The 57,671-nt window shown below is 61.9% G+C and carries 51 protein-coding genes, 2 tRNA genes and 1 rRNA gene (2 of these 54 only partly in view); 18 read left to right on the forward strand and 36 right to left on the reverse strand.

The window, feature by feature from the left end:
* The 10 genes from QN085_RS22080 to mrcB all read right to left on the reverse strand — a co-directional run.
* A 16S ribosomal RNA gene (locus QN085_RS22080) occupies positions 1–778 on the reverse strand (it extends 759 nt beyond the left edge of the window).
* A 510-nt stretch (positions 779–1,288) separates the two neighbouring features.
* Positions 1,289–1,900: a protein-methionine-sulfoxide reductase heme-binding subunit MsrQ gene (gene msrQ / locus QN085_RS22085; protein ID WP_013974253.1), complete on the reverse strand. Its 612-nt coding sequence runs from the start codon at positions 1,898–1,900 to the stop codon at positions 1,289–1,291.
* Positions 1,900–2,913 carry a protein-methionine-sulfoxide reductase catalytic subunit MsrP gene (msrP, locus tag QN085_RS22090; RefSeq protein WP_041506416.1) on the reverse strand — a complete coding sequence of 338 codons (1,014 nt, stop codon included), beginning with the start codon at positions 2,911–2,913 and terminating at the stop codon, positions 1,900–1,902. The genes msrQ and msrP overlap by 1 nt, the downstream gene beginning before the upstream one ends.
* A gap of 79 nt (positions 2,914–2,992) precedes the next feature.
* On the reverse strand, positions 2,993–3,844 hold the full coding sequence (gene pssA / locus QN085_RS22095; protein ID WP_009685387.1) for a CDP-diacylglycerol--serine O-phosphatidyltransferase: 852 nt from the start codon (positions 3,842–3,844) through the stop codon (positions 2,993–2,995).
* Positions 3,845–3,994: 150 nt separating this feature from the next.
* Positions 3,995–5,011, reverse strand: a complete 1,017-nt coding sequence (gene ilvC / locus QN085_RS22100) for a ketol-acid reductoisomerase (RefSeq protein WP_013974255.1) — start codon at positions 5,009–5,011, stop codon at positions 3,995–3,997.
* A 55-nt stretch (positions 5,012–5,066) separates the two neighbouring features.
* A complete protein-coding gene (gene ilvN / locus QN085_RS22105; protein ID WP_003250040.1) occupies positions 5,067–5,558 on the reverse strand; it encodes an acetolactate synthase small subunit in 492 nt (163 codons plus the stop codon).
* 1 nt (position 5,559) lies between these two features.
* The gene (locus QN085_RS22110; RefSeq protein WP_015271834.1) at positions 5,560–7,284 is read right to left on the reverse strand and encodes an acetolactate synthase 3 large subunit; all 1,725 of its coding nucleotides are present in this window, start codon (positions 7,282–7,284) and stop codon (positions 5,560–5,562) included.
* A 408-nt stretch (positions 7,285–7,692) separates the two neighbouring features.
* Positions 7,693–8,025, reverse strand: a complete 333-nt coding sequence (locus QN085_RS22115) for a YqcC family protein (protein ID WP_031324603.1) — start codon at positions 8,023–8,025, stop codon at positions 7,693–7,695.
* A complete protein-coding gene (locus QN085_RS22120) occupies positions 8,025–8,843 on the reverse strand; it encodes a tetratricopeptide repeat protein (RefSeq protein ID WP_039615235.1) in 819 nt (272 codons plus the stop codon). Before QN085_RS22120 ends, QN085_RS22115 begins: the two co-directional genes overlap by 1 nt.
* 15 nt (positions 8,844–8,858) lie before the next feature.
* Positions 8,859–11,180, reverse strand: a complete 2,322-nt coding sequence (gene mrcB / locus QN085_RS22125; protein WP_023661650.1) for a penicillin-binding protein 1B — start codon at positions 11,178–11,180, stop codon at positions 8,859–8,861.
* A gap of 116 nt (positions 11,181–11,296) precedes the next feature.
* Here mrcB and QN085_RS22130 point away from each other — a divergent pair, with 116 nt between their 5' ends.
* Both QN085_RS22130 and QN085_RS22135 read left to right on the forward strand, forming a co-directional pair.
* On the forward strand, positions 11,297–12,859 hold the full coding sequence (locus QN085_RS22130; protein WP_023661649.1) for a bifunctional aminoglycoside phosphotransferase/ATP-binding protein: 1,563 nt from the start codon (positions 11,297–11,299) through the stop codon (positions 12,857–12,859).
* A 240-nt stretch (positions 12,860–13,099) separates the two neighbouring features.
* A complete protein-coding gene (locus QN085_RS22135; RefSeq protein WP_013974260.1) occupies positions 13,100–13,378 on the forward strand; it encodes a TfoX/Sxy family protein in 279 nt (92 codons plus the stop codon).
* A 178-nt stretch (positions 13,379–13,556) separates the two neighbouring features.
* On the opposite strand, the gene QN085_RS22140 is transcribed toward QN085_RS22135, so the two are convergent.
* The 4 genes from QN085_RS22140 to QN085_RS22155 are packed head-to-tail and all read right to left on the reverse strand — an operon-like array spanning position 13,557 to position 17,177.
* Positions 13,557–14,438: a ChaN family lipoprotein gene (locus QN085_RS22140; protein WP_024087753.1), complete on the reverse strand. Its 882-nt coding sequence runs from the start codon at positions 14,436–14,438 to the stop codon at positions 13,557–13,559.
* A gap of 53 nt (positions 14,439–14,491) precedes the next feature.
* A complete protein-coding gene (locus tag QN085_RS22145; RefSeq protein WP_013974262.1) occupies positions 14,492–15,259 on the reverse strand; it encodes a heme ABC transporter ATP-binding protein in 768 nt (255 codons plus the stop codon).
* Positions 15,259–16,242, reverse strand: a complete 984-nt coding sequence (locus QN085_RS22150; RefSeq protein ID WP_162097118.1) for a FecCD family ABC transporter permease — start codon at positions 16,240–16,242, stop codon at positions 15,259–15,261. The genes QN085_RS22145 and QN085_RS22150 overlap by 1 nt, the downstream gene beginning before the upstream one ends.
* 50 nt (positions 16,243–16,292) lie before the next feature.
* Positions 16,293–17,177: a heme/hemin ABC transporter substrate-binding protein gene (locus QN085_RS22155; RefSeq protein WP_038410153.1), complete on the reverse strand. Its 885-nt coding sequence runs from the start codon at positions 17,175–17,177 to the stop codon at positions 16,293–16,295.
* A 148-nt stretch (positions 17,178–17,325) separates the two neighbouring features.
* Between QN085_RS22155 and QN085_RS22160 the strand changes: the two genes are divergently transcribed.
* On the forward strand, positions 17,326–17,643 hold the full coding sequence (locus tag QN085_RS22160) for a Rieske (2Fe-2S) protein (protein ID WP_013974265.1): 318 nt from the start codon (positions 17,326–17,328) through the stop codon (positions 17,641–17,643).
* Here the strand turns inward: QN085_RS22160 and sfsA are convergent.
* Positions 17,633–18,346, reverse strand: coding sequence for a DNA/RNA nuclease SfsA (gene sfsA / locus QN085_RS22165; protein ID WP_013974266.1), 714 nt, complete (start codon positions 18,344–18,346; stop codon positions 17,633–17,635). The genes QN085_RS22160 and sfsA overlap by 11 nt on opposite strands.
* Entirely contained in the window at positions 18,346–19,518 is a 1,173-nt protein-coding gene (locus tag QN085_RS22170) for a pyridoxal phosphate-dependent aminotransferase (protein ID WP_013974267.1), read from the reverse strand. Before QN085_RS22170 ends, sfsA begins: the two co-directional genes overlap by 1 nt.
* Before the next feature lie 210 nt (positions 19,519–19,728).
* Between QN085_RS22170 and dksA the strand changes: the two genes are divergently transcribed.
* The 13 genes from dksA (at position 19,729) to QN085_RS22235 (ending at position 38,558) form a co-directional block, all read left to right on the forward strand.
* Entirely contained in the window at positions 19,729–20,172 is a 444-nt protein-coding gene (gene dksA, locus QN085_RS22175; protein WP_003259209.1) for an RNA polymerase-binding protein DksA, read from the forward strand.
* A 64-nt stretch (positions 20,173–20,236) separates the two neighbouring features.
* Positions 20,237–21,124, forward strand: a complete 888-nt coding sequence (gene gluQRS / locus QN085_RS22180) for a tRNA glutamyl-Q(34) synthetase GluQRS (protein WP_024087757.1) — start codon at positions 20,237–20,239, stop codon at positions 21,122–21,124.
* 245 nt (positions 21,125–21,369) lie between these two features.
* Positions 21,370–21,546, forward strand: a complete 177-nt coding sequence (locus tag QN085_RS22185) for a hypothetical protein (protein ID WP_003250005.1) — start codon at positions 21,370–21,372, stop codon at positions 21,544–21,546.
* Positions 21,530–24,505: a sensor histidine kinase gene (locus QN085_RS22190; protein ID WP_023661523.1), complete on the forward strand. Its 2,976-nt coding sequence runs from the start codon at positions 21,530–21,532 to the stop codon at positions 24,503–24,505. Before QN085_RS22185 ends, QN085_RS22190 begins: the two co-directional genes overlap by 17 nt.
* A 4-nt stretch (positions 24,506–24,509) precedes the next feature.
* The gene (locus tag QN085_RS22195; protein WP_013974271.1) at positions 24,510–25,952 is read left to right on the forward strand and encodes a sigma-54-dependent transcriptional regulator; all 1,443 of its coding nucleotides are present in this window, start codon (positions 24,510–24,512) and stop codon (positions 25,950–25,952) included.
* Between the two features lie 892 nt (positions 25,953–26,844).
* Complete coding sequence (locus QN085_RS22200; protein WP_015271847.1) at positions 26,845–28,233, forward strand: polynucleotide adenylyltransferase PcnB; 1,389 nt, start codon at positions 26,845–26,847, stop codon at positions 28,231–28,233.
* Entirely contained in the window at positions 28,230–28,709 is a 480-nt protein-coding gene (gene folK, locus QN085_RS22205; protein ID WP_013974273.1) for a 2-amino-4-hydroxy-6-hydroxymethyldihydropteridine diphosphokinase, read from the forward strand. Before QN085_RS22200 ends, folK begins: the two co-directional genes overlap by 4 nt.
* 262 nt (positions 28,710–28,971) lie before the next feature.
* On the forward strand, positions 28,972–29,772 hold the full coding sequence (gene panB, locus QN085_RS22210) for a 3-methyl-2-oxobutanoate hydroxymethyltransferase (protein WP_023661348.1): 801 nt from the start codon (positions 28,972–28,974) through the stop codon (positions 29,770–29,772).
* The gene (panC, locus tag QN085_RS22215) at positions 29,769–30,632 is read left to right on the forward strand and encodes a pantoate--beta-alanine ligase (RefSeq protein ID WP_013974275.1); all 864 of its coding nucleotides are present in this window, start codon (positions 29,769–29,771) and stop codon (positions 30,630–30,632) included. The genes panB and panC overlap by 4 nt, the downstream gene beginning before the upstream one ends.
* Before the next feature lie 263 nt (positions 30,633–30,895).
* Positions 30,896–32,560 (forward strand): glucose-6-phosphate isomerase, encoded by a 1,665-nt coding sequence (pgi, locus tag QN085_RS22220; protein ID WP_024087758.1) that lies wholly within the window; start codon positions 30,896–30,898, stop codon positions 32,558–32,560.
* Between the two features lie 136 nt (positions 32,561–32,696).
* Positions 32,697–34,631, forward strand: coding sequence for an acetate--CoA ligase (gene acs / locus QN085_RS22225; protein ID WP_013974278.1), 1,935 nt, complete (start codon positions 32,697–32,699; stop codon positions 34,629–34,631).
* 42 nt (positions 34,632–34,673) lie between these two features.
* Positions 34,674–35,543 (forward strand): oxygenase MpaB family protein, encoded by an 870-nt coding sequence (locus tag QN085_RS22230; protein ID WP_013974279.1) that lies wholly within the window; start codon positions 34,674–34,676, stop codon positions 35,541–35,543.
* A gap of 78 nt (positions 35,544–35,621) precedes the next feature.
* The gene (locus tag QN085_RS22235; protein ID WP_285688455.1) at positions 35,622–38,558 is read left to right on the forward strand and encodes a DUF748 domain-containing protein; all 2,937 of its coding nucleotides are present in this window, start codon (positions 35,622–35,624) and stop codon (positions 38,556–38,558) included.
* A 121-nt stretch (positions 38,559–38,679) separates the two neighbouring features.
* Here QN085_RS22235 and QN085_RS22240 read toward each other — a convergent pair whose 3' ends face one another.
* Positions 38,680–39,093: a VOC family protein gene (locus tag QN085_RS22240; RefSeq protein ID WP_010955354.1), complete on the reverse strand. Its 414-nt coding sequence runs from the start codon at positions 39,091–39,093 to the stop codon at positions 38,680–38,682.
* Between the two features lie 60 nt (positions 39,094–39,153).
* Here QN085_RS22240 and QN085_RS22245 point away from each other — a divergent pair, with 60 nt between their 5' ends.
* Positions 39,154–39,456, forward strand: coding sequence for a heme-binding protein (locus tag QN085_RS22245; RefSeq protein WP_023661347.1), 303 nt, complete (start codon positions 39,154–39,156; stop codon positions 39,454–39,456).
* 78 nt (positions 39,457–39,534) lie between these two features.
* Here the strand turns inward: QN085_RS22245 and QN085_RS22250 are convergent, their stop codons facing one another.
* The 16 genes from QN085_RS22250 to rlmE form a co-directional block, all read right to left on the reverse strand.
* Positions 39,535–39,885, reverse strand: a complete 351-nt coding sequence (locus tag QN085_RS22250) for a BON domain-containing protein (protein ID WP_013974282.1) — start codon at positions 39,883–39,885, stop codon at positions 39,535–39,537.
* A gap of 263 nt (positions 39,886–40,148) precedes the next feature.
* Entirely contained in the window at positions 40,149–42,254 is a 2,106-nt protein-coding gene (pnp, locus tag QN085_RS22255; protein ID WP_013974283.1) for a polyribonucleotide nucleotidyltransferase, read from the reverse strand.
* A 250-nt stretch (positions 42,255–42,504) separates the two neighbouring features.
* The gene (gene rpsO, locus QN085_RS22260; RefSeq protein ID WP_003249971.1) at positions 42,505–42,774 is read right to left on the reverse strand and encodes a 30S ribosomal protein S15; all 270 of its coding nucleotides are present in this window, start codon (positions 42,772–42,774) and stop codon (positions 42,505–42,507) included.
* Positions 42,775–42,921: 147 nt separating this feature from the next.
* Positions 42,922–43,839 (reverse strand): tRNA pseudouridine(55) synthase TruB, encoded by a 918-nt coding sequence (truB, locus tag QN085_RS22265; RefSeq protein ID WP_013974284.1) that lies wholly within the window; start codon positions 43,837–43,839, stop codon positions 42,922–42,924.
* Positions 43,840–43,842: 3 nt separating this feature from the next.
* The gene (rbfA, locus tag QN085_RS22270; protein ID WP_003258061.1) at positions 43,843–44,241 is read right to left on the reverse strand and encodes a 30S ribosome-binding factor RbfA; all 399 of its coding nucleotides are present in this window, start codon (positions 44,239–44,241) and stop codon (positions 43,843–43,845) included.
* Positions 44,242–44,357: 116 nt separating this feature from the next.
* Positions 44,358–46,898 carry a translation initiation factor IF-2 gene (gene infB, locus QN085_RS22275; RefSeq protein ID WP_024087764.1) on the reverse strand — a complete coding sequence of 847 codons (2,541 nt, stop codon included), beginning with the start codon at positions 46,896–46,898 and terminating at the stop codon, positions 44,358–44,360.
* A gap of 27 nt (positions 46,899–46,925) precedes the next feature.
* Entirely contained in the window at positions 46,926–48,407 is a 1,482-nt protein-coding gene (gene nusA / locus QN085_RS22280) for a transcription termination factor NusA (protein ID WP_003258062.1), read from the reverse strand.
* Between the two features lie 59 nt (positions 48,408–48,466).
* Positions 48,467–48,925, reverse strand: coding sequence for a ribosome maturation factor RimP (gene rimP / locus QN085_RS22285; protein WP_003249960.1), 459 nt, complete (start codon positions 48,923–48,925; stop codon positions 48,467–48,469).
* Between the two features lie 130 nt (positions 48,926–49,055).
* Positions 49,056–49,132 (reverse strand) — tRNA-Met (locus tag QN085_RS22290).
* 100 nt (positions 49,133–49,232) lie between these two features.
* Positions 49,233–49,318: transfer RNA gene (locus QN085_RS22295), tRNA-Leu, on the reverse strand.
* Between the two features lie 21 nt (positions 49,319–49,339).
* Positions 49,340–49,738, reverse strand: coding sequence for a preprotein translocase subunit SecG (gene secG, locus QN085_RS22300; RefSeq protein ID WP_015271857.1), 399 nt, complete (start codon positions 49,736–49,738; stop codon positions 49,340–49,342).
* Positions 49,739–49,742: 4 nt separating this feature from the next.
* The gene (gene tpiA, locus QN085_RS22305) at positions 49,743–50,498 is read right to left on the reverse strand and encodes a triose-phosphate isomerase (protein WP_023661275.1); all 756 of its coding nucleotides are present in this window, start codon (positions 50,496–50,498) and stop codon (positions 49,743–49,745) included.
* A gap of 65 nt (positions 50,499–50,563) precedes the next feature.
* The gene (glmM, locus tag QN085_RS22310; RefSeq protein WP_013974287.1) at positions 50,564–51,904 is read right to left on the reverse strand and encodes a phosphoglucosamine mutase; all 1,341 of its coding nucleotides are present in this window, start codon (positions 51,902–51,904) and stop codon (positions 50,564–50,566) included.
* Positions 51,905–51,920: 16 nt separating this feature from the next.
* Positions 51,921–52,772: a dihydropteroate synthase gene (folP, locus tag QN085_RS22315; protein ID WP_023661277.1), complete on the reverse strand. Its 852-nt coding sequence runs from the start codon at positions 52,770–52,772 to the stop codon at positions 51,921–51,923.
* A gap of 8 nt (positions 52,773–52,780) precedes the next feature.
* The gene (ftsH, locus tag QN085_RS22320) at positions 52,781–54,685 is read right to left on the reverse strand and encodes an ATP-dependent zinc metalloprotease FtsH (protein ID WP_015271861.1); all 1,905 of its coding nucleotides are present in this window, start codon (positions 54,683–54,685) and stop codon (positions 52,781–52,783) included.
* A 203-nt stretch (positions 54,686–54,888) separates the two neighbouring features.
* Positions 54,889–55,515, reverse strand: coding sequence for a 23S rRNA (uridine(2552)-2'-O)-methyltransferase RlmE (gene rlmE / locus QN085_RS22325; RefSeq protein WP_015271862.1), 627 nt, complete (start codon positions 55,513–55,515; stop codon positions 54,889–54,891).
* Between the two features lie 102 nt (positions 55,516–55,617).
* Between rlmE and yhbY the strand changes: the two genes are divergently transcribed.
* On the forward strand, positions 55,618–55,926 hold the full coding sequence (gene yhbY, locus QN085_RS22330) for a ribosome assembly RNA-binding protein YhbY (protein WP_003249945.1): 309 nt from the start codon (positions 55,618–55,620) through the stop codon (positions 55,924–55,926).
* A 141-nt stretch (positions 55,927–56,067) separates the two neighbouring features.
* Here yhbY and QN085_RS22335 read toward each other — a convergent pair whose 3' ends face one another.
* The 3 genes in view from QN085_RS22335 to carB are tightly spaced (each overlapping or abutting the next) and all read right to left on the reverse strand, a layout consistent with a single transcriptional unit that may run on beyond the window.
* Positions 56,068–56,508, reverse strand: coding sequence for a hypothetical protein (locus tag QN085_RS22335; protein ID WP_049798463.1), 441 nt, complete (start codon positions 56,506–56,508; stop codon positions 56,068–56,070).
* A complete protein-coding gene (gene greA / locus QN085_RS22340) occupies positions 56,486–56,968 on the reverse strand; it encodes a transcription elongation factor GreA (protein WP_013974292.1) in 483 nt (160 codons plus the stop codon). Before greA ends, QN085_RS22335 begins: the two co-directional genes overlap by 23 nt.
* On the reverse strand, positions 56,965–57,671 hold the 3' end of the coding sequence (gene carB, locus QN085_RS22345; RefSeq protein WP_013974293.1) for a carbamoyl-phosphate synthase large subunit. The gene runs 2,515 nt beyond the window's last position; the window shows 707 of its 3,222 coding nt (coding positions 2,516–3,222); the start codon falls outside the window, past its right edge — the gene reads right to left on this strand; it ends in the stop codon at positions 56,965–56,967. Before carB ends, greA begins: the two co-directional genes overlap by 4 nt.

The raw sequence follows: 57,671 nt of genomic DNA on the forward strand, positions 1-57,671 counted from the left end.
TGTTTGCTCCCCACGCTTTCGCACCTCAGTGTCAGTATCAGTCCAGGTGGTCGCCTTCGCCACTGGTGTTCCTTCCTATATCTACGCATTTCACCGCTACACAGGAAATTCCACCACCCTCTACCGTACTCTAGCTCGCCAGTTTTGGATGCAGTTCCCAGGTTGAGCCCGGGGCTTTCACATCCAACTTAACGAACCACCTACGCGCGCTTTACGCCCAGTAATTCCGATTAACGCTTGCACCCTCTGTATTACCGCGGCTGCTGGCACAGAGTTAGCCGGTGCTTATTCTGTCGGTAACGTCAAAACAGCAAGGTATTAACTTACTGCCCTTCCTCCCAACTTAAAGTGCTTTACAATCCGAAGACCTTCTTCACACACGCGGCATGGCTGGATCAGGCTTTCGCCCATTGTCCAATATTCCCCACTGCTGCCTCCCGTAGGAGTCTGGACCGTGTCTCAGTTCCAGTGTGACTGATCATCCTCTCAGACCAGTTACGGATCGTCGCCTTGGTGAGCCATTACCTCACCAACTAGCTAATCCGACCTAGGCTCATCTGATAGCGCAAGGCCCGAAGGTCCCCTGCTTTCTCCCGTAGGACGTATGCGGTATTAGCGTTCCTTTCGAAACGTTGTCCCCCACTACCAGGCAGATTCCTAGGCATTACTCACCCGTCCGCCGCTGAATCAAGGAGCAAGCTCCCGTCATCCGCTCGACTTGCATGTGTTAGGCCTGCCGCCAGCGTTCAATCTGAGCCATGATCAAACTCTTCAGTTCAATACTGCTTGGGTTTTTAAGAAACCCTAAACTTGGCTCAGCAATCTCAAATGACTATGTGATTTCTCGCATGGCCACTTGTGATGCTGATAATCTTTGTGACTATCAGTCCGTACTCACAAGCACCCACACGAATTGCTTGATTCGATTTGTTAAAGAGCGTTTGGTTAAGAGCGTTTCGTCTCAACCGAGGCGCGCATTCTACGCTTTCCTCATTTGCTGTCAAGTGTTTATTTTGAAGTTTTTTGCGAGAAACTCGTTTGGCTTCAAACACTTGACTCGCTGCGATCTCTCGTAGCGGGAGGCGAATCATACAGCGTTTAGAAGCACTGTCAACCATCATCTCAACCGCTGTCGATCCTTTGATCGTAGCCCTTTCAACTCTTTCTGAACAACCTAACTTGTTGAATTTCAAGAAGTTTGTCGTTCCGATGTCGCTGGAAGTGGGGCGCATTATAAGGGGATTCGAGAGGGCGTCAACCTTTAATTTCAAGAAATTGAAGTAAACGCTCAAACCACCCTCCCCTGCCTCCGACCAACCCTGGGCAGCACCCGCGAAACCGCGGGAACCCGCAACACCATCAACACAGCCCCAATAACCGCATAGATAGCCCACTCCCGCAGATCCGAGCGCACGATCCACAAGAAATGCAGCAACCCCAACCCAAGTATCACGTACACCAACCGGTGCAGCTTCTTCCAACGCACACCCAGGCGCCGCTGGCTATACCGATTCGAGGTAACCGCCAGGGCCAGCAATCCAAGAAACCCAAGCGCACCCACAATTATGTATGGCCGCTTGCGCAACTCCACCGCCAACTGCCCCCAGTCCAGCCCAAGGATAAAGAACAGGTAAGCCAGGATGTGCAGCACGATATAGGCAAACACCCATAACCCCAGTTGCCGGCGCACCACGATCCAGCCCGACCATCCCGTCAGCTTCTGCAGCGGCGTCATGCCCAAGGTAACCAGCAGGAAGGTCAGCGCCCCGAGCCCAAGCCGGTCCATCATGATCTTTCCGGGATCAGGCCCTAGCAGATTCATCGCCGCCTCATACAACCACCAGACTGGGAACAGGCATCCCACGATGAAGATGGCCAGACGAAACCAGGGGTAACGCATCAGTAGTTCTTCCGCAGATCAAGCCCGGTATACAGCGACGCCACTTCATCGGCATAGCCATTGAACATCTGGGTTTCCCGCACATTGGGACTGAACAGCCCGCTGGGCAGCCGCCGTTCACGCGCCTGGCTCCAACGCGGGTGGTCGACCGTCGGGTTCACATTGGCATAGAACCCATATTCATCCGGCGCCAGCCCTTCCCAGGTGGTGCCCGGCTGTTCCGCCACCAGGCTGATACGCACAATCGACTTGATGCTCTTGAAGCCATACTTCCACGGCACCACCAGCCGCAACGGTGCGCCATTCTGGTTGGGCAGCTCCCGGCCATACATCCCGACCGCCAGGATCGCTAAAGGATGCATTGCCTCATCCAGGCGCAAGCCTTCTCTATAAGGCCAGTCGATCAAGGCGAACCCCGAACGCTGCCCCGGCATGTGCTCCGGGTCTTTCAGGGTTTCGAAGCGCACATAACGTGCCTTGGATGTCGGCTCGACCTGCTTGAGCACCTGCGCCAACGGGAAGCCCAGCCACGGAATGACCATCGACCACGCCTCCACGCACCGCAGCCGGTAGATGCGCTCCTCGAGCTGGTACGGTTTGACGAAGTCCTCCAGCGCATAGCGGCCGGGCTTACCCACTTCGCCATCGACCACAACGCTCCACGGTTCGGTCTTCAGGCTGTCGCCATTGGCCGCCGGGTCACCCTTGTCGGGCCCGAACTCGTAGAAGTTGTTGTAGTGGGTGGCATCCTTGAACGGCGTGATTGCCTCACCCTTGACCGTTACTGCCTGCCATCGGGCAGCTGCGAGCTTTTCATTGAACCAGCCAGGCGCCCTGCCCGCCTCGACATCGGCGTAACGGCTGGCTTCAGCTGCGCGCGCCATGCTCGGCAAAGCGCCCAAGGCCAGGCCAGCCAACGAGCCACCCAGCAGGGTACGACGGGAGAGGTAGATGCCTTCGGGGGTGATCTCCGACGCTTTGCACTCGGAAGACCTAGGAAGCTTGATGAGCATGAGCGGCTCCACAGCACTGGATAACGGATGTACCAGTAAGACTATGGAGCCGGCGGGTTATTCCAGCATTAAATGATTGTCACGCTTTGCGACGGCGTGACTTCAGCAGGAACTGAATCGGGCCCGAAGCCGCATAGGCGAGGAAGATCAGCAGCAGGATACGCGGCGGGTCGCTGAACACCACGGCAAACACCAGCACCACGGCCAGGATAGCCACGAACGGCACACGCCCCTTCAGGTCCAGCTCCTTGAAGCTGTTGTACTTGATGTTGCTGACCATCAGCATGCCGGCAGCAGCCACCAGCAGCGCCACCAGGAACGACAGCTTGGAGCCCTGGATGCCGTAGTCGCTGAACGCCCACACGGTACCCGCGACCACACCCGCAGCAGCAGGACTGGCAAGGCCGATGAAGTAGCGCTTGTCGGCGGTGCCGACCTGGGTATTGAAGCGTGCCAGGCGCAGTGCTGCACCGGCCACATAGATGAAGGCAACCATCCAGCCAACCTTGCCCATGTCGCCCAGCGCCCAGCCAAAGGCCAGCAAGGCCGGAGCGACACCAAAGGCAACCATGTCCGACAGTGAGTCGTACTCGGCACCAAAGGCGCTCTGTGTGTTGGTCATGCGCGCGACACGGCCATCCAGGCCGTCGAGCACCATGGCCACGAAGATGGCGATCGCAGCGAAGGCAAAGTACTTGCTCGCCTCGCGCGGGTCACCGGCACTCAGGGCGCTCTGCGCGCTCATCGAGCTGATGATGGAATAGAAACCGGCAAACAGGTTGGCGGTGGTAAACAGGTTGGGCAGCAGGTAGATGCCACGATGGCGTACCTTGCGCCCTTCGGCGTCATGCCCTTCTTCAACGTGCTCATCGACAGGTAGCAGGCTTTCGGCGTCGGAGGGCTTGTTCGGCTCTTCGGGACGTTCGCTCATGGAGGGTACCTTGCAACAGGATGGAAAATGTTCGACACGGACCTGCAAAACAGGTTCTGACGGCAGGCCACTGGTCTGCTTTATACCAGAAGCTGACTGTCAGAACGAAAAAACGCGGCCGAAGCCGCGTTTTTCATCTTTCGATAAGACTTAGTTCTTGGTCTTGTCGACGATTTTGTTAGCCGAGATCCACGGCATCATCGAGCGCAGCTGCTCGCCGATGATTTCGATGCCGTGAGCGGCGTTGTTGCGGCGCTTGGCGGTCATCGATGGGTAGTTGGTAGCACCTTCGGAGATGAACATCTTCGCGTACTCGCCGTCCTGGATGCGCTTCAGGGCGTTGCGCATGGCCTTGCGGGATTCTTCGTTGATGACTTCCGGACCGGTTACGTACTCACCGTACTCGGCGTTGTTGGAGATCGAATAGTTCATGTTGGCGATGCCGCCTTCGTACATGAGGTCAACGATCAGCTTCAGCTCGTGCAGGCACTCGAAGTAGGCCATTTCCGGCGCGTAGCCAGCTTCGACCAGGGTTTCGAAACCGGCCTTTACCAGCTCTACGGTACCGCCGCACAGAACAGCCTGCTCACCGAACAGGTCGGTTTCGGTCTCGTCCTTGAAGGTGGTTTCGATGATGCCGGTACGGCCGCCGCCTACGCCCGAAGCGTACGACAGGGCAACATTCTTGGCGTTGCCGGAGGCGTCCTGGTAGATGGCGATCAGGTCAGGGATACCGCCGCCCTTGACGAACTCGGAGCGAACGGTGTGGCCCGGGGCCTTCGGCGCGATCATGATCACGTCGAGGTCGGCACGTGGAACAACCTGGTTGTAGTGGATCGAGAAGCCATGGGAGAAGGCCAGGGTAGCGCCCTTCTTGATGTTCGGCTCGATTTCCTGCTTGTACAGTTGGCCCTGGAATTCGTCCGGGGTCAGGATCATGACCAGGTCGGCAGCAGCGACGGCAGAGGCAACGTCGGTCACTTTCAGGCCATGGGCTTCTGCCTTGGCAACGGTGGCCGAACCTTTACGCAGACCGATGGTGACATCTACACCGGAGTCCTTCAGGTTGCACGCCTGAGCGTGGCCCTGGGAACCGTAACCGATGATGGCGACTTTCTTACCCTGAATGATGGAAAGGTCGCAGTCTTTATCGTAGAAAACTTTCATGAAAATACCCCTGGTTATATCTCGGCCCCTGCGGAGCCATCGCTAATTTTTGAATTTAGATGCTGAGCACTTTGTCGCCACGGGCAATGCCGGTAACGCCGCTGCGCACGGTTTCGAGAATCGATGCAGTGCCGATCGCCTGGATGAAGCTGTCCAGTTTGTCGCTGGTGCCGCTCAGCTGCACGGTGTACACGCTGGCAGTCACATCGACGATCTGGCCACGGAAGATATCCGTGGTGCGCTTGATCTCGGCGCGCTGGGCACCGGTGGCCTTGACCTTGACCAGCATCAGTTCACGCTCGATGTGAGCGCTTTCCGACAGGTCGACGAGCTTGACCACTTCGACCAGCTTGTTCAGGTTCTTGGTGATCTGTTCGATCACTTCGTCATGGCCAACGGTGGTCAGCGTCAGACGCGACAGGGTCGGGTCTTCGGTCGGCGCCACGGTCAGGCTTTCAATGTTGTAGTTACGCTGGGAGAACAGGCCGACCACGCGGGACAACGCACCTGGTTCGTTTTCCAGCAGCAGGGAGATGATGTGCCGCATATCAGGTACGCTCCGTCTTGCTCAGCCACATGTCACGCATCGAGCCATCCTTGATCTGCATCGGATAGACGTGCTCACTGCGGTCAACCGCGATGTCGATGAACACCAGGCGGTCCTTCATCGCAAACGCTTCTTCCAGCTTCGGCTTGAGGTCCTTCAGGCTGGTGATGCGGATACCCACATGGCCATAGGCCTCGGCCAGCTTGATGAAGTCAGGCAGCGACTCGACGTACGAGTGCGAGTGACGACCGTTGTAGGCCATGTCCTGCCACTGGCGGACCATGCCCAACACACCGTTGTTCAGGTTGACGATCTTCACCGGCAGGCCGTACTGCATGCAGGTGGACAGCTCCTGGATGTTCATCTGGATGCTGCCTTCGCCGGTCACGCAGGCCACGTCCTGGTCCGGGAAGTTGAGCTTGACGCCCATCGCCGCCGGGAAGCCGAAGCCCATGGTGCCCAGGCCACCGGAGTTGATCCAGCGGTTCGGCTTGTTGAAGCGGTAGTACTGCGCCGCGAACATCTGGTGCTGACCCACGTCGGAGGTGACGAAGGCATCGCCATTGGTCACTTCGCACAGGGTCTCGATGACTTTCTGCGGCTTGATGACATTGCCGTCGCCCTTGTCGTAAGGGAACAGCTCGCCATTGCCACGCCATTCGTCGATCTGCTTCCACCAGGCATCCAGCGCCGCCTTGTCAGGCTGCTCGCCGATTTCCTTGAGGATGCCGAGCATTTCGCTGAGCACGCTGTCGACCGGGCCGACGATCGGCACGTCGGCCTTGATCATCTTGGAGATCGACGCCGGGTCGATGTCGATATGGATGATCTTGGCGTTCGGGCAGAACTTGGCCGGGCCGTTGACCACGCGGTCGTCAAAACGGGCACCGACGGCGAAGATGACGTCGGCATGGTGCATGGCCATGTTGGCAGTAAAGCTGCCGTGCATGCCGAGCATGCCGAGGAACTGGCGGTCGGTACCCGGGAAGCCACCCAGACCCATCAGGGTATTGGTGACCGGCAGGTTGAGCGACTTGGCGATTTCGGTCAGGGCTTCGGAGCCACCACCGAGGATCACGCCGCCACCGGAGTAGACGATCGGGCGCTTGGCCGCCAGCAGCATCTCTGCAGCCTTGCGGATCTGGCCGGAGTGGCCGCGTACCGCTGGGCTATAGGAGCGCAGCTTGACCTTTTTCGGGTAGACGTATTCGAACTTCTCGGCCGGGTTGGTCATATCTTTTGGAATGTCGACCACGACCGGACCTGGGCGACCGGATTGCGCCAGGTAGAATGCTTTTTTCAGAACTTCGGGGATTTCGCTGGCATGTTTGATCATGAAGCTGTGCTTCACGATCGGCCGCGAAATACCGATCATGTCGGTTTCCTGGAAGGCATCGGTACCCACCATGGTGCTAGGCACCTGGCCGGACAGGATGACCATCGGAATCGAATCCATGTAGGCGGTGGCAATACCGGTAATGGCATTGGTCGCGCCCGGGCCGGAGGTTACCAGCACCACGCCGGCCTTGCCGGTGGCGCGGGCGTAGCCGTCCGCCATATGGGTAGCTGCCTGCTCATGACGAACCAGGATGTGCTCGACTTCCGGTTCCTTGAACAGCGCGTCGTAAACATGCAGGAGAGCACCACCAGGGTACCCGTAGATGTGCTTAACGCCTTCGTCACGCAAGAAGCGGACGACCATCTCAGCGCCAGATAAAAGCTCCACGTTGTTCACCTCTAAAACGCCAGAATACCGCCCTCACTGGACGGGTCTTAATAGGTTTACTGCCAAGCAGAGCATGAGCGAACGTCAGCACTGACTGAGCAAGTATTGGGAGCGCCCCAGAGTGTTGCGGGGTTTTCCCACCCAGCGCGAGGTAACGCGTTGCGGGGTGTAACAGGTCGGCGCGGGTGTGCGCCTCATGATCTGCTTAGCGGGTCTGCTTCTGGCAGTCCCTCTACAGCGGAGATTGGATTCTTCTGATTCGGCGCCAACAAGTCAAGAAAAATTATTGCCAATTTTTCCCCAAGATGAATTCTTGCCACCACTAAAAATCGCTTCAGCAGCAGAATAAATAAGATTTCCACAAAAAAGGGCCACAATCTGCGGCCCTTGAAGGAAAAACTGAAGAAATCAGGCGGAAGGAGCAATCAATTGGTCAAATGCTGCCAACAGGCGGCGTAGCTCACGACTTTGCTCTGGCCGGTCGGTAAATACCGTTTCAGCCATTACCAGGATGCCGGACGCATTGGGCAGCGGGTGGCCCAACTCGATGATGATCTTCATGCGCGGCAGGAAGATCCATTGGAGCCACTGCTCGAAACTGAGGGTATCGACTGCGAAAGGCACCGTACTGGCCAGTGCCTCATCGCTTGGCGGCTCGTCATCCCACCAGCCTTGCACCTGCAGCTCACGTTCGATCAGCAGCAGGTGGTCGGCAACATCCAGAATGCGCTGCTCGATCATCACGAATTGACCCGTGCCTTTTGCCGGGCCAGTGCGGCACCAGCGCTGTCACCCTGCTTCTCGCGGGCCTGGGCGATGGTGTTCCACAGCTCGGCCTGCAGGCTCGGGCGGCCATTGGCGTAAGTCAGGGCACGACGCGCCAACTGCTCGGCCTGCGGTGCATCACCTTGCGACAGGCGTACTTGGGCCAGACGGTACAGTACCTGCGGCTCGCGCGGGGCAATGCGCTGAGCACGCTCCAGGCTCGATGCGGCACCGTTGAAGTCACCGCTGCCCTGCTGGGTCTTCGCGGTGGTCAGCAGCGCCAGCACCGGGCCGTCCAGCTGCTCGTCGGCCGACAGGCCACCGGTAGCAGCACCGCTACGCGGAATACCGGTTGGCGCGCTGGTGCTTTGCGGGGCGCTGTTCATCGCCGCGATGTCGAAGGGTTCGTCGGCGATCGGGTTCGGATTGGTGGTCATTGGTGCCGAAGTGACCGGCCCAGTGGTAATTGGGCCTGGGGTGATCGGCCCCGGGGTAATCGGCGAGGTGCTGATTGGCGCCGCGCCATTGGCCGCCGGGAACGTCTGGATGCCCGAAGCGCCAGCGCCCTGCGGGATCATCACGGTCACGCCGGAGTCTTCAGGCAGCGTTTGAGCCTGCGCGGTACCCGCGTTATAGCCACCCGCAGAGCGATTGGCCGTCACGCGTTCGCTGTTGGACACCCGGGTGCTCGAGTCGACCACCGGAATATTGCCGCGCGGGACGCTGGCGCACCCCTGGAGCACAGCCAGCGCCGTCACGGCAGGAAACAGCCACTTGTTCACGTCACACCTCATCAATGCAGCCTGTGCTTAATTCATCCAGCCCTTGACCCAGTCCATGACCGATTCAACTGGATCCTGCTCGCCGCCGCAGGTCGCGCCGGCGGGCGGTTCACTCCCGCGAATATACGGCATCTGCACCGCTCCCGGACAGCTGCCATCAGACCCATGGCCACTGTACGGGTCAATCCAGGCCTGCACCACGTTGTCCGGTTGCGGCATGTCCAGCGGCAGCGGGTCGGCCTTCTTCATGAAGCTGGTCCACACCTGCAGGGCGCCGGTAGCACCAGTAAATGGCGTCTTGCCGTTGTCGTCACGCCCCATCCATACCACGGCCAGCAGGTCCTGGCTGAACCCGGAGAACCAGCTGTCGCGCGAATCGTTACTGGTGCCGGTCTTGCCCGCCAGGGTGAGATTGCGCGGCAAAGTGTTGTACACCGAGCGGCCGGTGCCTTCGCGCATCACCCGCTGCATGGCGTTCTGCACCAGGTAGATAGCCCCCGGGTCGAAGGTTTGCTGGATCTGGAACGGGTAGCGTTTTAGCGGCTCGCCCTCGGCGGTGAGCACGCTGCGGATACCGCGCATCGGGGTATTGAAGCCGCCGTTGGCGATGGTCTGGTACATCGTCGCGACCTGCATTGGCGACATGCCGCCGGCACCCAGCAGCATGGCCGGGAAGGCTGGCCAGTCAACGTTCACTCCCAGCCGGCCAATGGTCTTGATCACGTTGGGCACACCCACTTCCAGGCCGATCTTGGCAGTCGACAGGTTGTAGGAGTTGGCCAGCCCCTGGTACAGGTAGATGGTGCCATGCGGGCGACGATCGTAGTTCTGCGGGCGCCAGACCTGGCCGTCGGCACCTTTGACCGAGAACGGCTCGTCCTGCACCCAACTGGTCAAGGTGTACTTGGTCGGTTGTTCCAGCGCGGTCAGGTACACCGCCGGCTTGACCAGCGAACCGATCGGCCGCACGGCATCAATGGCGCGGTTGAAGCCGGCGAAGCCGGCCTGGCGGCTGCCGATAAGCGCCTGCACCTCACCGGTTTCCGGATTGGTCACGACCATCGCCGACTCAACCTCGTCCGCCCCCTTGCGCCCCGCGAGGCGCTTGAAGGTCTCGCTCATCGAGGTTTCGGCCTTCATCTGCAGGATCGGGTCGAAGCTGGTGAAGATGCGCAGGCCTTCTTCGGTCAAGTCTTCATCGCGGTAGTCCTGGCGCAGCTGACGCTTGACCAGGTCGAGGAAGGCCGGGAACGAGCTGTCTGCCAGGCTGCCGCGCTTGGTCACGCCCAGCGGCATCTTCTTCGCTGCATCGACTTCTGCCTGGCTGGCCACGCCCTGCTCGGCCACCAGGTCGAGCACCAGGTTGCGGCGGGCCAGGGCGCGGTCCGGATAGCGACGCGGGTTGTAGTAGGACGGCCCCTTGACCATGCCCACCAGCAAAGCGATCTGGTGCAACTTCAGCTCCGACAGCGGTTGGCTGAAGAAGAACTGGCTGGCGAGGCCGAAGCCGTGCACCGCACGCTGACCATCCTGGCCGACGAACACCTCGTTGAGGTAGGCCTCGAGGATCTCGCGCTTGTCGTAGTGCAGCTCCAGCAATACGGCCATCATCGCCTCGGTCAGCTTGCGGCTGAGGCTGCGCTCGCTGGTGAGGTAGAAGTTCTTCACCAACTGCTGGGTCAGGGTGCTGCCACCCTGGCGCATGGAACCTGCCGAGGTATTGACCCACATGGCTCGGGCGATGGACTTGGGCGACACCCCGAAGTGGCTGTAGAAATCGCGGTCTTCCGTCGCCACCAGGGTTTCGAGCAGGTACGGCGGTACCTGGTCGATCTTGATCAGGATGCGGTCTTCGAGGTTTTTCGGGTAGATGCCGCCGATCATCAGCGGCTCCAGGCGCACTACGTCGAGCGTCTTGCCGTTGGCGCCGGAAAGGCCTGCCACGTAATCGCCGGAGAAGCGCACACGCACGAATTGCGCCGGCTCCATGCCCTCGTAGAACTGGAAACCACGAGTATTGAGCTCGACGGTATTGCCGTTGACTGCCGCCGCTCCCGGGCCGTTGGCCGCGCTTTCACGCCGGTAGCCGAGCGCGTCCAGCTCGGTGAGGAAGTCGTTCTTGCTCAGTTTCTGGCCGGTGAACAGCTCCAGCGGCCGGGCATACACCTTGGCCGGGATGGTCCAGCGCTTGCCGGAAAACTTTTCCTGGACAACGGCATCGAGGTAAACCGCGAAGCCGGCGACTATCACCAGGCCGACCAGGCTGAGCTTCAAAGCCCAGCCCAGCCAGGCGCGGGAGCGGCCGGTCGGGCGTTTCTGAGGGGTACGGGGATTTCGAGTTCGGGTCATGGCGGCGGATTATACGCACTTTATAAAGGCTGGGCAGACGCCCCCGGCGGTAGGCAGGGACGGCACCATTGACCATAATGGCGCATTCGAATTCCCTGCCCCCGGAAGGATTTCCCGTGAGCCAAGCCCTTATCACTGCGTTGCAGAACCCAGCCCTGTACCCTCACCCCGTGGATGGGTTCCAGCTCATCGAGACGCATATCTCCTGGGTCCTGCTCACCGGCGAGTATGCCTACAAGATCAAGAAGCCGATGAACTTCGGCTTCCTCGACTTCACCGGCCTGGACCAGCGCCGGCATTTCTGTAACGAAGAATTGCGCCTGAACCAGCGCCTGACCGACGGCCTGTACCTTGAAGTGTTGCCGATCACCGGTAGCGTCGACGCGCCGCAGATCGGCGGTGAAGGCGAAGCCATCGAGTACGTGCTGAAGATGCGCCAGTTCCCGCAGGGGCAGATGCTCAACACCCTGCAGGCCAATGGCGAACTGAACGCCGCGCACATCGACCAGATGGCCCGGCAGATCGCCGAGTTCCACCTGCAGGCCCCACGCGTGCCGGTGGAGCACCCACTGGGCACGCCGGACAGCGTGATGGCACCTGTGGAGCAGAACTTCGAGCAGATTCGCCCGTTCCTCAGCGACAAGGCCGACCTGCAGCAACTCGACGCCCTGCAGGCCTGGGCACGCAGCAGCTTCGAGCGCCTGCATGGCCTGCTGGAAAAGCGCAAGGCCAATGGTTTCATCCGTGAATGCCACGGTGACATCCACCTGGGCAACGCCACCCTGATCGACGGCAAGGTGGTGATCTTCGACTGCATCGAGTTCAACGAACCGTTCCGCCTGACCGATGTGTACGCCGATACCGGCTTCCTGGCCATGGACCTGGAAGACCGCGGCCTGAAATGCCTGGCCCGCCGCTTCATCAGCCAGTACCTGGAACTGACCGGCGACTACGAAGGCCTGGAACTGCTCAACTTCTACAAAGCCTACCGCGCGCTGGTACGGGCCAAGGTTGCACTGTTCAGCATGCCAGCCGATGCCGATGGCGTGCAGCGCGCCACCACTCTTCGCACCTACCGCAACTATGCCAACCTGGCAGAAAGCTACAGCGCCATCCCGTCGCGCCTGCTGGCCATTACCCACGGTGTTTCGGCTGTGGGCAAAAGCCACGTGGCCATGCGCATGGTCGAAGCCCTTGGCGCCGTCCGCGTGCGTTCGGATGTGGAGCGCAAGCGCCTGTTCGGTGAACAGCAGCAGGCTGAGGCTGGCCAGCTGAGTACCGGCATCTATGATCAGGACGCCAGTGTCGCGACCTACCAGCGCCTGCACGAGGTGGCAGCGACCGTACTGCGGGCCGGCTTCCCGGTGGTGCTGGATGCCACCTACCTCAAACGTGATCAGCGCCAGGCCGCAGCGGACATCGCCAGCCAGACGGGCGTGCCGTTCCTGATCCTCGACTGCCATGCGCCGGATGCGGTCATCGCCAGCTGGCTGGAGCAGCGCCAGGCAGAAAATACCGACCCGTCGGATGCCACCCTGGAAGTGGTCAAAGCCCAGCAGGCCAGTCGTGAGCCACTGGATGCACAGGAACTGGTGCAGAGCACCCGCGTCGATACCCAGAGCGCCGGGAGCATGGACCAGGTGATCGAGCAGATTCGCCAGCGCTTGCCTGGGCTGTAAGGTCGGCGCTTTCCTGTGCCGGCCTATTCGCGGGTGAACCCGCTCCCACAGGTACTGCCTCAGTCGTGAGGCTTGCAGATAACCTTGTGGGAGCGGGTTTACCCGCGAATAGGCCGGCACAGGACATCTCGTCGCCCCCTATGGCAAAAGGCCGCGCATTTCCTATCCCCCGCTACACTCCTCTCTGACCTGCTCGCGATTTATCCCCCAATCCCCGTTCAGCCATCGCAAGGAGGCTCGATGAACGATGAATTGCAGCATCTGAAGAACCTTGGCAAGACCTCTGCGCAGTGGCTGCATGCAGCCGGCATCCACAGTGCATCGGATCTGCGCCGCCTGGGCGCGGTAGGTGCGTACCAGGCCGTGAAGACACGAGGGTTCCGCGCATCGAAGGTGCTGTTGTATGCCATTGAAGGCGCCCTGCTGGACATGCACTGGAACGATTTGCCGCTGGAGCGCAAAGAAGCGCTCAACCAACAACTGGATGCGAAAAGCCCTGCGCAAAAAAATCAGAAATAATCTCGGGAAAGGGATTGACGCCGAAATGAGAATAGTTATGATTATCACAACTGGTCGCGAGACTGGTTGGATAAGCTAAGAGCCCCTGGTTCGGACTCTCAGATTATCTCCTCATCAGGCTAATCACGGTTATTGACCCGGCAATTTGCCGGGTCTTTTTTTGCCTATTACAGCCCCGTCACCGCAGTTGCGCGCAATAGTCCTGCTCCGGCATCGCTGCCGTGTACCACACAAAATCAGCCTCGCCTGCCTCGACCTGCTCACCAACCTCAGCTAGCAGTAGCACCTTGCTCTCCCCCTGCGCTTGCAGGTCAGCCAAGTGCAACGGTACACCCAGGTCCTTGCGCACGTGATAGGCCCCGGCCAGCAGCAGTGCTGGCTGCGGCGCCGCCAGCAAGCGCTCGGCCATGCGCCGGTCGCGCTGCTGCTGCACGGCCAGCATCGCCGGCAACTGGCTTTCTGGCAGCATCCCGCAATGCCCGGCACGCACATGCTCCAGCAAGGCGGCCTTGACCGTCGGCGCATTGGAGCGTTCGCCCGGTAACGAAGCCGGCTGACGATAGGCCTGGCGCATCTCGCCGGGCGAGAGGTTGGCGGCCAGCACAGGCACCCGCTGCTGCAAAGCCTCGGTCACGATTGGCCCGTACAGCTGCCAATCCCAGCCGTCCTGCCAGGCCAAGGCCTTGGGCAGGTCTACCGGCAAAGGTTGCCCCGCGAGGTTGTCCAGCAGCGGTTGCTGCTCGGGCTGCAGCATTTCCAGCAGCAGGCTGCCCTGCACACGTTGGCCTTGTAGGGCGCGCAGCATCCACAGCTGCAGTGCGTGATGGTCGGGGTTGTCGTGTTTCTCGCCGACCAGTACCCGGGGAGCGGTAGACAGGCGCTGCACCAGTTGCTCAGGGCTGATCAGCTGACCATCAGCAAGATCGACGATATGCCCCAGCTCGGCATGGCTGCGCCCCTCACTGCTCTGCCAGGCGGGCAGGGGCGGCAGGCTGGCCTGGCAGCCACCCAGTTCCAGCACCAGGCACAGCGAGAAAGCGGACAGCAGCGGATGTCGCATGGACAGCACCTCCATTTATGGCCTGCACGAGCCCTTGTAGGACCGCGCCAGCGTTAGCGGGTGATGATCAGCGGATGCCCACGCTCCGGGTGCGCCTGTACCAGTACGTCGATCCCGTATACCGCCTTCAACGCCGCCGGCGTCAGCACTGCTTCGGGTGCGGCAAAGGCATGGCAGCGCCCCTGCTCCAGCAGCAGGATACGATCACAGTAGCGCGCCGCCAGGTTCAGGTCATGCAGGATCACCAGCACCGCGGCGCCACGGTCGGCAAAGCGGCGCACGGCTTCGAGGGTGGTGTGCTGGTGCAACGGGTCGAGCATCGAGGTTGGCTCGTCCAGCAGCAGCGTTGAACCCGCCTCGCCCGGCCACAGCTGCGCCAGCACCCGAGCCAGGTGCACTCTTTGCCGCTCGCCGCCAGACAACGCCAGGTAACTGCGCTCCACCAGGTGCCAGGCATCCGCTGCCCGCAAGGCCGCTTCGACGATTTCAGCATCGCGCCGCTGCCCGGTGCCATGGGGCATGCGCCCCATGCCCACCACTTCCTCGACCCGGAACGAGAACCCCAGGCTGGACACCTGCGGCAACACCGCCAGGCGCCTGGCTCGCTCCTGCCCTGCCCAGTCCGCCAGTGGCCTGCCCTGTAGCGTCACCCGCCCGTGATTGGGCGCCAGCTCACCACACAGTACTCCTAGCAGGCTGCTCTTGCCGGCACCGTTGGGGCCGAGCACACCCACCACCTGCCCCTGGCTCAGCTGCAGATGAATGTCATGCAGCACTTCGTTGCTGCCCCGCCGCAAGTACAGCCCCTCGGCTTGCAACATCAACTGCGCCCTCGTATCAGCAGGAACAGGAAGAACGGTGCGCCGATAAAGGCCGTGACGATGCCGATCGGCAGCTCGGCAGGCGCCAGCAGCAGCCGCGCCGCCAAATCGGCGAACAGCATCAGCGCACCGCCAGCCAACAAGGAAGCTGGCAGCACCACACGGTGATCAGGCCCGGCCAGCAGGCGCACCAGGTGCGGCACCACCAGGCCGATGAAACCGATCAGCCCTGCTGCCGCCACCGCCGCACCCACGCCCAGCGCCGTGCAGAACACCAGCTCGCGCTTGAGCCGCTCCACGTCAATGCCCAGGTGACGCGCCTCCGATTCACCAAGCAGCATGGCATTCAACGCCTTGGCCCGACGTGGCAGCCACACTGCCACGCCCGCAGCCACCAGCAGCAAAGGCCACAGCCGCTGGTAACTGGCACCATTGAGGCTGCCCAAGTTCCAGAAGGTCAGCGTGCGCAGCGTGGCGTCGTCGGCCAGGTAGGAGAACAACCCCACGGCAGCACCGCCCAGCGCGGTCATGGCCACACCGGCCAGCAGCATCGTGGCGACGTTGGTCTGGCCGTCGCGTCGCCCCAGACGATAAACCAGCGCAGTCACGCCCAGCCCGCCGATGAAAGCGCACAGCGACAACAGGTAGGGGGCAAGCACATCCGGCATGCCGCCCAGCCAACTGCCGCCAACGATGGCCACCGCCGCGCCCACCGCTGCTCCGGCGGCAACCCCTACCAGCCCGGGGTCGGCCAGAGGGTTACGGAACAGCCCCTGCATGGCCACACCAGACAGCGCCAGCACCGCGCCCACCGCCAATCCCAGCAAGGTGCGCGGCAGGCGGATCTGGCCGAGGATCATCTCGGCCTGCTGCAGGCCGTCAGCGGCAATGGGTAACCCCAGCAAGCGCAAGCCGGCACGCAGGGTATCGAACAACGGCAGGCTGACCGGCCCCAAGGCCAAAGACAACCACACCGCCAACAGGCACAACAGGCCCAGGCAAACGAACAGTGTGCGTGGCTGGACCCGTTGTTTCATTGGTAGAGGCTGATCTTGGCGGCCGGATAGAAGGTAGCCGCAAGCAACTGAAGTGTTGCCGGCAGGCGTGGCCCGAGCCCGCCGACCAATAGTGTCGGGTCAAGCGATACCAGGCGTTTCTCTCGCACGGCGCGCGAGGTCGCCAGCGCGGGGTTTTCTTTCAGCAACGCCTTCAAGGCTTGGTCATCGGCCAGCGCCCGGTCGGAAAACACGATCACATCCGGGTCCAGCGCAGCCAGTGCTTCGCTGGAGAAATTCTTGTAGCCCTGATGTTCTGCCAAGTTGCGCCCGCCTGCCTGGCTCAGCAGCCAGTCGCCAGCGGTACCCTGCCCGGCGATCAGCGGCTTGGCACCCGCATGCCCGACCAGCAGCAACACTCCTGGCGCCTTCTGCCCGGCCTGGGCCTGCCTGACCCTGGCCTGCAAGGCATCGAGCTGCTGGTGGTAACCCGACGCCAAGACCGCGGCCTGCTCTTCTGCGCCCAGCAATTGCCCCAGATGCTTGAGGTTTTCATCCACCGCCGCCACCTCGGCTTTGCTGGAGAACAGTTCGACCCGCACGCCAGCCTTGCGGATTTGCGCCAGTACCGGTGGCGGCCCCATTTCTTCGGTGCCCACCAGCACATCCGGGCGCAGGCTGAGAATGCCTTCCGCAGACAACTGCCGCTGGTAGCCGACGCTAGGCAGTGACTTCAGCGATTGCGGGTGCTGGCTGGTGGTGTCCACACCCACCAAGCGCGCTTCACCGCCAAGTGCGCTGATCCATTCGCTCAGTGCGCCACCAGCGCTGACCCAACGCTGCGGCAGCTCGGCCGCCAGGGCCTGGGTGGACAGCACAACGCTCGCGCACAGAGCGAGCAAGGCGACAGGACGGCGCATCATCGGGTTCCTTCTGCAGGCGAGCCGCGCGCCTTGTGGCGAGCGACGGAACTGCGCACCATAGGCAGCCGGGCGCAGCGAATATGGACAATTTGATAATTATTCGCATTGAAGCGTCAAGCCATCACTTGTTCCACGAGTCGTCTTTGCCATGCACTTCCTTTGTACCTCCCACGGCCTGGCCGAAGGCCAAAGCCGCGCCTTCAGCGTAGACGGCATCGAACTGTTCGGCGTACGCCGCCAGGGCCAGGTGTACCTCTACCGCAACCGTTGCCCGCACCGCGGCATCCCGCTGAACTGGGTAGAAGATGCGTTTCTCGATGACAGCGCCAGCCTGATTCACTGCGCCCATCATGGCGCGCTGTTTCTGATCGAAAGTGGAGAATGCGTGGCCGGGCCGTGCGAGGGCGAGCAACTGCAGGCCCTGAGCTGCCACGAGGACAGCCAGGGCATCTGGCTCAAGGGGTAAGCAGCACCGGCAGGCGGCGGTCGATGACAATGCCTTCGGAGTCCAGGCGTGCGCCGTAGGCCAGCACCTCCACTCCATCTGAAACTGCCGCGCGCAGGGCCTGAGCATAAGCCGCATCGATTTCCTCGGCCGGGCGCACCGCGTCGATACCGGTCAGGTTCACACAATACAGCTGCACAGCCCGCACGCCTTGCCTGGCCAACTTCGCCAGCTCTCGCAGGTGCTTGGCGCCGCGCTGGGTCACCGCATCAGGAAAGGCCGCGACCGTGCTGGCTGGGTAGCCCAGGGTCACGCTCTTGACTTCGACATAGGCCGGGGCACCGTCGAACTCCAGGCGAAAGTCGATGCGGCTGCCTTCCTCGCCGTAGGCTACCTCACGCCTTAGCGCACTGAAACCGGCCAGTTCGGCGATGATGCCGGCACGCAGGGCCTCTTCGACCAGCGCATTGGCCCGCCCGGTATTCACACAGGCCAGCCGCCCCTGCGGGGTTTCGCTGATTTCCCAAGTGCCCGGGAGCTTGCGCTTGGGGTCGTTGGAGCGGCTGAACCACACCTGCCCGCCTTCACGCATGCAGTTGAGCATGGAGCCGGTGTTGGGGCAGTGGATGGTGAGTTGTTCGCCGCCGGGCAGTTCGATATCCGCCAGAAAGCGTTTGTAGCGGCGCAGCAGGCGGCCCTGTTCGAGTGGGGGATGGAACTGCATCAGCCTTGCCAGCTCCGCAGGCCGCGAGCAATCCGCTGCACCGCCTCTTCCAGGCGCGGCAGGCTCTGGGTGTAGGCAAAGCGCACATGGTGGCCGGCCAGGTGACGGCCGAAGTCCAGGCCCGGGGTGAAGGCCAGGTGCTCGGTCTCCAGGAAGTGCCGGCAGAAGGCGAACGCATCACCGCCAAAGGCACTGATGTCGGCATACAAGTAGAACGCCCCCTGCGGCTCGACGGCAATGCGAAAGCCCAGTTCGCGCAGGGCGGGCAACAGGTAGTCGCGGCGGCGGGCGAACTCGGCGCGGCGCTCCTCGAAAATGGCCAGGGTTTCGGGCTGGAAACACGCCAGCGCGGCATGTTGGGCCATGCTTGGCGCACTAATGTACAGGTTCTGTGCCAGCTTCTCCAGGTCGGCCACCGCGCCAGGAGGCGCCACTAGCCAGCCGAGGCGCCAACCGGTCATGCCGAAATACTTGGAAAAACTATTCAGGACGAATGCCGAGTCGTCCACTTCCAGCACGCTGGGCGCGTCCATGCCATAGGTCAGCCCGTGATAGATCTCGTCCACCACCAGATGGCCGTGCCGTTCACGGGTGGCGCGGGACAGGTTGGCCAGGTCGTCACGCCCCAGCACGGTACCGGTCGGGTTGGCCGGCGAGGCGACCAGGGCTCCGACCGTGTCCTTGTCCCAGTAGCGGTCGACAAGGTCGGCAGTCAGCTGGTAATTCACATCCGGACCCACCGGCACAAGCTGCGCCCCGCCCTCGACCAGGCGCAGGAAGTGGCGGTTGCACGGGTAGCCTGGGTCGGCCAGCAGCCAATGTTTGCCTGGGTCGACCAGCAGACTGCTGGCCAGCAGCAGCGCACCGGAACCACCCGGGGTGATGAGGATGCGCTCAGGGTCGACGCTAAGGCCATAACGCTGGCCGTAGAAACCAGCAATGGCTTCGCGCAGTGCCGGCAGGCCGCGTGCGGCGGTGTAGCGGGTGTGCCCGGCGGCCAATGCTGCCTGGCCGGCGGCAACGATGGGCGCGGCCGTGGTGAAGTCCGGCTCGCCGATTTCCAGGTGGATCACGTCGTGTCCGGCCGCCTGCAGCTCGTTGGCCCGGGCCAGCAGCGCCATGACGTGGAAGGGTTCGATGGCGCGGCTGCGCGCACTGTAGGGGTGGGCCATGACCTTCTCTCAATTGGGTCTAAACTGGAGATTCTACCTCTGCACGCCACCGAACGTGCGGCTCAGGCCGCTGTCAATTACCAGGATCGGGCGGGGTAGCGCACCCCCGATCTATCTGGTAAGTTCGGCGGCTCGCAGTCGCAGGGCCGGCGGGTGCCGGAGATGGAGCAGCCTGCGCATTGGATCAGATGAGTGAGAGGCGGTCTATTCATGTCCACCGTAGAAAAGCAAAAAGCCCAGACCATGTACGGTGTCGAGCCCTACGTAGAATCCAAAGGTGAAGAGTACATGGGCGAGCCCATGAAGAAGCACTTCACCAAGCTTCTCGGCGCCTGGAAGCAAGAGCTGATGACCAGTGTGGACCGCACTGTGGACCACATGAAGGACGAGGCAGCCAACTTCCCAGACCCGGCCGACCGTGCCAGCCAGGAAGAAGAATTCGCCCTGGAGCTGCGCAACCGCGATCGCGAGCGCAAGCTGATCAAGAAAATCGACAAGACCCTCGACAAGATCAAGGCCGACGAGTACGGCTGGTGCGAATCGTGCGGCATCGAGATCGGCCTGCGTCGCCTGGAGGCCCGCCCTACCGCCGACCTGTGCTTCGACTGCAAGGAAATCGCCGAGAAAAAGGAAAAGACGGTCGGCAAAGGCTGATCTTTCTTTCCACCTGAACGGGGCGCATCATGCGCCCCGTTTCATTTATATGCCCAGCCTGACCATGACCCACTCAAGCTACATCGGACGTTTCGCCCCCACCCCCAGCGGCTTCCTGCACTTCGGCTCGCTGGTCGCCGCCCTCGCCTCCTGGCTCGATGCCCGCGCCGTGAACGGCCGCTGGCTGCTGCGCATGGAAGACACCGACCCGCCTCGGGAAATGCCCGGTGCTCGCGATGCGATCCTGCAGACCCTGGAGCGCTACGGCCTGGAGTGGGACGGCGAAGTGGTGTTCCAGAGCCAGCGGCACGATGCCTATGCCGCGGTGGTCGACCGCCTGTTCAACATGGGCCTGGCCTACGCCTGCACCTGCTCGCGCAAGCAGCTTGAGGGTTACAACGGTATCTACCCGGGCCTTTGCCGCAATGCCGGGCATGCTAGGGATGGCGCGGCGATCCGCCTGCGCGTGCCAGAGCTGATCTACCGCTTTACCGACCGCGTACAGGGCGAGTTCCAGCAGCACCTGGGGCGTGAAGTGGGCGATTTCGTCATCCAGCGCCGCGACGGGCTGTATGCCTACCAACTGGCGGTGGTACTGGACGATGCCTGGCAAGGTGTTACCGACATCGTGCGTGGCGCCGACCTGCTCGACAACACCCCGCGCCAGCTTTACCTGCAAGAGTTGCTGGGCTTCTCGCAGCCGCGTTACCTGCATATTCCGCTGATCGTGCAGCCGGACGGGCACAAGCTGGGCAAGTCGTACCGCTCGCCGCCGCTGCAGGCGGACCAGGCGACACCGCTGTTGCTGCGGGCGTTGCGGGCGCTGGGGCAGAAAGCCGACCCCGAGTTGCTGCTGGCAACGCCGGCGGAGGTATTGGCGGTAGCTCGCAAACAGTGGCGGCCCGAGGCGATTGCACAGCGGACCACGGTGCCAGAGGCTGATTTGCGCTGAGGCAGGCCCGGCCCTTTCGCGGGTAAACCCGCTCCCACAGGGCCCTCACCACACCTGAGGAAAGCGCATTACCTGTGGGAGCGGGTTCACCCGCGAAGAGGCCGGCACAAGCAACCCATCCCTCAAAAACAAAAGCCCAATAAATTCAACCTCTTGGCGAACACCATGGATTCCCGCTAGCATCCCCCCAGCCATTTGCGCCAATAATAAGTCCAAGCCCGCAGCGCCCAACCATCGAGGCCAGCATGTACATCTATCGTTTGGTCCTGCTTCTGGTCGTGGGGATCTACCTGTTCTCCCCGGCCATCATGGACTGGTGGATCGAACCGACCGGAGCCTGGTACCGCCCTTACCTGCTCTGGCTGATCCTGATCGTCGTCACCTTCATCCTGCAGAGCCAACGAGATGCCGATGAGCTTTAGCCTGACCCAGATGATCCTGATCAGCGCCGCGTACCTCATGGTGCTGTTCGGTGTGGCCTGGATCAGCGAGCGGGGGTTGATCCCGCGCTCGATCATTCGCCACCCGCTGACCTACACCCTGTCGCTGGGCGTATACGCCAGTGCCTGGGCCTTCTATGGCTCGGTGGGCCTGGCCTACCAGTACGGCTACGGCTTCCTTGCCTGTTACCTGGGGGTGTCCGGCGCGTTCCTGCTGGCGCCAGTGCTGCTCTATCCGATCCTGAAGATCACCCGTACCTACCAGCTGTCCTCGCTGGCCGACCTGCTGGCGTTCCGCTTCCGCAGCACCTGGGCCGGGGCGCTGACCACCATCATCATGCTCATCGGCGTTCTGCCCTTGCTGGCCCTGCAGATCCAGGCGGTAGCCGACTCGATCAGTATCCTTACCGGTGAGCCGGTCAAGGCACGTGTGGCCTTCGCCTTCTGTACGCTCATCATCCTGTTCACCATCTTCTTCGGCTCGCGGCACATCGCCACACGCGAAAAGCACGAAGGGCTGGTGTTCGCCATCGCCTTCGAGTCGGTGATCAAGCTGCTGGCCCTGGGCGGTATCGGCCTGTATGCCCTTTATGGCGTGTTCGGCGGCCCGCACGAACTGGAAGTGTGGCTGCTGCAGAACCAGACCGCCCTGGCCGCTCTGCATACGCCGCTGCAGGAAGGTCCATGGCGCACCTTGCTACTGGTGTTCTTCGCCTCGGCCATCGTCATGCCGCACATGTACCACATGGCCTTCACCGAAAACCTCAACCCGCGCTCGCTGGTCAGCGCCAGCTGGGGCCTGCCGCTGTTCCTGCTGCTGATGAGCCTGGCCGTGCCGCTGGTGCTGTGGGCCGGCCTGCGTCTGGGCGCCACCACCAACCCCGAATACTTCACCCTGGGCCTGGGGCTTGCCGCCAACAACCAGGCACTGGCGCTGCTGGCCTACATCGGCGGCTTGTCGGCCGCCAGCGGGCTTATCATCGTCACAACCCTGGCGCTGTCGGGCATGGCCCTCAACCACCTGGTGCTGCCGCTGTACCAGCCGCCGGCCGAAGGCAACATCTACCGCTGGCTGAAGTGGACCCGCCGCGCGCTGATCGTCGCCATCATCACCGCGGGCTTCATGTTCTACCTCACCCAGAACAACCACCAGAGCCTGGCCAACCTGGGCATCGTCGCCTTCGTGGCCACGTTGCAGTTCCTGCCGGGCGTGCTGTCGGTGCTGTACTGGCCAACTGCCAACCGCCGTGGCTTCATCGCCGGCCTGCTGGCCGGCACCCTGGTGTGGATGGTGACCATGCTGCTGCCATTGCTGGGCAACCTGCAGGGCTTCTACATCCCGCTGCTGGACATGATCTACGTGCTGGACGACACCAGCTGGCACATGGCGGCCATCGCCTCGCTGGCGGCCAACGTGCTGTTGTTCACCCTGATCTCGCTGTTCACCAACGCCAGCAACGAAGAGGTAAGCGCCGCCGAAGCCTGCGCAGTGGACAATGTGCGCCGCCCGCAACGCCGCGAGCTGCACGCCGCCTCGCCACAGGAGTTCGCCACCCAACTGGCCAAGCCGCTGGGCGCCAAGGCCGCACAGAAGGAAGTGGAACAGGCCCTGCGCGATCTCTACCTGCCGTTCGACGAGCGCCGCCCCTATGCCTTGCGCCGCCTGCGCGACCGCATCGAGGCCAACCTGTCCGGCCTGATGGGGCCGAGCGTGGCCCAGGACATGGTCGAGACCTTCCTGCCGTACAAGTCCGGTAACGAAAACTACGTGACCGAGGACATCCACTTCATCGAAAGCCGCCTGGAAGACTACCACTCGCGCCTGACCGGCCTGGCCGCCGAGCTCGACGCCCTGCGCCGCTACCACCGCCAGACCCTGCAGGAACTGCCCATGGGCGTCTGCTCGCTGGCCAAGGACCAGGAAATCCTGATGTGGAACAAGGCCATGGAAGAGCTCACCGGCATCGCCGCCAAGCACGTGGTCGGCTCGCGCCTGGTCACCATCAGCGAACCCTGGCGCGGCCTGCTGCAAGGCTTCATCAACGTGCCAGACGAGCACCTGCACAAGCAGCGCCTGGCGCTGGACGGCCAGCCGCGCTGGCTGAACCTGCACAAGGCGGCCATCGACGAGCCGCTGGCCCCGGGCAACAGCGGCCTGGTACTGCTGGTGGAGGATCTTACCGAAACCCAGGCGCTGGAAGACAAGCTGGTGCACTCCGAACGCCTGGCCAGCATCGGCCGTCTGGCCGCCGGCGTGGCCCACGAAATCGGCAACCCGATCACCGGCATCGCCTGCCTGGCGCAGAACCTGCGCGAAGAGCGTGAGGGCGATGGCGAAATCATCGAGCTGTCCAGCCAGATTCTCGAACAGACCAAGCGGGTATCGCGCATCGTCCAGTCGCTGATGAGTTTCGCCCATGCCGGCGGCAGCCACCAGAACAGCGAAGAACCGGTATGCCTGGCCGAAGTGGCGCAGGACGCCATCGGTCTGCTGGCGTTGAACCGGCGCAATTTCGAAGTACAGTTCTTCAACCTCTGCGACCCGGAGCACTGGGCCGAAGGGGACCCGCAGCGCCTGGCCCAGGTGCTGATCAACCTGCTCTCCAACGCCCGCGACGCATCAAAGCCCGGCAGCGCCGTGCGCGTGCGCAGCGAAGTCAGCGAGCACACCGTCGACCTGATCGTCGAGGATGAAGGCAGCGGGATCCCGAAGAACATCATGGACCGCCTGTTCGAACCCTTCTTCACCACCAAGGACCCGGGCGAAGGAACCGGACTGGGGCTTGCTCTGGTCTATTCCATCGTGGAAGAGCATTATGGGCAAATCACCATCGACAGCCCGGCCGATATCGAACGGCAACGTGGCACCCGGATCCGCGTGACCCTGCCCCGGCATGTCGTAGCGACGTCCCCTGAAATTCGAGACCGTCGAGAGAATTGAATCAATGCCGCACATTCTGATCGTCGAAGACGAAACCATCATCCGCTCGGCCTTGCGTCGCCTGCTCGAACGGAACCAGTACCAGGTCAGCGAAGCCGGCTCGGTGCAGGAAGCCCAGGAACGCTTCAGCATTGCCACCTTCGACCTGATCGTCAGCGACCTGCGCCTGCCAGGCGCACCCGGCACCGAACTGATCAAGCTCGGCCAAGGCACCCCGGTGCTGATCATGACCAGCTACGCCAGCCTGCGCTCGGCGGTAGACTCGATGAAAATGGGCGCGGTGGACTACATCGCCAAGCCCTTCGACCACGACGAGATGCTGCAAGCGGTTGCGCGTATCCTGCGCGACCGGCAGAACGCCCCGGCTGCCGCACCGGCGGCCGAGCCACGCGCCACCAATGGCAAGGCCGCCCCCGCCGACAAAGGCAGCGCGGCGGCCGCCAATGGCGAAATCGGCATCATCGGCTCGTGCCCGCCGATGCAGGACATGTACAGCAAGATCCGCAAGGTCGCGCCCACCGACTCCAATGTGTTGATCCAGGGCGAGTCGGGCACCGGCAAAGAGCTGGTCGCACGCGCCCTGCACAACCTGTCGCGTCGGGCCAAGGCACCAATGATTTCGGTGAACTGCGCGGCCATCCCCGAGACACTGATCGAGTCCGAGCTGTTCGGCCACGAGAAAGGCGCGTTCACCGGCGCCAGCGCCGGGCGCGCTGGCCTGGTGGAGGCTGCCGATGGCGGTACCCTGTTCCTCGACGAAATCGGCGAACTGCCGCTGGAAGCCCAGGCCCGCCTGCTGCGCGTGCTGCAGGAAGGCGAGATTCGCCGGGTGGGTTCGGTACAGTCGCAAAAGGTCGATGTACGCCTGATCGCCGCGACCCACCGCGACCTGAAGAACCTGGCCAAGGCCGGTCAGTTCCGTGAAGACCTGTATTACCGCCTGCACGTGATCGCCCTGAAACTGCCTGCCCTGCGCGAGCGCGGCAGCGACGTCAACGAGATCGCCAGCGCCTTCCTCGCCCGCCAGAGCGCGCGCATCGGCCGCGACGACCTGCACTTCTCGGCCGAAGCCGAGCAGGCCATTCGTCACTACAGCTGGCCGGGTAACGTGCGAGAGCTGGAAAACGCCGTTGAGCGCGCGGTGATCCTCAGCGAGAGTGCGGAAATTTCCGCCGACCTGCTGGGCATCGACATCGAGCTGGGTGACCTGGAAGAGGACGAAATCCTCGACAACGCCCTGGTCGTGGCCAGTTCGGCTAATGCCAGCCATGAGCCGACCGAGGACCTGTCGCTGGAAGACTACTTCCAGCACTTCGTGCTCGAGCATCAGGACCACATGACCGAGACCGAGCTGGCCCGCAAGCTCGGGGTCAGCCGCAAGTGCCTGTGGGAACGCCGCCAGCGCCTGGGCATCCCGCGGCGCAAGAGCAACGCTACCAGCGAATAACCACGCTGCCTGGGCGGGAGGTTCCTCCTGCCCTGATCCCTCTCTATCTGCCGTTCCGGCCTCTTCGCGGGTGAACCCGCTCCCACAGAAATCTCACTGCCCTAAAGGGTGGTGCAATCCTTGTAGAAGCCGGCTTACCGAGATTTAGCGAAACCTGCGCAGTCTCTGTGGGAGCGGGTTCACCCGCGAAAGGGCCAGCAAAGCCAGCGCACACACCCCAGGTAACACATCAGCCCCCGCAAAAATCTGTTACCCAAGCTTTCCGCCGTAACAGTTCCCGAGGCGTACGGTAACGAAATTTCGACATTTTCGACCGCTGAAAAACTGCTCGCCACCTCCAACCCCTTGATTTTACTGGGTTTGCAAAAGTTGGCACGGCACCTGCTATATGTCTGGTACAAGAACAATAACAAGCACTGCAACTCAGAATAAGAACAAGACGAAACGGCTCACGCACAATAAAAACAAGACGGCGGAGGCGCAGCTAACTGATTCTTTTGGAGAGGATGCGTGTTTGGGGCTTGCCCCACAACCAGGCAGAGAACAACAAAAACTGCACTAAAAAGCAGCGCCTGAACTGGTTGGATCGACAGATCAACGTGACATCAGCGACCAAAGCAATCCGTTTGCTCTTAACCCCTGGATTGGGGGTCGTCCACAAGCTTCGAGATTTGTGGACAGGGCACTCAACAAAAACAAGAAGCCCAGCAAAAAAACAATAAGAGCACGCAACGACTTCTTGGGGAGCTTAGGCTCCCCTTGTCGTTTCTACCCTTCTGGCAGGCATCCTGCTACCCGCCTACACCATTCCTTGAGTAAATGCTAGAATCCCCGCCCATCATGCGGCCATTCTCCTATTCTTGGCCGAACATTCCTTCAAACAGTGCATCCCATGCTGAAGAAGCTGTTCCAGTCGTTCCGCCCGCCCGTACCGGGCCCGCACCACAGGCGCACCACGCCTGAGGTGATCAACAAAAGCCAGCACTCGCTGCAACGCCACCAATTCAGCCGCCATGCGGTGAACATCGTGGAACGCCTGCAGAGCGCCGGTTACCAGGCTTACCTGGTCGGTGGCTGTGTCCGCGACCTGATGCTGGGCATCACGCCGAAAGACTTCGACGTCGCCACCAGTGCCACCCCTGAACAGGTCCGTGCCGAGTTCCGCAACGCACGCATCATTGGCCGCCGCTTCAAGCTGGTCCACGTGCATTTCGGACGTGAAATCATCGAAGTCGCAACTTTCCGCGCCCACCATTCGGAAGACGACCAGGGCGACAGCCACCGTTCGTCGCACAATGCCAGTGGCCGCATTCTGCGTGACAACGTGTACGGCACCCTGGAAGAGGACGCGCAACGTCGCGACTTCACCATCAACGCCCTGTACTACGACCCGGTCAGCGAGCGCATCCTCGACTACGCCAACGGCGTGCACGATATCCGCAACCGCTTGCTGCGCCTGATCGGCGACCCTACCCACCGCTATCAGGAAGACCCGGTGCGCATGCTGCGCGCGGTGCGCTTCGCCGCCAAGCTCGACTTCGGCATCGAAAAACACACGGTCCAGCCGATTCGAGAGCTGGCCCCACTGCTGCGCGAAATTCCGCCAGCGCGCCTGTTCGAAGAGAGCCTCAAGCTGTTCCTCTCCGGCCAGGGCGCCATCGTCTTCGAAATGCTGGTCGACCTTCAGTTGTTCGAGCCGCTTTTCCCGGCCAGTTCGCATGCCCTGGACGAGCGCCCGACCTACACCCACACGCTGATCAGCCAAGCGCTGAACAACACCGACCTGCGCGTGAAGCAAGGCAAACCGGTAACCCCGGCCTTCCTCTTCGCCGCGCTGCTGTGGCCAGCCCTGCCGGCCCGCGTGCTGCACCTGCAGAACCAGGGCGTGCCGCCTATCCCGGCCATGAACGGTGCGGCCCACGACCTGATCGCCGAACAATGCGCACGTATCGCCATCCCCAAGCGCTTCACCCTGCCGATCCGCGAGATCTGGGACATGCAGGAGCGCCTGCCACGCCGCAGCGGCAAGCGCGCCGACATGCTGCTGGACAACCCGCGCTTCCGCGCCGGCTACGACTTCCTGCTGCTGCGCGAAAGCGCCGGGGAAGAAACCGACGACCTCGGCCAGTGGTGGACCGACTACCAGGATGCCAACGACAGCGAGCGCCGCGAGATGATCCGCGAACTGGGCAGCCGTGACGAAGGCACCGGCGCCGGCCCGCGCAAACGCAAGCGCAGCGGTGGCAAGCGCAAGCGCAGTGGCGACGAGGCGTTCGAGTGAGTACCCGCGCCTATATCGGCCTGGGCAGCAACCTGGACGCACCTGCCGAGCAGCTGCGCAGCGCCTTGCAGGCCCTCGACCAGGTCGAAGCCACACGCCTGGTGGCGGCCTCGGCCCTGTATACCAGCGATTCGCTGCTGCCCGGCCAGCCGCGCTACACCAACGCCGTCGCCGCCCTGGACACCGCCCTGCCACCGCTGGCCCTGCTCGATGCACTGCAGGCCATCGAGAACGATCAGGGCCGCGTGCGCAAGGAACGCTGGGGCCCGCGCACACTGGACCTGGACATCCTGCTGTTCGGCGACCAGGTGCTCGATGAGCCGCGCCTGAAAGTGCCGCATTACCACATGCATGCCCGGCCTTTTGTGCTGTACCCGCTGGCGGAACTGGTACCGGGCGATTTTCGCCTGGCCGACGGCCGCGCCCTTGCGCAACTGCTTGACGACTGCCCGTTCGTCGGCCTGGAACGCCTGTAAACCGGGCGTTCCAGCCTTGCACACTGGCGCGGTAACGCCAGTAACACCCTGATCGTAACAATGCGGTAACAGGGTGATTGACTTCCCCCACCTCGCTCACGACTATAGGCGTCCCGTGTGGCACCAAAGTGCCGCATACCCGTATTTAGGCCCGGACGGACCTGTGCCCGAACATCACGCGCGATGATGTGCCGCTCCGGAAAATGACTACACGCGTTGAATGCAGTCGTTTCTTACAGCGCCTGAACGAGGAATTTCCTACATGCCTGAAGTAACCCTGACCACCCTCAATGGCCTCAAGGCCAAGGGTGAAAAAATCACCATGCTGACCTGCTACGACGCGACCTTCGCCAAGGCTGCCAGCCAGGCCGGTGTCGAAGTGTTGCTGGTGGGCGACTCGCTGGGCATGGTCCTGCAAGGCCACGACAGCACACTGCCGGTGACCACCGCAGACATGGCCTACCATACAGCCAGCGTTAAACGTGGCAACGACGGTGCGCTGATCCTTGCCGACCTGCCGTTCATGGCGCACGCTACACCAGAGCTGGCCTTTGCCAACAGCGCCACGCTGATGCAGGCCGGCGCCCACATGATCAAGATCGAAGGCGCTGCCTGGCTGGCCGAGACCATCCGCCTGCTGGCCGAGCGTGGCGTGCCAGTATGCGCGCACATGGGCCTGACACCGCAGACTGTCAACGTGATGGGCGGCTACAAGGTCCAGGGCCGCCAGGAAGCCCAGGCCCGGCAGATGCGCGCCGACGCGATCGCCCTGGAACAGGCCGGTGCAGCCATGCTGCTGCTCGAATGCGTGCCCAGCGAACTGGCGGCGGAAATCACCAGTGCCGTATCCATCCCGGTGATCGGCATTGGGGCTGGCAACGGCACCGATGGCCAGGTCCTGGTCCTGCACGACATGCTCGGCCTGTCGCTGAGCGGTCGCGTACCGAAGTTCGTGAAGAACTTCATGCAAGGCCAGCCGGATATCCACAGCGCCCTCGTCGCTTACGTCGAGGCGGTCAAGCAAGTCAGCTTCCCAGGCAGCGAACACGGGTTCAGTGCATGAATACAGTCAAGACCGTCCGTGAACTGCGCGCCGCAGTCGCCCGCGCCCGCGGTGAAGGCAAGCGCATCGGCTTCGTGCCTACCATGGGCAACCTGCACAGCGGCCATGCCGCCCTGGTGACCAAGGCTGCACAGCGCGCCGATTTCGTGGTCGCCAGCATCTTCGTCAACCCGCTGCAGTTCGGCGCCAACGAAGACCTCGACAAGTACCCGCGCACCCTGGCCGCCGACCAGGAGCGCCTGCTCCAGGCTGGCTGCAATCTGCTGTTCGCGCCCAGCGTCGAAGAGATGTACCCCGACGGCATGAGCGTGCAAACCCGCGTCAGCGTACCCCACCTTTCCGAAGGCCTGTGCGGCGCCAGCCGGCCCGGTCATTTCGAAGGCGTAGCCACCGTGGTCAGCAAGCTGTTCAACATGGTCCAGCCCGACCTTGCCGTGTTCGGTGAAAAGGACTTCCAGCAGCTGGCGGTGATCCGCGCCATGGTGCGCGACCTGAACATGCCGATCCAGATCATCGGCGAGCCCACCGTGCGGGCCGAGGACGGCCTGGCGCTGTCGTCGCGTAACGGCTACCTCACGCCGGAGCAGCGTGCTACGGCACCTGCGCTGTACCGCACGCTGCAGCATATCGCTGGAGCCATCCGCCATGGCCAGCGGGACTTTGCCGCACTGGTTGCCGAAGGCAAGGCGCAGTTGACCGCCGCGGGTTTCCGCCCGGATTACCTTGAGGTGCGTCATGCGGTAAGCCTGCGACCCGCGATGATCGATGATCGTGATCTGGTGGTGATTGCGGCGGCTTACCTGGGTAACACACGGTTGATCGACAACCTGTACCTTCATCTGGAAGAGAAGACCGCGTAACGGCCCGGGGCTGCCTTGCAGCCCATTCGCCGGCAAGCCAGCTCCCACCCCGACCGCATCGGCCTCGAGCCATGCGCTATCCCTGTGGGAGCTGGCTTGCCGGCGATGAGGCCAGTACAGGCAATACAAGACAGTTGCTTCCCCCAAATTCCCCCGCCTTACCCATTCCCTGCAAGTGGCCTTTGCCTATAATGGTGCCAGCCTGAACCCGGCAATGAGTGCCGTGTCCAAGGTCTCATCACGCACCAAGGGAACCCCGCGCAATGGCGTATTACCGTACACCCCACGATGTCACGGCCCTGCCCGCCTGGCAGGCGCTTCAGCAACACCGCGACGCCATGCAAGGTTTCAGCATGCGCGAAGCCTTCGCCGCCGATACCAAGCGCTTCGAGCAGTTTTCCTTGAGCTGCTGCGGCCTGTTCCTCGACTACTCGAAAAACCTGATCACCGAACAAAGCCGCGACCTGCTCGTGAACCTGGCCAACGAAGTGGGCCTGCAGGACGCCATCAAGTCGATGTTCAGTGGCGAAATCATCAACGCCTCCGAAGGTCGCCCGGTGCTGCACACCGCCCTGCGCCGGCCGGTAGGCGACAAGCTCAGCGTCAACGGCGTGAACGTCATGCCGGAAGTACACAAGGTACTCAACCAGATCACCGAACTGGTCGGCCGCATTCACGACGGGCTGTGGCGCGGCTACAGCGAAAAACCGATCACCGACGTGGTCAACATCGGCATCGGCGGCTCGTTCCTCGGCCCCGAACTGGTGTCCGAGGCGCTGCTGCCCTACGCCCAGCGCGGCGTGCGCTGCCACTACCTGGCGAACATCGACGGCAGTGAGTTCCACGAGCTGTCGGCCAACCTGCGCGCCGAAACCACCCTGTTCATCGTCTCGTCGAAGTCGTTCAACACCCTCGAGACCTTGAAGAACGCAATGGCCGCGCGTACCTGGTACCTGGCCCAGGGCGGCTCGGAAGCCGAGCTGTATCGCCACTTCATCGCCGTTTCCAGTAACAAGGCCGCCGCCGTGGCCTTCGGCATCCGCGAAGAAAACATCTTCCCGATGTGGGACTGGGTGGGCGGGCGCTACTCGCTGTGGTCGGCCATCGGCCTGCCGATCGCCCTGGCCATCGGTACCGCCAACTTCAAGGAACTGCTGTCCGGTGCCTACACCATGGACCAGCACTTCCAGACCGCGCCGTTCGACAAGAACATGCCGGTGCTGCTGGCCCTGCTGGGCGTGTGGTACGGCAACTTCTGGGGCGCCCAGAGTCACGCGATCCTGCCGTACGACCACTACCTGCGCAACATCACCAAGCACCTGCAACAGCTGGACATGGAGTCCAACGGCAAGAGCGTGCTGCAGGACGGCACCCCGGTGAAGACCGACACCGGTCCGGTTATCTGGGGCGGCGTCGGCTGCAACGGCCAGCATGCCTACCACCAGCTGCTGCACCAGGGCACTCAGCTGATTCCGGCCGACTTCATCGTGCCGGTGGTGAGCTTCAACCCGGTGGCCGACCATCATCAGTGGCTGTACGCCAACTGCCTGTCGCAGAGCCAGGCGCTGATGTTGGGCAAAACCCGCGAGGAAGCCGAGGCAGAGCTGCGTGGCAAAGGCCTGAACGAAGCGGACATCGAAAAGCTGGCCCCGCACAAGGTGATCCCGGGCAACCGCCCGAGCAACACCCTGGTGGTGGAACGCATCAGCCCGCGCCGCCTGGGCGCGCTGGTGGCGATGTACGAGCACAAGGTGTTCGTGCAGAGCGTGATCTGGGGCATCAACGCTTTCGACCAGTGGGGCGTGGAGCTGGGCAAAGAATTGGGCAAGGGCGTTTACCAACGCCTGGTCGGCAGCCTGGAAGACAGCGCCGAAGATGGTTCCACCCAAGGCCTGATCAACTACTTCCGCGGCCGTCACCGCGGTTGATCTGAAACCTTCGCCAACTTCTTCGCGGGCTCGCCCGCGAAGAGGCCGGCTCAGGTTGAACACCTCTCCCAGCTACACTGTCCTATCGAATAGCCGTTGCAGTCCATCGCCCCTTACAAGAGCAGGACCACCCGCCATGTTCGATATCCGCAACTACCCCCAGGCCCTGGCCGTCAGCCAGTCCGCCGCCCTCACCCCCGACGAGTACCGCCGCCTCTACCGCCAGTCGGTGGATGACCCCGACACCTTCTGGGCCGAACAGGCCAAGCGCCTGGAATGGATCAAACCCTGGTCGAGCGTGCAGCAATGCGACCTGAAGACCGGCAGCGCCCGCTGGTTCGACGGCGCCCAGCTCAACGTCAGCTACAACTGCATCGACCGCCACCTGGCCCGACGCGGCGAACAGACCGCCCTGCTGTGGGAAGGCGATGACCCCAAGGATTCCAAGGCCATCACCTACCGCGAACTGCACCGCCAGGTCTGCCGCCTGGCCAATGCACTGAAAGCACGCGGGGTGAAGAAAGGCGACAGGGTGTGCATCTACATGCCGATGATCCCCGAGGCCGCCTTCGCCATGCTTGCCTGCACCCGCATCGGTGCCATCCACTCGGTGGTGTTCGGCGGCTTCTCGCCCGATGCCTTGCGCGACCGTATCCTCGATGCCGACTGCCGTACGGTGATCACCGCCGATGAAGGTGTGCGCGGCGGCAAACGCATCCCACTGAAACAGAACGTCGACAAGGCCCTGGCCAGCTGCCCCGCGGTCAGCAGCGTATTCGTGGTGCGCCGTACCGGCGGCGATGTCGTCTGGGCCGAAGGCCGTGACCTCTGGTACCACGAGGCAACGGAAAAAGCCGGCGACGACTGCGTTCCCGAGCCGATGGGTGCAGAAGACCCGCTGTTCATCCTCTACACCTCCGGCAGCACCGGCAAACCCAAAGGCGTGCTGCACACTACCGGCGGCTACCTGCTGCAGGCCACCCTCACCTTCAAGGTGGTGTTCGACTACCGTGATGGCGAGGTGTTCTGGTGCACCGCCGATGTCGGCTGGGTGACCGGCCACAGCTACATCGTCTATGGTCCGCTGGCCAATGGCGCGATCTCGCTGATGTTCGAAGGCGTGCCCAACTACCCGGACACCTCGCGCTTCTGGCAAGTGGTGGACAAACACAAGGTGAACATCTTCTACACCGCCCCGACCGCCCTGCGCGCGCTGATGCGCGAGGGCTCCGCGCCGCTGCAGAGTACTTCACGCCAGAGCCTGCGCCTGCTGGGCAGCGTCGGCGAGCCGATCAACCCGGAAGCCTGGGAGTGGTATTTCGAAGAAGTCGGGCAAAAGCGCTGCCCCATCGTCGATACCTGGTGGCAGACCGAGACAGGCGGCATCATGCTCACCCCGCTGCCCGGCTCGCAGTCGCTCAAGCCCGGCTGTGCCACCCAGCCCATGTTCGGCGTACAACCAGTGCTGCTGGACGAAAAGGGCAAGCTCATCGAGGGCCCCGGTGCCGGCCTGCTGGCGATCAAGGCCAGCTGGCCCGGGCAGATCCGAAGTGTCTATGGCGACCATCAGCGCATGGTCGACACCTACTTCAAGCCGATGCCCGGCTATTACTTCACCGGCGACGGTGCCCGCCGCGATGCCGATGGAGACTACTGGATCACCGGGCGTATCGATGACGTGATCAACGTTTCCGGTCACCGTATCGGTACCGCCGAAGTGGAAAGCGCGCTGGTGCTGCATGACAGCGTTGCCGAAGCGGCGGTGGTCGGTTACCCCCACGACCTCAAGGGCCAAGGCGTTTACGCTTTCGTCACACCGATGAATGGTGTAACGCCGGACGACGCGCTCAAGGCCGAGCTACTGGCCCTGGTCAGCAAGGAAATCGGCAGTTTCGCCAAACCCGAGCTGATCCAGTGGGCTCCGGCGCTGCCCAAGACACGCTCAGGCAAGATCATGCGGCGTATACTGCGCAAGATCGCCTGCAACGAACTCGACAACCTGGGCGATACCTCGACCCTGGCCGACCCCAGCGTGGTGCAGGGCCTGATCGACAAACGCCTCAACCAGTAACCGGCGGCCGTTGCCCATGGCCGCCCTGAACCACAGGTCGCCATGGAAGCCCTTCGCCGCCGCATCGAAACCCAGGTCATGAGCCTTACAGGGCTGGCCCTCGGCCAGCTCGACCTGGAATCGCCCAAAGGCGACCCCGGCCTGTTCGGCCCGCACAGCATCAGCTGGCGGGTACATGGCGACTTCCCGAGCATGCTGGTCGGTGGCATCAGTGCCCTCATGCTGCAGTTGCTGCACCCACTGGCCCTGGCCGGGGTGTGGGACCATTCCAACTTCCGTGAAGACCTGCTCGGCCGCCTGCGCCGCACCAGCCAATTCATCTCCGGCACCACCTTCGGCGCCACCCGCGATGCCGAGTGGCTGATCGACAAGGTGCGCACCATCCACCTGCAGGTGACAGGCACCGCGCCGGATGGCCGCCCATATGCGGCCAGCGACCCTGACCTGCTGACCTGGGTGCACGTGGCGGAAGTCAGCAGCTTTCTCGCCGCCCACCTGCGTTACCGCAACCCGCAACTAGCGCGCGCCGAGCAGGATGCCTACTACGCAGAGATCGCATTGATTGCCGAGCGCCTTGGCGCCCGCGACGTGCCGCGCTCGTGCCAGCAGGTCGAGGACTATCTGCAGCACATGCGCCCACAGTTGCACTGCGACGCCCGCAGCCATGAGGTGGTCGGCATCCTGCTCGATGCCCCCGCCCCCAGCCGCCTGGCACAGCCGGTGGGCAAGCTGATGCTACACGCCGGCATCGACCTGCTGCCGGCCTGGGCCCAGACCATGCTCGGGCTACAGCACGGTCCGTTGCAGCGGCGCATGATCCGCCTGGGCCTGCAACGCACTGCGCCAGTACTGCGCTGGGCGATGCGCGACGGCTCGGCGCACCGGGCCAAACGGCGCATGGGTATCGAATGAGGTCAACTGGTCGCCTCAGCGGAACTGATTTAACGTGCCATACTCCAAGCTCTCCTGCTTAGACAGACGAAGCGACACATGTACAAAGGATTGACTCGCGCCGCTGGCGCACTGCTGGCCCTGGTAGCCCTCTACAGCCTTCTTGGCTTTTTCGTTCTCCCCGGTGTCGCGCTGCGCATCGCCAACCAACAGTTGGCCCAGTACGCAACCGTGCCTGCCCACCTCGATCGGATCGAACTCAACCCCTTCAGCCTCGAGCTGACACTGTGGGGCCTGCAGATCGGCGAGCCTGGCAAGGAGCAGGTCGGCTTCGACCGGCTGTACGCCAATCTTTCGCTCGACAGTCTATGGAGCGGTGCCCTGCACCTGGACGCAGTGGAACTGGTCAAACCGCGCAACGAAGTGCTGTTCGCCAAGGACGGTACTCTCAACCTGACCCGCCTGTTCAAACTGCCAGCCAGCGAAGCCAAGCCTGACGAGCCACCCAGCGACCCGTTCCCGCTACGCATCGGCAGCATCAAGCTCAGCGATGGTTACCTGCACTTCGAGGACCTGCGCCCGAGCGAGCCGATCGAGTTCCTCTACGACAACATGAACCTGGAGCTGAAAAACCTCAGCACCCTGCCCAACGACAATGCCGACATGACCCTGGTGGCCATCGGCCCCAACGGCGGGCGCATCGACTGGAAAGGCACCCTTAGCCTGGCGCCAATCGCCTCTGAAGGCACACTGAAGATCACCGAAGGCAAGATGAAGGCATTCTGGCCCTATGTGCGCGATGCCGTGCCACTGGTGCTGGAAGACGGCGTGGTCAGCCTCGACACCCACTACAAGCTCAACCTCGCCAAGCAGACCGAACTGTTGCTGGACAACGCGTCGGTGCGCATCGCCCCGTTTGCCATCAAGGCCCCGGATGGCCGCCCGCTGGCACGCCTGGCCAGCCTGGAAGTAAGCGAAACCTCGGTCGATCTGGTCAAGCAGCTGGTCACCGTGGGCAAGATCCGCAGCGAAAAACTGGAAACCTGGGCCGCGCTGGAAAAGGACGGCCAGCTCGACTGGCAGAAACTGTTCGCCAGCCAGCCGGCCAAGGCTACGCCGAAGGAAAAGGCCGAACCGGCCGCCGCCGAGCCCACGCCCGAACAGCAAGCCGCCAAGGAGCCGAGCAAACCCTGGCAGGTGCTGCTCAAGGACGTGCAACTGCGTAACTACCTGGTGCACCTGGCAGACCGTACTCAGAAGGAGCCGGTGGCCCTCGACGTCGGCCCGCTCAACGCCGACCTGCAAGGTTTCGACAGTCTCAACAAGTCGCCCTTCAACCTCAAGCTCGATACCGGCGTGGGCAAGCAAGGCAAGCTTCAGGCGGCCGGCCAGGTCAACCTGGCGCCCATCTGGGCCAAGCTGGACGTGAGCACCCGCGATATCGACCTGCGAGTGGCCCAGGCCTATATCAGCCCGTTCATCCTGCTGGAGCTGCGCAGCGGCATGCTCGCCAGCGACCTCAAGGTCGACCTGAAGAACACCGCACCACTGGCCTTCAGTGTCACCGGCAAGGCACAGGTCAGCCAGCTGCACACCCTCGACACCATCAAGAGCCGTGACTTCGTCAAATGGCAACAGGTGAACGTCGACGGCCTGTCCTACGTGCACGGCGATGCGCTGTCGATCGACAAAGTGACCCTGCTGCAACCCTATGCGCGTTTCATCATCAACGAAGACCGCACGACCAACATCAACGACCTGCTGATCCCGCAGCCGGCCGGCGCCCCGGCGACCAGCCAGTCCAAGCCGGCCTCCGCCGGCAACGACAAGCCGCTAGGCATCCACATCGGCCAGATCGACATCAACGACGGCTCGGCCAACTTCGCCGACCTGTCCCTCACCCCCAACTTCGCCACGGCCATCCAGCAGCTGAGCGGCCGGATCGACACCATCGACAATCGCAAGCCGGTGCCGGCCAAGGTCGACGTCAAGGGTAAGGTCGACCGCTACGCGCCGGTCACCATCAAAGGCGCCCTCAACCCGTTCAACCCGCTGGCCAGCCTGGATATCGCCACCAGCTTCAAGCGGGTCGAGCTGACCACACTCACACCCTACTCCGGCAAGTTCGCCGGCTTCCGTATCCGCAAGGGCCGGCTCAACCTCGACCTGCATTACCTGATCACCAATGGCCAGCTGAAGGCCGAGAACAAGGTGGTGGTTGAGCAGTTGCAGTTGGGCGAGAAGGTCGACAGCCCGGACGCAGTGGACCTCCCTATCCGCCTGGCGGTGGCACTGCTGAAGGATACCGAAGGCAAGATCTCGATCGAGCTGCCAGTATCTGGAGACCTCAACAACCCGCAGTTCAGCGTGATGCCGATCGTCTGGCAAACCCTGCGCAACCTGGTGTTGCGTGCGGCGCAAGCGCCGTTCAAGTTCATTGGCGGGCTAGTTGCCGGCGGTGGCTCGGAAGATCTGGGCAATGTGTCCTTCGCCCCGGGCTCCAGCGAGCTTAGTGGCGACGCCCAGGCATCGTTGGACAAATTGGCGTCGGCCCTGAAGGAACGCCCGGAGCTGCGCCTGGAAATCGAAGGCACCAGCGCCCAGGCCAGCGACGGCCCGCTGATCGCCCAGCAGCGCCTGGAGCGTGAGTACCAGGCCACCTGGTACAAGATCCTGCAGCGCCGCGGTGACAAGGTGCCGGCCAATGCCTCGATGCTGGTGGTCGACGACAGCGAAAAACCGGCGATGCTCGAAGGCATCTACCGTAACCGCCTGAAGCAACAGCCGCCTGCGGAATGGGAGCAACTGGGCCGCGACGAGCGCACCGCCAAGCTGCGCGAGGCGGTGATCAAGTCCTGGGCCGAAAGTACTGCGCTGCTGCGCACACTTGGCCAGGAGCGGGCCAGCAGCATCAAGGATTACCTGGTAGACAAAGGCCAGCTGGAAGATGACCGGGTGTACTTCATCGATACCAGTCTGGGCCAGGCCGAGAGCGATGGTCGGGTGGTGACGCCGATGCATCTGGATGCCGAATAACTTCTACTAGCAGGTCTGGCCTCTTCGCGGGCTTGCCCGCTCCCACAGGTACTGCACAGGCCTTGAACTGTGTACGGTCCTTGTGGGAGCGGGCAAGCCCGCGAAGAGGCCGGTACAGGCTTCACACCAACCGCTGCCCCGACACCGCCGGGTGGTACAACGGCTGCACCTTGTTCCCTGCCGGGTCCAGCAGGTGGAAGCTGCGCGCCCCGTCACCATGGTTGAACGGCCGGTCCAGCAGGGTCACGCCATGGGCCTTGAAATACTGGTACCAGGCCTCCAGCTCCTCCACGCTATCGACGATGAACCCATAGTGGTCCAGGGTCTGCAAACCATTGGCCGCCCCTGCCCCGCGCCCCAGCGACAGGTTGTCGTTACCACAAGTGAGATATACCAGGTCTTCGTTGGCGCGGTTCAGCACCTCCATGCCCAGCACATCGACGTAGAAGCGTTCGCACTCCTCCAGGTTGGGCACCAACAAGGCAATATGGCGCAGGCCGTTCAGGCGACCAGGGCGTGCAGGCAATTCGGACATTGGCGAAGCTCCATTTTTGTATACAATTCAGTTGAGAATTTAAAACAAAAGGAGAGCCTTGTGTATAGCCTGTTCATCAAGACCCGAGTGAAGCCCGGTTGCGCCGAGGATTTTCTCACTGCGATCAAGGTCAATGCCGCAGCCTCAGTCGCCACTGAACCTGGTTGCCTGGCATTCGATGTGTCGCAAGACCGGGTCGACCCGGAGTTGATCTACCTGTACGAGATCTACCGCGACGATGCAGCCTATGAAGCGCATACCCAGACCGCGCACTTTCGCGATAGCCGGCCATTGGTCGAGCCGCTGATCGTCGAGCAAGAATGCTTCGAGAGTGATGTGATCGCGCGTAACCCGGTGTACTAGCCGCCAATGAAAAGCCCCGGCAAATAGCCGGGGCTCGGAGCGAAGGTGGCCAAATCCGTTTGGCCGACGGGACATTCCTTATTCGGCTTTCAGGCCGTCAGACATGACGCTTTTTACGCCTTTGATGTTCTTGGTGATGCGTACTGCTTCTTCTTTCTGGGATTGAGTGATCGCCACGTCAGACGACAGCGAGACGACGCCTTGGCTGGTCTCGACTTTGATGTCGCTGCCTGGAATACCTTTTTCAGTCAGCAGGTCCGCTTTCACCTTGGTAGTGATCCAGGTGTCGGAACCTTCCTGCTTGGCGTTATCCACGGTGTTGGCAGCCAACATGACTGGAGCCTGGGTTGGCTCCGCAGCGAATGCGCCGTTAGCCATGGTCAGGGTCAGGGCGGTAGCAGTAGCGGCAGCAATGGCGAACTTCTTCATGTGAGTCACTCCTGTTTTTCGAAAGGTCTGCGCCGTATGTCCTGGCGTCAGATATGGAGGTAGTTGCATGCGCTGTGCCAGCTTTTCCGTCTCGCTTGTTTCCTTTCAAATCAATAAGTTAGCGAAAAACCAGCATTCCCGTCGTCGTGCATTTTGCAATCTGCACGGTAAACCTGCATGCAAGATGCAAGTCCGCAAAAGGTTCCCTTTCGCCCATGAAAAAAGGGCCCCGAAGGGCCCTTTTCCTGTTGCGTGGCGGTCGCTTAGACGCCCGAGGCCTTCGCCGCGGCAACGTCCTTGATCGACAGCTTGATACGGCCGCGGTTATCCACGTCCAGTACCAGTACTTCGACTTCCTGGCCTTCTTTCAGGATGTCGGTGACTTTCTCGACGCGAGCATCGCTCAGCATGGAGATGTGCACCAGGCCGTCCTTGCCAGGCAGGATGTTTACGAACGCACCGAAGTCGACGATGCGCTCGACCTTGCCGACGTAGATCTTGCCGATCTCGGCTTCGGCGGTAATGCCCAGGATGCGTTGCTTGGCAGCATCTGCCGCTTCCTTGGTTTCGCCGAAGATCTTGATCGAGCCATCGTCTTCGATGTCGATCGAAGCCTTGGTCTCTTCGCAGATGGCGCGAATGGTGGCGCCGCCTTTACCGATGACGTCACGGATCTTGTCGGTGTCGATCTTCATCGCGATCATGGTCGGGGCGTTGGCCGACAGCTCGCTACGCGACTGGGCGATGATCTGGTTCATCTGGCCGAGGATATTCAGGCGCGCTTCCAGGGCCTGGCCCAGGGCGATCTCCATGATCTCTTCGGTGATACCGTTGATCTTGATGTCCATCTGCAGCGCGGTAACACCCTTGGCGGTACCGGCTACCTTGAAGTCCATGTCGCCCAGGTGGTCTTCGTCACCCAGGATGTCGGTCAGGACGGCGAACTTGTCACCTTCCTTGACCAGGCCCATGGCGATACCGGCAACCGGTGCCTTCATCGGTACACCAGCGTCCATCAGGGCCAGGGAAGCACCACAGACCGAAGCCATGGAGCTGGAACCATTGGATTCGGTGATTTCCGATACCACGCGGATGGTGTACGGGAACTCGCTGTCGCTCGGCAGCATGGCCTGCACGCCACGACGGGCCAGGCGGCCGTGGCCGATTTCACGACGGCCAGCGCCGCCCATGCGACCGCACTCACCCACCGAGAATGGCGGGAAGTTGTAGTGCAGCATGAACGGGTCTTTTTTCTCGCCTTCCAGGGTGTCCAGCAGCTGGGCGTCACGGGCAGTACCCAGGGTCGCAACGACCAGGGCCTGGGTTTCGCCACGGGTGAACAGCGCCGAACCGTGAGTCTTTGGCAAGACGCCGACTTCGATGTTCAGCGGGCGCACGGTGCGGGTGTCACGGCCGTCGATACGCGGTTTGCCGTTGACGATGTTCTCACGGACGGTGCGGTATTCCAGCTCGCCGAAGATTTCCTTGATGGCGCCGGCGGACGGGCCGGTCTCTTCGTTGCTCAGACGGGCAACAGCCTCGTCGCGCAGCTGGCCCAGGCGATTGTAGCGGTCAGCCTTCTGGGTGATGGTGTAGGCCTGCGAAACGGCTTCGCCGAACTCGGCGCGTACCAGGTTCATCAGCTCGACGTTGGCCGGGGCTGGCTGCCAGTCCCAGGTCGGCTTGCCGGCTTCGGCAGCCAGTTCCTTGACGGCCTGGATCACGGCCTGGAATTCGTCGTGGGCGAACAGCACGGCGCCCAGCATCTGGTCTTCGGTCAGCTCTTTGGCTTCCGACTCAACCATCAGTACAGCCGATTCGGTACCGGCAACGACCATGTCCAGGCTCGAGGCAGCCAGTTGCTCGTAGGTCGGGTTCAGCAGGTAGCCGGTGCTTTCGTGGAAGGCAACGCGAGCGGCGCCGATCGGGCCTTCGAAAGGAATGCCGGAGATGGCCAGGGCGGCCGAGGTACCGATCATCGCAGCGATGTCCGGGTCGGTCTTCTTGCTGGTGGAAACCACGGTGCAGACAACCTGCACTTCGTTCATGAAGCCTTCCGGGAACAGCGGACGGATCGGACGGTCGATCAGGCGCGAGGTCAGGGTCTCTTTCTCGGAAGGACGGCCTTCACGCTTGAAGAAGCCACCCGGGATCTTGCCGGCGGCGTAGGTCTTTTCCTGGTAGTGGACCGACAGCGGGAAGAAGCCCTTGCCTGGATCGGCCTGTTTGGCACCGACCACGGTCACCAGCACGGTGACGTCGTTGTCGACGGTAACCAGCACGGCGCCGGTTGCCTGACGGGCAATACGGCCCGTTTCGAGAGTAACGGTCGACTGACCGAACTGGAATGTCTTGATTACCGGGTTCACGGTTTCCTACCTTTTTTCAGTGGCTCTGGGGGAACTGGTTTCTTGCGAATTCTTGGGCAGAACGGGGAATCGGCCCCATTGACCGTCCAGATACAACACGAGGCTGGGAGCCTGGCACCAAGCGGAAAATCCGCTCAGCATTGCCAGGCTGCCAACCTCGGAGATACGCGTGGCGTGTCCAACGGCAGCACTGCAAAACAGCCCTGCCGAAGCCTGCGACACGCCATGCACACCACTGGCCAGGCCGCTATTAGCGACGCAGACCCAGGCGACCGATCAGGGCGCTGTAACGAGTGGTGTCTTTGCCCTTCAGGTAGTCCAGCAGCTTACGACGCTGGTTGACCATACGGATCAGACCACGACGGGAGTGGTGGTCTTTATCGTTGGCCTTGAAGTGGCCTTGCAGCTTGTTGATGTTGGCGGTCAGCAGAGCAACCTGCACTTCCGGGCTACCGGTATCGCCGGCGGCTTGCTGGTATTCGGCAACGATCTGAGCTTTTTCTTCAACGCTGAGGGCCATTTGGCTTCTCCTGATAACGGATCCCGCATGCGGGGTCCAATAGGCCAGGGACAAATCCCTGTATTAATAAAAAAGGTGTGACCGTGCCTACTGACAGCCACCCTTGGTGCCGTGGGGCCTGGCAATTGCCCGACCCCGCGGTTTCGGTCATTCCGACCGAATCAGCCGACGCGGCGCAATGCGCCCGTCTTCGCTCACTTCACCGATACCGATGAAGCGCGCATTGTGATCCTGTACCCGGACCATGCCAAATTGCGGCGCGTCCGGCGCGCGTACCGCCTGCCCATGCAGCCAGTAAAACGCACTGTGCTCGGACAGGCACACCAGTGGCCAGTCCTGCAGGCCGCTGTCCGAAGGCATCAGGAAGCGGTCGAGCGCTTCGTTGCCACCTTCGGCGTGGGCCTGTTCGAGTTCCTCGAGGGTGACCGTCTGTGCCAGCGCGAAAGGCCCGGCCTGGGTCCTGCGCAGCTCGGCGACATAGGCGCCACAGCCAAGGGCCTCACCGATATCCTCCACCAGGGTGCGGATATAGGTGCCTTTGCTGCATCCTACGCTCAGCCTTGCACGGGTGCCTTCGCACTCGAGCAACTCCAAGCGGCCAATAGTAACAGAACGCGCCTCGCGCTCCACTACCTCTCCTGCACGTGCCAGCTTGTAAAGCGGCTGGCCATCACGCTTGAGCGCCGAGTACATCGGCGGTATCTGGCTGATCTGGCCACGAAAACGCGGCAGCAGGGCCTCGATGTCGGCGCGACCAACGGTCACCTCACGGGTCTGCAGCACTTCACCTTCGGCATCGCCGGTGTTGGTAGTCTGCCCCATCTGCATGACCGTTTCGTAGCCCTTGTCGGAATCGAGCAGGTACTGCGAAAACTTGGTCGCTTCGCCAAAGCACAGCGGCAGCACGCCGGTTGCCAGCGGATCGAGGCTGCCGGTGTGACCGGCCTTTTCCGCATTGAGCAGCCAGCGCACCTTTTGCAGGGCGGCGTTGGAGGTGAAGCCCAGCGGCTTGTCGAGCAGGATGATGCCGCTGACGTTGCGGCGGATACGTTTGACCTGGGCCACCGCTTACTCCTCGGCGTCCAGCTTGTCGGCATCCTTGTGCAGACGGTCTTCGGCGACCGCGCGCTCGATCAGTGCCGACAGGTGGGCACCACGGCTGACGCTTTCGTCGAAGTGGAAGTGCAGTTGCGGCACGCTGCGCAGTTGCATCACACGGCCCAGGTGCAGGCGCAGGAAGCTCGCGGCGCTGGTCAGGGCCTTGAGGGTCTGCGGTACGGCGTCGGCGCCGTCCTGGCCCATCACGGTGATGAACACCTTGGCGTGGCCAAGATCACGGCTGACATCGACGGCAGTGATGGTCACCAGGCCGACGCGCGGGTCTTTGACTTCACGGCGGATCAGCTCCGACAGCTCGCGCTGCATCTGGTCGCCGATGCGTTGGGTACGGCTATATTCTTTTGCCATTCTTGCTACCTGTAACTTAAAGCGGCAAACGCCCGGTCAGGCTGAAGCCTGACCGGGCGCTACCTACTGAGGCGCTGCCCACCGCCCTGCGGCGGGGGCTGGCGCCCTGCTCACCCTTAAAGGGTACGAGCAACCTGGACTTTCTCGAAGACTTCGATCTTGTCGCCGACCTTGACGTCGTTGTAGCTCTTCACGCCAATACCGCACTCCATGCCGTTACGTACTTCGGAGGCGTCGTCCTTGAAGCGACGCAGCGACTCCAGCTCGCCTTCGAAGATCACAACGTCTTCGCGCAGTACGCGGATCGGACGGTTGCGGTACACGGTACCCTCGATGACCATACAGCCAGCGATGGCGCCGAACTTCGGCGAACGGAACACGTCACGTACTTCGGCGACACCCAGGATGTTCTCGCGAACATCGCTGCCGAGCATGCCGGTCAGGGCCTTCTTGACGTCTTCGATGATGTCGTAGATCACGTTGTAGTAACGCATATCCAGACCTTCCTGCTCGACGATCTTGCGCGCGCCGGCATCGGCACGCACGTTGAAGCCGAACAGTACTGCATTCGAAGCCAGCGCCAGGTTGGCGTCGCTTTCGGTGATACCACCGACGCCGCCACCGATCACGCGCACCTGAACTTCGTCGTTGCCCAGGCCCGACAGCGAACCCTGCAGTGCTTCCAGGGAACCACGCACGTCGGTCTTGAGGACGATGTTGAGGGTCTTCTTCTCTTCCTGACCCATGGTCTCGAAGATGTTTTCCAGCTTGCCGGCGTGAGCACGGGCCAGCTTGACCTCGCGGTACTTGCCTTGACGGAACAGGGCAACTTCACGGGCCTTCTTCTCGTCGGCAACCACGGACAGCTCGTCACCGGCTTCCGGGGTACCGTCCAGGCCGAGGATTTCGACCGGGATCGAAGGGCCGGCTTCCTTCACAGGCTTGCCGTTCTCGTCGAGCATGGCGCGCACGCGGCCATAGTTGGATCCGCACAGGACCATGTCGCCCTGACGCAGGGTACCGTCCTGAACCAGGATGGTCGCCACCGGGCCACGGCCCTTGTCCAGGCGAGATTCGACAACCACACCACGACCTGGAGCGGTCGGGGTAGCGGTCAGTTCCAGGATCTCGGCCTGCAGCAGTACAGCCTCGAGCAGTTCGTCGACGCCGGTACCCATCTTGGCCGAAACCTTGACGAACGGAGTATCACCACCCCAGTCCTCGGAGGTCACGCCTTCGACAGCAAGCTCGTTGCGGATGCGATCGATATCGGCACCCGGCTTGTCGATCTTGTTCACTGCAACCACCAGCGGAACGCCAGCTGCCTTGGCATGCTGAACGGCTTCGCGGGTTTGCGGCATCACGCCGTCGTCCGCCGCCACCACCAGGATGACGATGTCGGTAGCCTTGGCACCACGGGCACGCATTGCGGTGAACGCAGCGTGGCCTGGGGTATCGAGGAAGGTGACCATGCCGCGGTCGGTTTCCACGTGGTAGGCACCGATGTGCTGGGTAATACCACCGGCTTCGCCAGCGGCAACCTTGGCACGACGGATGTAGTCGAGCAGCGAGGTCTTACCGTGGTCAACGTGACCCATGACGGTAACGACCGGCGCACGCGATTCGACTTCACCTTCGAACTTCAGCGATTCGGCCAGGGAGTCTTCCAGGGCGGTATCGCTGACCAGGGTCACTTTGTGGCCCAGTTCTTCGGCGACCAGCTGAGCGGTTTCCTGGTCGAGCACCTGGTTGATGGTGACCGGGGTACCCAGCTTGAACATGAACTTGACCACTTCAGCGGCCTTGACCGACATCTGTTGGGCCAGTTCCGAGACGGTGATGGTCTCGCCGATGGTCACGTCACGGATGACTGGACCGGTCGGGTTCTGGAAGCCGTGCTGGTTGCGCTTCTTCAGCTTGCTCTTGCCACCGCGGCCACGGCGTACGCCATCGCTCTCTTCATCGGTGGTGCGCGGCGCGGCACGAGGAGTAGGAGCCTTTTCCTTCTCCTTGACCTTGACCTTGATCGACACGCGCGGGGCCTCGCCACGACGCTCGCCACCACGACGGTCTTCGTCACGGGTGCGGCCTTCGTTGCGACGAGCTTCGTCCTTCTTGCGCTCGGCAGCACGGGCTGCGGCGTCTTCGGACGCCGGGGCGTCGGCAACTACCGGGGCCGGGGCAGCGGCAGGTGCCGCCTCTGGCTTGGCGGCAGGCGCAGGGGCTGCAGCAGCGGTTTCGGCGGCCTGACGGCGAGCCTGCTCTTCGTTGCGCTGGCGAACTTCGGCCTCGACCTTCTCGCGAGCGGCGTTTTCAGCCGCGCGGCGCTCTTCCAGCTCACGCTTCTGCTCAGCCTGGATTTCTTCCGGGCTGCGCTGCACGAATACTTTCTTCTTGCGTACTTCTACGCTGATGCTCTTGCTACCGGCGACACGCAGGGTGCTGGTGGTTTTGCGCTGCAAGGTAATCTTGCGAGGCTCTTCCGCCTTGCTCTTGTGGCTGCTCTTCAAATGAGTCAGCAAGGTCTGCTTCTCATTGTCGGTCACTACCTGACCGGCGTCGGTGTGCGGCAGACCTGCCTCACGCATCTGCTGCAGCAGGCGCTCTACCGGTGCCTCGACCTCTTGGGCCAGTTCTTTCACCGTGACTTGCGTCATGCACTTCTCTCCTCAGGCCGCGCCTAATTACTCGAACCAGTGGGCTCGGGCGGCCATGATCAACTTGCCGGCACGCTCTTCGTCGATGCCGTCGATGTCGAGCAGATCGTCGATCGACTGCTCGGCCAGGTCTTCGCGGTTAACCACGCCGCGCACCGCCAGTTCCGCCGCCAGGTCCTTGTCCATACCCTCGAGGGAGAGCAGGTCGTCAGCCGGATGGGCGTCTGCCAGTTTTTCTTCGGTAGCGATGGCCTTGGTCAACAAACGGTCCTTGGCTCGAGCGCGGAGCTCGTTGACGATATCTTCGTCAAAGCCATCGATGTTGAGCATTTCTTCCAACGGTACGTAGGCAATTTCTTCGAGGCTGGTGAAGCCTTCGTCGACCAGCACTTGGGCCAGCTCCTCGTCGACTTCCAGTTCATCGATGAAATTGCGCAGGATGTCACCGGTTTCGGCCTGCTGCTTGGCCTGGATGTCCTTCTCGGTCATCACGTTCAGGGTCCAGCCGGTCAGCTGACTGGCCAGGCGAACGTTCTGACCGCCACGACCAATGGCCTGGGCCAGGTTGTCCTCGGCAACGGCGATGTCCATGGCATGGGCATCTTCATCAACGATGATCGCCGCGACTTCAGCCGGCGACATGGCGTTGATGACGAACTGCGCCGGGTTATCGTCCCACAGGACGATATCCACACGCTCACCACCCAACTCCCCGGATACGGCCTGGACGCGCGAACCACGCATGCCGATACAGGCGCCTTGCGGGTCGATGCGCTTGTCCTTGGAGCGGACGGCGATCTTGGCTCGCGAACCCGGATCACGGGATGCAGCCATGACTTCGATGAGGCCCTCGGCAATTTCCGGCACTTCGATGCGGAAAAGCTCGATCAGCATCTGTGGCGCGGTGCGCGACAGGATCAGCTGTGGGCCACGGTTCTCGGTGCGAATTTCCTTGAGCAGCGCACGCAGGCGCACGCCAACACGGAAGGTCTCGCGCGGAATGATGTCTTCGCGGGCCAGCAGGGCCTCGGCGTTGTTGCCCAGGTCAACGATGACGTTGTCGCGGGTAACCTTTTTGACGGTACCGGAGATGATCTCGCCAACGCGCTCGCGGTAGGCATCGACCACCTGGGCACGCTCGGCCTCACGGACCTTCTGCACGATGACCTGCTTGGCGGTCTGGGCGGCAATACGACCGAATTCGATGGACTCGATCTTCTCTTCGATCACGTCACCAACCTTGGCTTCAGGGTGGGTTTCGTGAATCTTGCTCAACCAGGTCTCGATCGCCGGATCATCAAGATCGGCTTCGTCGACCACGGTCCAGCGACGGAAGGTCTCGTAGCTACCGGTGTGGCGGTTGATTTCCACACGCAGGTCGACTTCGTCTTCAAAACGTTTTTTGGTTGCAGTGGCCAGTGCCACTTCCAGCGCTTCGAAAATGACGCCGGGCGGTACACCTTTTTCGTTGGATACCGATTCAACAACCAGCAGTACTTCTTTGCTCATCGTACGCCTCGCCTTGCGCAAGCCATTGGGCCCGGATAGTCCGCCGGGCCCGGCACGTCTCAGTCAAAACTGGGAATAATATTGGCCTTATCGATCGAGTCGATCGGCAACAGGAATTCTTGATTGTCCACCTGGACCACCACATCCTGCTCCTCCACACCGCGGAGAAGGCCCTGGAAGTTACGACGACCCTCGAAGGGTGAGCGCAGCTTGATCTTCACTTGTTCGCCGGCATGCGAGGCAAACTGTTCCAGAGTGAACAGTGGGCGATCCATGCCTGGAGAAGACACCTCGAGGGTGTATTCACTGCTGATCGGATCTTCCACATCGAGAATTGCGCTGGCCTGACGGCTGACCGCTTCGCAGTCGTCCACCAGGATGCCGCCTTCCTTGTCGATGTAGATGCGCAGTACCGAATGCTTACCCTGGGAAACGTATTCGATCCCCCAGCATTGATAGCCCAGACCCTCGACAACCGGGGCCAACAAGGCCTGCAACTGTTCTAGCTTGCTCGACACCTGAACCCCCTCGTGCATGCTGTGCAAATAAAAAATGGGCGAAGCGCCCATCCCTGAAAGCGCCGTTGGACAACGACGCCGAAAACTGTTCGGTTAGCAAAAAGCCCCTGAAAAGGGGCTCCGCTGAAGCTGGTTGCGGGGGCTGGATTTGAACCAACGACCTTCGGGTTATGAGCCCGACGAGCTACCAAGCTGCTCCACCCCGCGACAAAGCTGGGGCAAAAGTATAAGACCGAACCCTCTTGAGGGTCAAATCCGAACCTTCACCTGCAAGAAAGCCCGCTAAAGCGGGCTCTCAAGCTTTAATTGGTACCGAGAAGGGGACTCGAACCCCTACACCCTATGGGCACAACCACCTCAAGGTTGCGTGTCTACCAATTCCACCACCTCGGCAATACTACTACTTGAAACCCGTTACTTCTGCTCTTGTGCCGGAGGAGGTACATCACCCGTGTTAGGAGTGGTTTCGCTCTTCTGCTGCTGGAGCACCGGTACATCATCATTAACTGCCGGTTTCTGCGGCTCTTTCACTTCTAGCACTGCTGGATCTGGAAGACCTGCTTGGCTAAGCTGGTGAGCTTGTTGCTTCGCGAAGTATCCTAACCCAAGTGCTGTCAAAAAGAAAGTGGCAGCGAGTATAGCAGTTAATTTACTCAGAAACGTTGCAGAACCCTGGCTCCCGAACACGGTATTTGAAGCACCCGCGCCGAAAGATGCACCTGCTTCCGCACCTTTACCCTGTTGCAACAGAACCAGCACTACAAGCGACAGCGCTGCCAACAGATGAAAAACAACGATGACTGTTTCCAGCATTTGTTCAGTTTCCTGCGGCGCGACAAATTGCACCGAATTCGTCTGCGTTCAGGGAAGCTCCACCAATGAGCCCCCCATCGATATCCGGCATGCCGAACAGTTCGGCCGCATTGGCCGCCTTCACGCTGCCGCCGTAGAGCAACTGCACCTTCGCAGCCACTTCAGCATCTTTTGCCGCCAACTGGCTACGGATGGCTGCGTGCACATCCTGGGCCTGCTGTGGCGTGGCCGTAAGGCCGGTACCGATGGCCCATACAGGCTCATAGGCAATTACTGCATTGGCAAAAGCCTTAACACCGAATGCCTCGATGATACTGCTTAGTTGACGCCCGACAACTTCGAGCGTTTTGCCAGCCTCACGCTCTTCAAGGGTTTCCCCGATGCAAAGCACTGGCTTCAAACCTTTGGCCTGGGCCGCTGCAAACTTGCGATTGAGCACTTCGTCGGTTTCACCAATGATCTGGCGACGCTCCGAATGACCAATCAACACCAACTTGCAGCCTGCTTCAACCAGCTGTTCCGGAGCAACTTCTCCGGTCAGCGCACCCTGTTCGGGTTGTACTGCAGAATTCTGTGCGCCGACAGTAATTTCCTTACCTGCCAGGCCATCGATCACTTGATTGATGAACAAGGCCGGTGGAAATACAACGACTTCCACTCCGCTCGGCAAGGCCAGATTTCTCAAGCCTTCGGTCAGCTCAGCGACGCTAGCGCGGGTACCGTGCATCTTCCAGTTACCAGCTACCATAGGGCGACGCATGCTTTACCTCGTCGGTCAAAGTGGGCGCAGATAGTACCCAACCCTATCTGCGCTGGCAAGCGCCTTCAGACACAAACTTCGCCGACCAGTTTGGCCAACGCTTCTGCGTGCGCACGCACCTGGCTTTCGTCCTCGCCCTCGACCATCACCCGCACCAACGGCTCGGTACCGGATTTTCGCAGCAGCACGCGGCCGCGGCCTGCCAAAGCCTCGGTCACCTTGGCGCTGGCCTCCTTGACCGCCGGGTGCTCCAGCGGGTCGACCTTGCTGGCGCCATAGCGCACGTTGATAAGCACCTGCGGGCACTTGCGCAGGGCCTGACGAGCCTGCGCCAGAGTTTCGCCACGGCGCTTGAGTGCCATCAATACCTGCAGCGCTGCGATGATCGCATCACCGGTGGTGGTGTGGTTGCAGCAAACGACGTGCCCGGAGTTTTCGCCACCGACCAGCCACTCACGCTCCAGCAGCTCTGCCATGACGTAACGGTCACCGACCTTCGCCCGCACGAACGGAACATCCAGTTCCTTCAGCGCAAGCTCCAGGCCCAGGTTGCTCATCAGCGTGCCCACCACCCCGCCCTGCAGCTTTCCACGCTCCTGCAGGTCGCGAGCAATGATGAACAGCAGTTCGTCACCATCAACGATGGCGCCGGTGTGGTCGACCATCAGCACGCGGTCGCCATCACCGTCGAAGGCGATGCCCAGGTCGGCATGACCGACCAGCACGGCAGCCTGCAGCGATTCGATGTGAGTCGAGCCACAGCCTTCGTTGATGTTCAGGCCGTCTGGCTGGGCATGCAGCACGGTCACTTCGGCACCCAGCTCGCGGAAAACGCTTGGCGCGACCTTGTAGGTGGCACCGTGGGCGCAATCGACAACCAGCTTGAGGCCGTCGAAGCTGGTGCTGGTCGGCACACTGCTCTTGCAGAACTCGATGTAGCGGCCGGCTGCATCGTTGATGCGCGAAACCTTGCCCAGCTTGCCCGACTCGACAACGGTCATCGGCTGATCGAGCAATTCCTCGATCATCAACTCGACTTCGTCCGGTAGCTTGGTCCCTTGGCCCGAGAAGAACTTGATGCCATTGTCATCGTGCGGGTTGTGCGAGGCGCTGATGACGATGCCGGCTTCGGCGTGGAAGGTACGCGTCAGGTAGGCGATGGCCGGCGTAGGCATCGGCCCGAGCAGCATCACATCGGCACCTGCCGCGGACAGGCCGGCTTCGAGTGCGGACTCGAACATGTAGCCGGAGATACGCGTGTCCTTGCCAACCAGCACTCGGCAGTGGCCTTGCTTGCGGAAGGCCATGCCGGCCGCCCAGCCAAGCTTCAGCATGAAGTCAGGCGTGATCGGGTATTCGCCGACGCGGCCACGAATGCCGTCGGTACCAAAGTATTTTCTGCTCATAGGGACTCCAATGTTCTTATTCGGCGTTTTGCACCGCAGCGATCATGCGCACCACATCAACGGTTTCTGCCACGTCATGGACACGAAGGATGCTCGCCCCCTTGGTCATGGCCAACGCCGCCAGCGCAAGGCTGCCATACAACCGCTCGCCAACCGGACGTTCCAGCGTCAGGCCGATCATGCTCTTGCGTGAAACACCCACCAGCAGCGGGCGCCCAAGGCGATAGAGCGCTTCCATGTGCTTGAACAGGCTCAGATTGTGCGCCAGTGTCTTGGCGAAACCAAAGCCCGGATCAAGGATGATTCTGTTTGCGTCGATGCCCGCCGCGGCGCAGGCGACCATTCGCTGTTCAAGGTAGCGCGTAACGTCGGCGGTCACATCTTCGTAATGCGGGTCGTCCTGCATGTTACCCGGCTCGCCACGCATGTGCATGAGGCACACCGGCAGGCCGGTATCCGCGGCTGCGTCCAGGGCGCCATCGCGCTCCAGAGCACGCACGTCGTTGATCAACCCTGCACCGAGGCGCGCCGATTCACGCATGACGGCTGGCGTGGAGGTATCGACCGAGATGACCACGTCGAGTCGGTTGTTGATCGCCTCGACCATGGGGGCCACCCGCTCCAGCTCCTCGGTCACCGATACCGCGCGCGCACCCGGCCGCGTGGACTCTCCGCCGATGTCGATCAGCGTGGCACCTGCGGCAACCATCGCTTCGGCATGACGCAACGCCTCGTCGCGCTGGTTGAAGCGCCCGCCATCAGAGAAGGAATCAGGGGTGATATTGAGAATACCCATGACATGGGTACGCGACAAATCAAGAACCCGGTTGCCGCAAGGCAACCGGGTCGGGTACTGCACTGAGCTCATAGATGCCCTTAGTGTTGAGCCGCTGGACCGCCGATCGGCGATTCCGGGCGATCACCCTGGGCAGCTGGTTTGCCCGAAGCCGAGTCATCATCCCAGTCGCGCGGTTCGCGGGGGGTACGGCCAGCCATGATATCGTCAATCTGCTCGGCGTCGATGGTCTCGTACTTCATCAGCGCTTCGGCCATGGCATCGAGCTTGTCACGGTTGTCGGTGAGCAGCTGCTTGGCCGTGGCGTAGCACTGGTCGATGATGCTGCGCACTTCCGAGTCGATCAGCTTGGCAGTTTCGCCGGAAACGCTGGCGTGCTGGCTCGCAGCACTGCGACCCAGGAACACCTCGCCTTCTTCCTCGGCGTACATCAGCGGCCCGAGTTTCTCGGAAAGGCCCCACTTGGTCACCATGTTGCGGGCGATCTGGCTGGCACGCATGATGTCGTTGGACGCACCGGTAGTGACGCCGTCGAAGCCCAAGGTCATTTCCTCGGCAATACGGCCCCCGTACAGCGAGCAGATCTGGCTGATCAGTGCGCGCTTGGACAGGCTGTAGCGGTCTTCTTCCGGCAGGAACATGGTCACGCCCAGGGCACGGCCACGCGGAATGATCGAAACCTTGTAGACCGGATCGTGCTCAGGCACCAGGCGACCGACAATGGCGTGGCCAGCCTCGTGGTAGGCAGTGTTCTGCTTTTCTTTCTCGGACATGACCATGGTCTTGCGCTCGGCGCCCATCATGATCTTGTCCTTGGCCAGTTCGAACTCTTTCATTTCGACCAGGCGCTTGTTGGCGCGCGCGGCAAACAGCGAGGCCTCGTTGACCAGGTTGGCCAGGTCCGCACCGGAGAAGCCAGGGGTACCACGGGCAATGACCGCCGGGTTGACGTTCTCGCCGACCGGCACCTTGCGCATGTGTACCTTGAGGATCTGTTCGCGACCACGAATGTCCGGCAGGCCCACCACCACCTGACGGTCGAAGCGGCCGGGGCGCAGCAGCGCCGGGTCGAGCACGTCCGGACGGTTGGTAGCGGCGATGACGATGATGCCATCGTTCATCTCGAAGCCGTCCATCTCCACCAGCAACTGGTTGAGGGTTTGCTCACGCTCGTCGTGACCACCACCCATGCCAGCGCCACGGTGGCGACCAACGGCGTCGATCTCGTCGATGAAGATGATGCACGGGGCGTGCTTCTTGGCCTGTTCGAACATGTCGCGCACACGGCTGGCACCGACACCGACGAACATTTCCACGAAGTCCGAACCGGAAATGGTGAAGAAAGGCACCTTCGCCTCGCCGGCGATGGCCTTGGCTAGCAAGGTCTTACCGGTACCGGGCGGGCCGACCATCAGCACGCCACGCGGGATACGGCCGCCCAGGCGCTGGAACTTGCCCGGGTCGCGCAGGAACTCGACCAGCTCGCCGACTTCTTCCTTGGCTTCGTCGCAACCTGCAACGTCGGCCAGGGTAGTCTTGACCTGGTCTTCAGACAACAGGCGCGCCTTGCTCTTGCCGAAACTCATCGGCCCGCCCTTGCCCCCCGCTCCGCCCTGCATCTGGCGCATGAAGAACATGAACACGGCGATGATCACCAGGATCGGGAAGCTCGCTACCAGCAGCTGTGTCCAGATGCTCTGCTGCTCAGGCTGCTTGCCTTCGATGATGACGTGATTGTCGACCAGGTCGCCAATCAGGCCGTTGTCGGTAATGGCCGGACGCACGGTCTTGAAATTGTCGCCATCGGCGCGCTTGCCGGTGATGATGTAGCCGTCGACGGTCACACGCTCGACCTTGCCATCCTTGACCTGCTGGATGAAGTCGGAATAGTTGAGGGTCTGCGGCTCGTTAGGGCTGGAGAAGTTGTTCATCACTGTCACCAGGACAGCTGCGATGATCAACCACAGGATCAGATTCTTTGCCATGTCGTTCAATTCGCTACCCTCTGAGGTCGGCGCACGACGCAGCCGTTCCTCGCATGATATTCATCGCCCTAACTTACTACATTACCTACGCAGCCGCAGGCACCGTCTGTAACCCTTTGTGAAAGCTAGACTACACGAAGTTCGGACGATCCTGACGCGGCGGCCGATTGGAAATAACTATCGGCCACCACGCTTCACGCCTTTCATGCCCCTTTGAAACCCCTGCCCAGCAGGTACTGCTCGCGGGAACGGTCACGCGACGACGACGGCTTGCGCATCTGCACCTTGTCGAACTTGCTGCGCACGTCCTTGAGGTACACGTCAAAACCTTCGCCCTGGAAAATCTTGATCAGGAAATCGCCGCCGGGCTTTAGCACGCGGGTTGCCAGATCGAGGGCCAGCTCGCAGAGGAACATGGCACGCGGCATGTCCACCGCAGGCGTACCACTCATATTGGGGGCCATGTCGGAAATCACAAGGTCTACGTGCGAATCGCCGACGGCCTCGAGAATGCGCTGCAGCACTTCATCCTGGGTGAAATCGCCCTGGATGAAGGTCACATCAGGGATCGAGTCCATCTCCAGGATGTCGGACGCGATCAGGCGGCCCTGGCCACCAATCAGACGACTGGTCACCTGCGACCAGCCACCAGGAGCAGCGCCGAGATCGATCACGCTCATACCTGGGCGGATCAGCCGGTCCTTTTCCTGGATCTCCAGCAGTTTGTAGCTCGCACGCGAGCGGTAGCCGTCCTTTTGTGCCTGTTTCACAAAAGGATCGTTGAAATGCTCTCGCAGCCAGTTTGCGCTGCTTTTGGAACGTTGTACCACGGGGCACCTCGATGATATGCGTCGTGATTGACTGGGCGGAGCCGGTGGCCCTCGGGTAAAATGCCGGTCAATTTTACAGAATCAGACGGAAAGGGTCAGATTATGCCGCTCAATAACGAGCAGAAGAAGCAATACAAGTCCATTGGTCATGACCTGAAGCCGGTCCTGATCGTCGCTGGCAACGGTTTGAATGAAGGCGTCATCGCCGAACTGGAGCGCGCCTTGGTCGACCATGAGCTGATCAAGGTCGAAATTCGCTCGGAAGACCGCGAAGAGCGCGCCGAGACCATTGCCGAACTGTGCAAGGCCGGCCGTGCCGAACTGGTGCAGACCATCGGCAAGAAAGCGCTGATCTACCGCAAGAACCCACAGCCGAACAAGCAGCTGTCCAATATCCACCGTTACAAGTAACGGCAAAGGGGCTGCTGCGCAGCCCATCGCTGGCAAGCCAGCTCCCACAGGTACGGCGCATGGCCTGAATTCGATGCGGTCGGTGTGGGAGCCGGCTTGCCGGCGATGGGCCGCGAAGCGGCCCCAGCGATCTCGAGCCGCTTAGCGGCGCACCTTGACCGGAACCGGCTGGGCCACCAGCACGATGCCGGAAAAGCCCAGCACCAGGAAACAGAGCAGCTGCCAGCGCTCGCCAACGGAAATACCGTAGCGCAAGGTGTAATACCCCACGCAGGCACCGAAGCCGAGCAACAGCATCTGGCCACGGAACTGCTGCCACCAGGCCGACAGGCCGTCCACCCTTGCCAGCACCGCCAGCTGGGTCAACAAGCCAAGCAGCGCCACACCGATCAACCAGCGGTCGATCTGCCCGGCGATATCCTGCACCAGCAGCGGCGCCAGGCCACTGACCTTGAGCGCGGGCACCAACCCCACGTGAAACACCCACAAGCCACCGACCCAGAAAACCTGGGCCAGCTGCCATAGGATCCCCTCGAGGGATGGCGCCCGCAGGCGCCGGTCAGATGTGCTTGACTTCGACAATCTCGTACTCGACCGTGCCGCTAGGCGTCTTGACGACGACAGTATCACCTTCTTCCTTGCCGATGATGGCACGGGCAATCGGCGCTCCGCTCGAGAGCTTGCCCTGTTTAACGTCGGCTTCATCCTCGCCGACGATCTGGTAGGACACCTCTTCATCGGTTTCGGTGTTGGCCAGTACCACGGTGGTACCGAAAATCACCTTGCCGGTGTGAGGGATGGTAGTCACGTCGATCACCACCGAGTTCTGCAGGCGGCCTTCGATATCGCGGATACGTGCCTCGACCATGCCCTGCTCTTCACGGGCGGCATGGTATTCGGCGTTTTCCTTGAGGTCGCCCAGTTCACGTGCTTCGCCGATGGCCTGGCTCAGGCGCGGGCGCTCGGTCTTGCTCAGGAACAGGTGCTCCTCTTCCAGGGCGCGAGCGCCCTGGACGGTCATCGGGTACTTGGTAATGCTCATGCTTTCAGTCCTGCATGCAGATCCTGCAGACGACGAACGGTCTTTTCCGGACCGAATTTCAGCGCCTCGCAGATGGCTTCACCGGCCGCAATGGTAGTGGTGCAGTAAATCTTGTGCTGCAGCGCATTGCGACGAATCGAGTAGGAATCGGCGATCGACTGGCGGCCTTCGGTGGTGTTGATGATCAGCGACACTTCGTCGTTCTTGATCATGTCGACCACGTGCGGGCGACCTTCGGTCACCTTGTTCACACGGCGCACTTTCAGGCCAGCCGCTTCGATAACCTTGGCAGTGCCGGCAGTTGCAACCACTTCGAAGCCCAGGGCGATCAGGTCGCGGGCAACGCCAGCCACTTGCGGCTTGTCGTCGTCACGCACGCTGATGAATGCGGTACCGCCGGTCGGCAGTACTTCGCTGGCACCCATCTGGGCCTTGGCGAAGGCTTCACCGAAGCTGTCACCGACACCCATGACTTCACCGGTCGATTTCATCTCAGGGCCGAGGATCGGGTCAACCCCCGGGAACTTGGCGAACGGGAAGACGGCTTCCTTGACGCTGTAGAAGTTCGGGATGATTTCCTGGGTGAAGCCCAGCTCTTTCAGGGTTTTGCCGGCCATGACGCGGGCCGCGATCATCGCCAGGGAGGTGCCGATGCACTTGGAGACGAACGGCACGGTACGCGAGGCGCGCGGGTTGACTTCAA

The sequence above is a fragment of the Pseudomonas sp. M2(2023) genome, assembly GCF_030263955.1.
GTDB classification, from domain to species: Bacteria; Pseudomonadota; Gammaproteobacteria; order Pseudomonadales; family Pseudomonadaceae; genus Aquipseudomonas; species Aquipseudomonas asiatica.

Excerpts from the sequence above, each read along its gene's own strand:
- msrQ (WP_013974253.1), bottom strand. The coding sequence starts at position 1,900 with ATGCGTTACCCCTGGTTTCGTCTGGCCATCTTCATCGTGGGATGCCTG.
- msrP (WP_041506416.1), bottom strand. The coding sequence starts at position 2,913 with ATGCTCATCAAGCTTCCTAGGTCTTCCGAGTGCAAAGCGTCGGAGATC.
- pssA (WP_009685387.1), bottom strand. The coding sequence starts at position 3,844 with ATGAGCGAACGTCCCGAAGAGCCGAACAAGCCCTCCGACGCCGAAAGC.
- ilvC (WP_013974255.1), bottom strand. The coding sequence starts at position 5,011 with ATGAAAGTTTTCTACGATAAAGACTGCGACCTTTCCATCATTCAGGGT.
- ilvN (WP_003250040.1), bottom strand. The coding sequence starts at position 5,558 with ATGCGGCACATCATCTCCCTGCTGCTGGAAAACGAACCAGGTGCGTTG.
- QN085_RS22115 (WP_031324603.1), bottom strand. The coding sequence starts at position 8,025 with ATGATCGAGCAGCGCATTCTGGATGTTGCCGACCACCTGCTGCTGATC.
- QN085_RS22120 (WP_039615235.1), bottom strand. The coding sequence starts at position 8,843 with ATGAGGTGTGACGTGAACAAGTGGCTGTTTCCTGCCGTGACGGCGCTG.
- mrcB (WP_023661650.1), bottom strand. The coding sequence starts at position 11,180 with ATGACCCGAACTCGAAATCCCCGTACCCCTCAGAAACGCCCGACCGGC.
- QN085_RS22135 (WP_013974260.1), top strand. The coding sequence starts at position 13,100 with ATGAACGATGAATTGCAGCATCTGAAGAACCTTGGCAAGACCTCTGCG.
- QN085_RS22140 (WP_024087753.1), bottom strand. The coding sequence starts at position 14,438 with ATGCGACATCCGCTGCTGTCCGCTTTCTCGCTGTGCCTGGTGCTGGAA.
- QN085_RS22145 (WP_013974262.1), bottom strand. The coding sequence starts at position 15,259 with ATGTTGCAAGCCGAGGGGCTGTACTTGCGGCGGGGCAGCAACGAAGTG.
- QN085_RS22155 (WP_038410153.1), bottom strand. The coding sequence starts at position 17,177 with ATGATGCGCCGTCCTGTCGCCTTGCTCGCTCTGTGCGCGAGCGTTGTG.
- QN085_RS22160 (WP_013974265.1), top strand. The coding sequence starts at position 17,326 with ATGCACTTCCTTTGTACCTCCCACGGCCTGGCCGAAGGCCAAAGCCGC.
- sfsA (WP_013974266.1), bottom strand. The coding sequence starts at position 18,346 with ATGCAGTTCCATCCCCCACTCGAACAGGGCCGCCTGCTGCGCCGCTAC.
- QN085_RS22170 (WP_013974267.1), bottom strand. The coding sequence starts at position 19,518 with ATGGCCCACCCCTACAGTGCGCGCAGCCGCGCCATCGAACCCTTCCAC.
- dksA (WP_003259209.1), top strand. The coding sequence starts at position 19,729 with ATGTCCACCGTAGAAAAGCAAAAAGCCCAGACCATGTACGGTGTCGAG.
- gluQRS (WP_024087757.1), top strand. The coding sequence starts at position 20,237 with ATGACCCACTCAAGCTACATCGGACGTTTCGCCCCCACCCCCAGCGGC.
- QN085_RS22185 (WP_003250005.1), top strand. The coding sequence starts at position 21,370 with ATGTACATCTATCGTTTGGTCCTGCTTCTGGTCGTGGGGATCTACCTG.
- QN085_RS22190 (WP_023661523.1), top strand. The coding sequence starts at position 21,530 with ATGCCGATGAGCTTTAGCCTGACCCAGATGATCCTGATCAGCGCCGCG.
- QN085_RS22195 (WP_013974271.1), top strand. The coding sequence starts at position 24,510 with ATGCCGCACATTCTGATCGTCGAAGACGAAACCATCATCCGCTCGGCC.
- QN085_RS22200 (WP_015271847.1), top strand. The coding sequence starts at position 26,845 with ATGCTGAAGAAGCTGTTCCAGTCGTTCCGCCCGCCCGTACCGGGCCCG.
- panB (WP_023661348.1), top strand. The coding sequence starts at position 28,972 with ATGCCTGAAGTAACCCTGACCACCCTCAATGGCCTCAAGGCCAAGGGT.
- panC (WP_013974275.1), top strand. The coding sequence starts at position 29,769 with ATGAATACAGTCAAGACCGTCCGTGAACTGCGCGCCGCAGTCGCCCGC.
- pgi (WP_024087758.1), top strand. The coding sequence starts at position 30,896 with ATGGCGTATTACCGTACACCCCACGATGTCACGGCCCTGCCCGCCTGG.
- acs (WP_013974278.1), top strand. The coding sequence starts at position 32,697 with ATGTTCGATATCCGCAACTACCCCCAGGCCCTGGCCGTCAGCCAGTCC.
- QN085_RS22230 (WP_013974279.1), top strand. The coding sequence starts at position 34,674 with ATGGAAGCCCTTCGCCGCCGCATCGAAACCCAGGTCATGAGCCTTACA.
- QN085_RS22235 (WP_285688455.1), top strand. The coding sequence starts at position 35,622 with ATGTACAAAGGATTGACTCGCGCCGCTGGCGCACTGCTGGCCCTGGTA.
- QN085_RS22240 (WP_010955354.1), bottom strand. The coding sequence starts at position 39,093 with ATGTCCGAATTGCCTGCACGCCCTGGTCGCCTGAACGGCCTGCGCCAT.
- QN085_RS22250 (WP_013974282.1), bottom strand. The coding sequence starts at position 39,885 with ATGAAGAAGTTCGCCATTGCTGCCGCTACTGCTACCGCCCTGACCCTG.
- rpsO (WP_003249971.1), bottom strand. The coding sequence starts at position 42,774 with ATGGCCCTCAGCGTTGAAGAAAAAGCTCAGATCGTTGCCGAATACCAG.
- rbfA (WP_003258061.1), bottom strand. The coding sequence starts at position 44,241 with ATGGCAAAAGAATATAGCCGTACCCAACGCATCGGCGACCAGATGCAG.
- infB (WP_024087764.1), bottom strand. The coding sequence starts at position 46,898 with ATGACGCAAGTCACGGTGAAAGAACTGGCCCAAGAGGTCGAGGCACCG.
- nusA (WP_003258062.1), bottom strand. The coding sequence starts at position 48,407 with ATGAGCAAAGAAGTACTGCTGGTTGTTGAATCGGTATCCAACGAAAAA.
- secG (WP_015271857.1), bottom strand. The coding sequence starts at position 49,738 with ATGCTGGAAACAGTCATCGTTGTTTTTCATCTGTTGGCAGCGCTGTCG.
- tpiA (WP_023661275.1), bottom strand. The coding sequence starts at position 50,498 with ATGCGTCGCCCTATGGTAGCTGGTAACTGGAAGATGCACGGTACCCGC.
- glmM (WP_013974287.1), bottom strand. The coding sequence starts at position 51,904 with ATGAGCAGAAAATACTTTGGTACCGACGGCATTCGTGGCCGCGTCGGC.
- folP (WP_023661277.1), bottom strand. The coding sequence starts at position 52,772 with ATGAGCTCAGTGCAGTACCCGACCCGGTTGCCTTGCGGCAACCGGGTT.
- ftsH (WP_015271861.1), bottom strand. The coding sequence starts at position 54,685 with ATGGCAAAGAATCTGATCCTGTGGTTGATCATCGCAGCTGTCCTGGTG.
- yhbY (WP_003249945.1), top strand. The coding sequence starts at position 55,618 with ATGCCGCTCAATAACGAGCAGAAGAAGCAATACAAGTCCATTGGTCAT.
- greA (WP_013974292.1), bottom strand. The coding sequence starts at position 56,968 with ATGAGCATTACCAAGTACCCGATGACCGTCCAGGGCGCTCGCGCCCTG.